Here is a 56,081-nt window from a genome sequence, read left to right as displayed (position 1 = left end):
GAGCCGGCCAGCAGCGCGCCGACCGTGCCGCCCGAGGGCAGCCAGCGGGCGACGACCAGGATCGGGCGCGGATGGCGTTGGAGGCGGCCGTCGAGCCAGGCCAGGCCGGCGGCCATCTTGCGGCGCCGGCTGAGGCGTTCGAGCACGCGCGCGCCGCCGAAGCGGCCCAGCGCGTAGAGGGCCTGGTCGCCCATCAGGCACCCGGCGGTGGCGACGGCGATCACCACGGCCAGCGACGTCCCGCCTTGCGCGGCCGCGATGCCCATGCCGAGGATCGTCACCTCGGTGGGCAGCAGGGGCACCAGCGAGACGACGAACAGCACCACGAGCCCTGCTGTCGTTGCGTCCACACTCCCATTAACCGCCGTGCGCGGGCGGATGAGTCCCGTTCACCGAGTACTCACAGAAAGGCACAGGCGGTACACAGCTTGGGTTAACCATGACAGCGGGTGTCATGGTTGACCGCGAGGGTGGTCCGTATGAACCTTTTGGGAAAGATCGCCCTCGTCGCGGGTGGCACGCGCGGTGCCAGCCGCGCGATCGCCGTGGAGCTGGGGCGGGCGGGGGCCTTCGTTTACGTGACCGGCCGTACTTCGGGCTCTGCGCGGTCCGAAGTGGACCGTCCGGAGACGATCGAGGAGACGGTTTCTCTGATCGAGGAGGCGGGTGGCCGCGGCGAGGCCATCCGGGTCGACCACCTGGTGCCCTCCGAGGTCGCGGCTCTGGCGTCTCGGCTGGACCACCTGGACATCCTCGTCAACGGCCTCTGGGGCGGCGACCGCCACCTGGAATGGGGCAAACCCGTCTGGGAACACTCGCTGGACGCGGGCCTGCGCATGATCCGCCTGGCGATCGACGCGCACCTCATCACCAGCCACTACCTGCTGCCGCTGATGATCGACCGCCCGGGTGGCCTGGTGGTGGAGCTGACGGACGGAACCGCGTCGTACAACGCGCGGTATCGGGCGGGGACCTCGCTGCCGTTCTACCTGGCGAAGTCCTCGGCCCACCCGCTGGCGATCGGCGAGGCGGCCGAGCTGGCGCCGTTCGGCTGCACGGCCGTCGCGTTCACCCCGGGCTACCTGCGTTCCGAGGCCATGCTGGAGATCTACGGCGTCACGGAAGCCACGTGGCGAGACGCTGTGGCGGAGGTGCCGCACTTCGCCATCTCGGAATCCCCGGCCTACGGCGGCCGGGCGATCGTCGCGCTGGCCGCGGACCCGGACCGCGCTCGCTGGTCGGGCCAAACGGTCAGCAGTGGCCAACTCGCCCAGGCCTACTCGATCGACGACGTGGACGGCAGCCGCCCGGACGCGTGGCGCTACCTGGTGGAGGTGGCGGACGCCGGCAAGCCGGCGGACGTGAGCGGCTACCGCTGAGCGTTGGCGGTTGTCCACAGGCGAGTCGAGTTGTGGACAGCTGGGCCTTCAACGGCGCGACCACCAGGTTTTGTCGGGGGTGGCCGATAAAATGGACATGGGCGCGCCCCCTGGGAGGGCGGGGGCCTGTCTCCGGGCCGGTGGGGGGCAAACCGGCCGATAAGGCGGTTATCGCGGAGCGTTGCGGGCGGCGAGTTCGGTGCCGATGTCGGCCAGGGCGGCGCGGAGGTCCGGCGGGTCGAGGACTTCGATGCCGGGGCTGAGGGCCACCAGTTGACCGAGGGCGATCTCGCCGCCCTCAAGCGCGAGTTCCGCCGGCGCCCAGCCGTCGGAGTCTGGTTCGGCCAGGGAGAGGACGGTGTCCGCGAGGTGTTCGCCGCCGAAGACGCGGCGGAGTTCGCGGACGGCGAGGCGGTTCAGGCGGGCTCGCACCCGCACTGGGCGGGAGACTTGCTCGAAGGTCGCGGAAGAAGTGCGCCACCATGTCGAGAGGTCGAAATCGGCGGGGCGGTCGAACTCTTCGGCGAGATCGTCGGCGTCAAGGATCCGGGAGACGCGATACGTGCGGTAGGCGTTCTCGACCCGCGCCACCAGGTACCAGACCCCCGCCTTCAACACGAGCCCCAACGGCTCCAGCACCCGGTAGGCGACTTTGTCCTTGCGCTGATAGGAAATCGCGAGCCGCCGCTGAGTCCAGACCGCGCGCGAAACCGTGCTCAACGCCGACGGCTGGTCAGCGCCACCGAACCACCCCGGCGCATCGAGGTGAAACCGCCCGGCCACCAGCGCCGCGTGCTCTCGCAGCTCGGCCGGCATCCCCGCTGAAACCTTCGCCCGCGCGGCACTCCCGGCGGTGTCCAACCCCAGCCCCGCCAACGCTTCCGGCGCGCCCAACGCGAACAGCGCCACGGCTTCCCGCGCGGTCAGCCCGTCGAGCCCCGCCCGCCAACCGTCGACGAGACGGAAGCCGCCGTGCCGGCCCTGCTCCGTCCACAGTGGAACGCCGGCGTCCCGCAAGGCCGCCAGATCGCGGTGCATCGTGCGTTCCGAAACGCCCAGCTCCGCGGCGAGCTCAGAGGCGGTCGCGCTGCGGCGGCGCTGCAGCGTGAACAGCAGCGCGACCAGCCTCTCCGCTTTCACCGCAACGACATCAGCGGTTCGCGCGGTTGACCGCGCTCACCACCGCGCGCAGCGACGACGTCACGATCGACGGGTCGATGCCCACGCCCCAGAACACGCGGTCGGAGATCGCGCATTCGATGTACGACGCGGCGCGCGAGTCGTCGCCCGGGGTCAGGGTGTGCTCGCTGTAGTCCAGGAGCCGCAGGTCGAAGCCGACAGTCGACAGCGCGTCGAAGAACGCCGCGATGGGACCGTTGCCGCGGCCGGTGATGTCGTGCTCGTCGCCCTCGACGGTCACCGTGGCCTCGATGTCGTACTCGCCGCCGCCGTTGTCGGTCACGCGCTGGCGCACCAGCTCCAGCGGGGTGCGCGACTCCAGGTACTCCTTGGAGAACGCGTTCCACATCGTGGCCGGGTCGACCTCGCCGCCCTCGGTGTCGGTGTAGGCCTGGACCACCTTGGAGAACTCGATCTGCAGGCGCCGCGGCAGGTCGAGCTGGTGCTCGGCCTTCATGATGTAGGCGACGCCGCCCTTGCCCGACTGCGAGTTCACGCGGATCACGGCCTCGTACGTGCGGCCGACGTCCTTCGGGTCGATCGGCAGGTACGGGACCTCCCACGGGTACTCGTCCACGGGTACGCCGGCCTTGTCGGCGGCGTCCTTCATCGCGTCGAGACCCTTGTTGATCGCGTCCTGGTGGCTGCCGGAGAACGCGGTGAACACCAGGTCACCGCCCCACGGCGTGCGCTCGGCCACGGGCAGCTGGTTGCAGTACTCGACGGTGCGCTTGATCTCGTCGATGTCCGAGAAGTCGATCTGCGGGTCGATGCCCTGGCTGAACAGGTTCATGCCCAGCGCGACGAGGTCGACGTTGCCGGTGCGTTCGCCGTTGCCGAACAGGCAGCCCTCGATGCGGTCGGCGCCCGCCTGGTAGCCCAGCTCGGCGGCGGCGATGCCGGTGCCGCGGTCGTTGTGCGGGTGCAGCGACAGGATCACCGAGTCGCGGCGCTCCAGGTTGCGGCTCATCCACTCGATCGAGTCGGCGTAGACGTTCGGCGTCGCCATCTCGACGGTCGCCGGCAGGTTCAGGATCACCGGCTTCTCCGGCGTCGGTTGCCAGATCTCGGTGACGGCGTTGCAGACCTCGAGCGCGTACGACAGCTCCGTGCCGGTGTAGGACTCCGGCGAGTACTGGAAGCGGAAGTCGGTATCCGGCTGCTTCGCGGCCAGCTCGACGACCATCTCCGCGGCCTGCGTCGCGATCTTCTTGATGCCCTCGCGCTCCTCACGGAACACCACGCGGCGCTGCAGGATCGACGTCGAGTTGTAGATGTGCACGATCGCGCGCGGCGCGCCCTCAAGCGACTTGAACGTGCGCTCGATCAGCTCCGGACGGCACTGGGTCAGCACCTGGATGCTCACGTCGTCCGGGATCGCGCCCTCGTCGATGATCTCGCGGACGAAGTCGAAGTCCGTCTGCGACGCGGCGGGGAACCCGACCTCGATCTCCTTGTAACCCATGCGTACGAGCAGGTCGAAGAACTTGCGCTTGCGCGCCGGCGACATCGGGTCGATCAGGGCCTGGTTGCCGTCACGCAGGTCCACCGCGCACCACAGCGGCGCGCGCTCGATGCGCTTCTCGGGCCAGGTGCGGTCGGGCAGCTCGATGTTCTCGATCAGCTCGTACCAGGGCTTGTAGCGGTGGACGGGCATCGACGTGCCGCGTTGCGGGTTCCAGCGGGGCTGGTCCGCGGGCGCCGGGCGCGACGGCGTGCGAACGCGGGAAGTGCTCGTGCGGGGGTCGTTCGTGGCCATGGGTGAAGACGTCTCCTGACGAGGTGGGTGCTTACGACCGGCACCACAAAGCCCCGCGACGAGGAGCCGGTCTGGTCAGGCCCCGTCGCGGCAGCGAAGCAGGAGAGCACGCGCCACGAAGTCACCTTAACCACGGAACGCGGCCGTTGTGAAGTCACCTCCGCGATCGAACTGTTACTTCCGGTGCCCGCCGGGTGTTACCAGCGGGTAGCGGGCGGGGGTGTGACGTGTCAGACTGCCGAGCATGGGCGAGCACGCCGAACAGGCACCCGACACGGAGACCGAGTCGCGGCCGAAGCGCGCCGAGATCGACTGGCGACGCACCCGTGAGCAGGCGTTTTCCTTCCTTGCCACGCTCGTGCGGTGGGTCGGGCTGATCTTCGCCGCGATCCTCGTGCTGCACGTGATCTTCACCGTCGGCGAGGCCAATCCGGGCAACGGAATCGTCTCGTTCGTCCGAAGCTGGGCCGACGGCCTCTCGATCGGCTTCAAGGACCTCTTCACCCCGAGTGATGCGAAACTCAGGGTGCTGGTCAACTACGGCATCGCGGCGATCTTCTGGCTCGTGGTGTCCGGGATCGTCGCGAAGATCCTCCGCCGCATCGGCGGCGGGATCTCTTCCTGACCGCGGTCACGGGCCGTTCCCGCCGTGGCGCGAACGGCCCGTTCGCACGGGTTCAGGACTGCCCGGTTCAGGACTGCCAGGTGATCGGCTTGCTGCCGTAGTCCGTGCCCGGAGCCTGGTCGCTGTAGTCACCCTCGTCGTACGACGCGCCGGTCACCGTCGTGCCGGCCTGCGCCACCGCGAGCACGCAGCTTTCGTACGTGGCGCCCTTCGTGGTGAAGTCCTTGCCCGCGTCGCCGCTGTCGCACTTGTCGAACGTGCCGATCACGGACACGCCCTGCGCTTCGGAACCGTCGGGGAGCAGGGCGTTCATCAGCCCGAGCGAGCTGTAGGAGAAGTCCGTGCCACTCTCGTTCGAGACGGTGACGCGCACGTAGTACGGCGTCATGCCCTTCGCCTTGTCGCCCAGGTCGAGCGGCGCGAGGTCGGCCTCGGTGCCCTTGTCGATCGACTTCACCGTGACACCGATCGAGCCCGTCTTGTCCTCCGACTTGAACGGCACGATCGCCTTGTCGCCCAGCTTCAGCTTGGTGCCCTGCTGGGTGAAACCGCCGGCCGACGACGTGTTCCCCGTGCCGCCCGACGACGCGGAGCTGCTCGTCTCGGGAGCGCTCGCGCTGCTGCTGCTCTGGCTCGGCGCGGGGGCGCCGGACGCGGCCGAAGGCGCGCCGCCCGTCTCACTCGCACAGCCGGCCAGCGTCAGTACCGCCGCGGAGACCCCCAGGACCGCCAGCACACGACTACGCATGTCGTTCTCTCCTCATGTCCACCCAGTGTGTGCGGGCTTCGATGCGGTGCCCCGATCAGCGGTTCCCTGATCGAGCGACATTACTTAGCGGTGCGAAGTGAATGCGATCAGTCGTGCCGCGCGTCAATCACCCAGCGCGGGCGTGCCCCATTCACCACTGAACGCGAACTCACTCAGCGGAATGCGCTGCCGCGGCTTCAGCTCCCGCTCGATGCGCCGCTCGTCCTCCAGCACGGCGGCCTCGGCGGCGTGGCCCACCGCGATGGCCACCCGCGGCACGGCGGCGTCCGGCAACCCGAACGACGAGCGGACCGCGTCGGCGGAGAAGCCCGCCATCTGGTGCGCGATCAGGCCGAGCTCCACGGCCTGCAGCACCAGGTTCTCGCTCGCCAGGCCGAGGCCGTACTCGGCGTAGGGGACCTCGCCCTTCTCATTGGTGGTCACCATCACGCCGACGAGCAGCACACCCGCGCGGAACGCCCACGCCTGGTTGCCGGTGTTCAACGCGGCCAGGATCCGGGCGAACGTGGGGTCGCCGCGCCGGCCAACGAGGTAGCGCGCGGGCTGGGTGTTGCCGAAGGACGGCGCCCAGCGTGCGGCCTCCAGCAAAGTGGTCAGTTCCTGCGGGGGCACCTCGGCGGTCGCGTCGAAGGCGCGGGGGCTCCAGCGCTCGGCGACGGCCTGGCTCACGGGGACGCTCGTCTCGGCGGGTTTGCGCACGTCCCGCACCGTAGTACGGCGGGAGTGCTCTCCATCACTCCGGAGGAAGGGCTTCGAACATTTCGGTGGTGTTAAGGAAGATTTACTTCCGACACACCCTCGATCGGTGTGCGCCGCCACTCGATTGAGTGGCGAGCGCCCTCGGCCCCGGTAGGCTTTCGCCCAAGTGAAGGGACGCGGGGGCTCCTCGGTGCCCACCAGGAGCAGACCCGGCCCGTCAAGGAGGTTCGGGCTGTGGCCCTCGTGGTCCAGAAGTACGGTGGCTCGTCGCTGGAAAGTGCCGACCGGATCAAGCGCGTCGCCGAACGCATCGTCGCCACCAAGAAGGCGGGCAACGACGTCGTGGTGGTGTGCTCGGCGATGGGTGACACCACCGACGAGCTGCTCGACCTGGCGCAGCAGGTGAACCCCGCGCCGCCGGAGCGGGAGATGGACATGCTGCTCACGGCCGGTGAGCGCATTTCGAACGCGCTGGTCGCGATGGCGATTTCCGCGCACGGCGCCGAGGCGTGGTCGTTCACCGGTTCGCAGGCGGGTGTCGTCACGACGTCGGTGCACGGCAACGCGCGCATCATCGACGTGACGCCGAGCCGCGTCACGGAGGCGCTCGAGCAGGGCTACATCGCGCTCGTGGCCGGGTTCCAGGGCGTTTCCCAGGACACCAAGGACATCACGACGCTCGGCCGCGGCGGTTCGGACACGACCGCCGTCGCGCTCGCCGCTGCGCTGGGCGCCGACGTGTGCGAGATCTATTCCGATGTGGACGGTGTGTACTCCGCCGACCCGCGGATCGTGCCGGACGCGCGGAAACTCGACACGATCCCGTACGAGGAGATGCTGGAGCTCGCCGCGAGCGGTTCGAAGATCCTGCACCTGCGTTCGGTCGAGTACGCGCGCCGCTACGGCGTGCCGATCCGAGTCCGCTCTTCCTACAGCGACAAGCCGGGCACCACCGTGACCGGGTCAATCGAGGAGATCCCCGTGGAACAAGCGCTGATCACCGGTGTGGCACACGACCGTTCGGAGGCCAAGATCACGGTCACCGGCGTGCCGGACCACGCCGGGGCGGCCGCCCGGATCTTCCGCGTGATCGCCGACGCGGAGATCGACATCGACATGGTGCTGCAGAACGTGTCCAGCACGATCTCGGGTCGCACCGACATCACGTTCACGCTGTCGAAGGCCAACGGCGCCAAGGCCGTGCAGGAGCTCGAGAAGGTCAAGGGCGAGATCGGCTTCGAGACCGTGCTGTACGACGACCACGTCGGCAAGGTCTCGCTCGTCGGCGCGGGGATGCGCTCGCACCCCGGTGTCACGGCGACGTTCTGCGAGGCGCTCGCGCAGTCGGGCGTCAACATCGAAATCATCAACACCTCGGAGATCCGCATCTCGGTGCTGATCCGCGACGCGCAGCTCGACGACGCCGTGCGCGCGATCCACGAGGCGTTCGAGCTCGGCGGCGACGAAGAAGCCGTCGTGTATGCGGGGAGTGGTCGCTAATGAGCAACGGTCTGCGCGTCGGGGTGGTCGGGGCGACCGGCCAGGTCGGCGGTGTGATGCGGAAGCTGCTGGCGGAGCGCGGTTTCCCGGTGGACGAGATGCGGTACTTCGCGTCGTCCCGGTCAGCGGGAACGAAGCTTCCGTGGCAGGGCGAGGAGATCACGGTCGAGGACACCGCCATCGCGGATCCGTCCGGTTTGGACATCGCATTGTTCTCCGCGGGCGGCTCGACTTCGCGTGAGCAGTCGCCGCGCTTCTCCGCCGCTGGCGTGACGGTGATCGACAACTCGTCGGCCTTCCGCCGCGACCCGGACGTGCCGCTGGTCGTCAGCGAGGTCAACCCGGAAGCCATCAAGGAGGCGCGCAAGGGGATCATCGCGAACCCCAACTGCACCACCATGGCGGCCATGCCGGTGCTCAAGCCGCTGCACGACGAGGCCGGCCTGCTGCGCTTGATCACGAGCACGTACCAGGCCGTGTCCGGCAGCGGCCTCGCCGGCGTCGACGAGCTGGCCGCCCAGGTCAACGCCGTCGCCTCCCGCGCCGCGGCCCTGACCCACGACGGTTCCGCCGTGGACTTCCCGGCCCCGGCCAAGTACGTGGCGCCCATCGCGTTCAACGTCCTGCCGATGGCCGGCTCCGTCGTCGACGACGGCTCGTTCGAGACGGACGAGGAGCAGAAGCTGCGCAACGAAAGCCGTAAGATCCTTGGCCTGCCGGAGCTGCTCGTGTCCGGCACGTGCGTCCGGGTCCCGGTGTTCTCCGGCCACGCGCTGTCGATCAACGTCGAGTTCGCGCAGCCCATCTCGGTGGAGCGGGCCACGGAATTGCTGTCGGTCGCGCCCGGCGTGCAGCTCTCGGACGTCCCCACGCCGCTGCAGGCCGCGGGCAAGGACCCGAGCTTCGTCGGCCGCATCCGCTCCGATCCCGGTGTGCCGGACGGCCGCGGCCTGGCCCTGTTCGTGGCGACGGACAACCTGCGCAAGGGTGCGGCGTTGAACGCGGTGCAGATCGCGGAGCTGGTGGCGAGCAACCGCTGATTTTCTCGAGTGACACAGGGCCGTCTTCCTCCGGGAAGGCGGCCCTGTCTCATCGGGGCGAGCTCAGCTGCCGAACCGGCCGGAAGTCCGGCGACACACCGGAAACCACGAGCAGCATCCGCAGCGGCAACACCTCCGGCGTCAGCGCTGCGGCTTCGTCGAGTGCGGTCGTGATCGCCTCCGCCCCCGGATCGTCCACGACCAGCTCCGGCGGCCAGGGCCACGCCATGCGCCAGCGGACGACTCCGACGTCCGCCAGGGCCGCCGTGACGACGAGGGCCAGGCGGTAGCGGACGGAAGCCACGACGTCCGCGGCGCCGGGCTCGGCGAGGAACGCGAGTTCACCCGCGGCCAGCCGGTCGAGCGCCGCCCCGAGGGTGAGGCCGCCGAGGACCTCCTGGGCCGAGCGCGTGACCTCGTGCCGCTGGGACAGATCGGCGAGCGTGTCCCAGTCCGCGCGCGGCATGGCGCGCTGCTCCTCGGACAGCAGCTTCGCGAAGGCGTGGTCGAGCGTCTCGTCGTCGGCGAGCAGCGCGCTGGCCCGAGCCTCGTCGCCGAGAGGGAGCTCGGCGTCGAGCAGCTGCCGGAAGCCCGCCATCGGCCGCGCCGGCAGGAATCCCGCGCGCAGGCCGAGCGCGGCGTAGCGGACCAGGAACAGCTCCCAGAGCTCTTCGATCACCTCGCGTTCCCACCGCACCTCCGCCGAGTCCGGCGCGGCCAGCGCTTGTTCGGCGACGCGCAGGTAGTACCCGGTGAAGGCCCGCACCGCGGGCCGGGCCGGCGCGTTCCAGCGCGGCGTGTGGGCCAGGCTGTCGCGCGTGCGGGAGAGGAACCGCACTCCCCACGCGATCGCCGGCCGGAAGCGGACGTCCTCGCCGAGCGCGCGACGCACCAACGCGCTCAGCTGCTCCGGGTTCACCGCCGCGAGCAACGGGACTCCGATGACGAGCCGACGGCGCGACGCGAGCCCTACCGCGACGCCGGCATCGAGCTGGACGGACGTCGGAGCCTCGACGCCGACGTCGTCCGCCGCGGAGTGCACCAGCTCCCACAGCCGCGTCGAAGCGGGCGTGAGCCGGATCGTCGGCGTGGGGCCGGCGCGCGAGCACATCGCCGTCACGAGTGTCGCGAGTCCCGGCACCACGACGAGCAAGGCCAGCGACGCGGGGGACATCGCCACGCACAGCACGACCTCCGCCGCGACGAACCCGCCGACGAGGAGGACCACCGCCAGCCAGAACGCGACCAGGAGCCCCACGGCACGCAGCGCCATCCGGACCTCCTCCCCAGCCGAGCTCGGTCCTGTCGGATATCGCTCGTGGCGGGGACAACGTTTCCGTCAGTCCACTGTGGACTTCGCCTTTTCGGCGAGGTGACAGGCCAGGTACCGGATCTTCCGGAACTCCACGATCGGTCCCTTCTTGCCGTACGCCCACATATTGGCGTCCGCGTGCACGCCGAGGTGCCGGAACTGTTCCACGGCCTCTTCGCCACGCCCGAGCTCCACCAGCGCCCGCGCGGCGTACGCCCGGCTCGTCGCCGTGCCCGGCGCGTCGCGGCCCTCGCCTTCGAGCCAGGGCAGCAGCCGGTCGACGGCCGGCGCGACCAGCGGGTGCCGCCACGCGTCCTCGACCCCGCGGTACTCCGCCTCGTGCGCCGCGGCGAGCGGCAGAACCGCCAGCTTCGGGTGCTTCGCCGCGCCTTCCTCGGCGAACGCCCACATCAGCTCGTGCGACCCGAACCACTTCTCGCACCAGTACTGCAGCGCGGAACTGTGCGCGGGCAGGTTCACCGGGTCGCGGGCGACCAGCTGCTCCCACACCTCGCGGAACGCGTCGTTGTCGTACTGCCGGCCGCGAGCGACGGCCAGCATCGTCACCCACGGCGTGGGGTCTTCGGGCGCCAGCACCGCCGCCTCACTCGCCGCGGGCACGGCGGACTCGAGGATGGCGAAGAACTTCTGGAACTGCTCGCGGCTCACGTGCTCGGCCCCCAGCCCGCTGCGGACCTGCCAGGCCAGCTGCACGAGACTCTCGGCGTTGACGGCGGCGGCGTCCGCGTCGCCCGGCCGCTCGCTCTGCCAGTGGTCCAGCCCGATCTCGTCGTTCGCGACGACCTCACCGAGGTGGCGCACGAGAGTGACGCGCCGGTCCCAGTCGGTGCCGATCTCGGAGAGCAGTTGCGCCGCCGGCTGCCAGCCACCGGTCACGAGCGCCTGCCGGGCCTCGTCGATCTCGCGGTCGGGGATGAAGTCGGCCCTCGTGACGTCGGCGTCCGGTGGCAGGCCGAACAGCGTCACGTCGGGCATCTCGACCTTCGGCGCCTTCTTGTCCGGCGCGACGTACCGCGCCAGGTCCTCACGGCTGAGCGAAGCGGTGAACTCGGCCACGCTCATGCCGCGTTCCCGCGCGGCTTTCGCCAGCGCCAGCGCGGTCTTCCGGCGTCTCGGATTGAACAGCAGGCTTACGAGTCCCATGGGTTTCCTCTCAAGAACGAATCGGGTCGGGTTCGGCCGCGGGCAGCAGCGCCCGCAGCCCGGCAGTGTCCCCGGTGACGGCGGCGTCGAGGGCCGGGTCGAGCGTGTCGGCATAGGGCGCGTCGAGTACGAGCTCCGCCGGCCCGGACCACGAGAGCGTCCAGCGTGCGAACCCGGCGGTGGCCAAGGCTGAAACGACCACAGTGGACAGTCGCTCGCGGGCGGACCCGCCGAGCAGCTCCCGACGGGCCCGCGCACCGGCGCCGGCGGGCACCTTCAGGCCGGGGTCAGCCAGCTCTGCGAGCTTTCCGGCGTCGAGTGCGTCGAGCAGGTCCTGAAGCGAGCGCCGGCCCAGGATCTTCGTCGCGTTCTCGCTGAACTGGTGGCGGGTGGCGGCATCGACGAGGGTCGGCCAGTCAGCGGGCTTCTTCCGGCGGGCTTCGGTCGACAGGCCGGTGAGCAGCGCTTCGTCGAGAGTCGCGGAAGCGTTGTGGAGGATCTCGGTTGCCGACCGCTCGCCGCCTTCCGCCACCGGTACGACGGGCGCCGCTTCGAGCACCGCGATGCGCTCGAGCGTGGCGGGGTGGCTGTCGTACCGCGAGACCTCGTGTTGCGGCGGGTTCTGCCGCACCTTGTCGATCTCCACCGCGCGGCTGTCGTCGGCCAGTAGCTGCCGGTAGCCCTCGGCCAGCCGGGCCGGCACGTAGCCGGCTGTCCAGCCCATCGTCGCGTACGTGTTCAGGAAAAACCGCCACAGCAAGGCGAGCGCCTCGATCTCGCGCAACGCGCTGCTCGCCGCGGCAGTGCCCGCGACCCGGGCGGCCGCGGCGTCCGCGGCGAGCTCCTGGTCACGGCTCACCCGCATCGACACGACGAAATAGAGCTTGGCGTAGGCGTGGAACAGCGAGCGCAGCATTCGGCCGAACCAGCTGGTGCCGTTCAGTCCATTCACGACTCGGCCGATCGTCTGCCGGCCGCGGTAGGTCGCGCCGCCGAAGCGGGTGTCGCGGTTGCTGTAATGCGCGAGCTCGTGGCCCAGCACCGCGCGGAACTGGTCGATCCGCAGCCCGGCGAACAGCTGCGCGCCGATGAACAATCGGCGACGCGTGACTCGCAGCCCGAGCCACTGCGTTTGTTCGAGCACGGCCGCGTTGACCTGCGGCACCAGGTAGATCTCGTCCGGCGGCCGGGTGCCGACGGCGTTGGCGAGCTCGCGAACGAGCGCCCACAGCTCGGGCTGCGCTTCGGGCGTCACCGGCAGCCCCGAGCCGCCGTCGTCGTGGGTGCGTTCGATGGTGAAAAGGGCCTGCAGCAGCACGTAGACCGCCGGCACGGCGATGATCGCGAGCCGCAGCCCGATGCTCGGCGAGTCGCGGATCGCCCAAACCTCGACCACGACGATGGCCGCGATGATCACCAGCACCAGGATCGGGAACCCGGCCAGCAGGATGACAGCGAGCAACGCTCGCGAAGAGTTTTTCATGGAAAAGCGGATCCTCCCCAGACGGCGCGTCGAGCGCCGGGCTCGATCATCGTGCCCGATATCGCCGGGAACCTCGATTTCGTTTCGCTCACGAAACAACGTTCTCCGGGTTACTCCGGCAAATCGTGCTATTCGGACGGTTCCCGGTTGATCCATTGTGGAGCGGACGCCGTTCGCCGCGGGAATCAAGCAGACGGAACGCGGCCGGGTTCGCTCACGAGCGCGCGCAGGGCGGCAGTGTCACCGGCCACGGCGGCGTCGATCGCGGGGAAGAGCGTTCCGCTGTACTGCGGGGTCAGCCTGAGCGCGGTCACCTCCGACCACGAGATGGTCCACCGCGCGCCGCCCGCGCCGGCGGCCTGCGACAGGGCCACGAACGACAGCCGGATGCGAGCGGACTCGGTCACGAGCTCCTGGCGAGCCCGCTGGTCCGCGTCGGCCGGAATCGGCAGGTCGGGATCGGCCAGGTCCTCCAACCGCCCGGCATCCAGCGCGTCGAGCACGCCGCTCACCGAACGGCCCCGCAGGACTCGCGCCGCCAGCTCACCGAACTCGTGCCGTGAAGAGACGTCGGCGAGCGTGTCCCAGTCGGTGCGCTGCTTTGTGCGGCCTTCGTCCGACAGTTCGGCGAACCACGCGGTGCCGAGGACCTCTTCGGAGTCGCGGAGGAGCTCGCTCGCCGGCCGGTCCTCAGCCCCGGAGCCCGAGATGACACCGGCCGCTTCGAGCACGCTGATGCGCTCGGCCGTCGGTGGATGGCTGTCGAACGGCGACGGCTTTTCCTCCGGTGGGTCCTGACACAGCCGCGCTGTTTCGTGGGCGCGGGTTTCGTCGGTCAGCAGCAGCCGGTAGCCCTCGGCCGGCTGGGCGCGCAGGTATCCGGCGTCCCAGCCCATCATCAGGTACTTGCGGACGAAGTCCCGCCACGCGACGTTGAGCGCCTCGATCTCGCGCAGGGCGCCGGTCGCCGCGGCTGTGCCCGCGACCCGCGCGGCCGCGACGTCGGCGGCCAGCTCCTGATCGCGGCTCACCCGCGCCGAGACGGCGAAGTACACCCAGCCGTAGACCTGGAACAGCGGCCGCAGCAGCCGGCTGAACCACGACGCCCCGTCGAGTCCACTCAGGACCCGTAGGATCGCCACCCGGCCGCGGTAGGTCGCGCCGGCGAACCGGGTGTCGCGGTTGCTGTAGTGCGCGAACTCGTGGCCGAGCACGGCCCGCAGCTCGGCCACACGCAGGCCCGCGAACAGCGGGGCACCGATGAAGAGCGTGCGCCCCGTGACGCGCAGCCCGAACCAGCGCGTTCGCTCGAACACCGCCGCGTTCGCCCGGTTCATGATCCGGATCTCGTCGGGCGGCGCGGTCCCGACGGCTTCGGCCAGTTCGCGGACCAGGGCCCACAACTCGGGTTGCGCCTCCGCGGTGACCGGAAGACCCGGGGCGTCGCCTGTGCGGTCGAAGGTGAACAGCGCCCGCAACAGCACGTATGTCGCGGGCGCGGCGAAGACGGCGAACTCCAGCCCGTGGGAAAGCCGGTTGCGGAACGCGAACACCTCCACCACGACGATCCCGGCGACGAGCGCGAGCACCAGCACCGGGAACCCGGCCAGCAGGACGACGGCGGCCAGCGCTCGAAAAGAGGTCTTCATGGACGGACGGTTCCTTCCACGGGGCGCTTCGGGCGCCTGGCCGGTCATCGTGCCCGATATCGCCGGGAGCCACGATTTCGTTTCGTCCACGAATCCGCCAGGGCGAAAACCCGTGGCGCCACCTCGTCGTCCCGGGGGATGCTCTTCGAAGAATCCCAGCCAGGAAAGGAAAGTCATGTACACGGCGGTAGACGGTGCTCGCGTCCCGATCCGGATGTGGGCCGACCCCACGTCGGTCGAGGAACAAGCCATGCGCCAGCTGCACAACGTCGCCAATCTGCCTTGGGTGCACGGCGTCGCGGTGATGCCGGACGTCCACTACGGCAAGGGCGCCACCGTGGGCAGCGTGATCGCCATGCGTGACGCGGTGTCGCCGGCGGCGGTGGGCGTCGACATCGGGTGCGGGATGAGTGCGGTGCGCACGTCCCTGACCGCGGCGGACCTGCCCGACGACCTCGGCCGGCTGCGGCGGCGGATCGAGTCGGCCGTGCCGGTGGGGTTCGGGCTGCACAAGACGCCCGTGAACCCCGCGAAGGTCCACGGCGTGGGCGGCTGGGACGCGTTCTGGAAGTCGTTCGGCGACCTCCACGAGGGCGTGCAGGGCCTGCACGACCGCGCGGCGCGCCAGGTCGGAAGCCTCGGCGGTGGGAACCACTTCATCGAGGTCTGCCTCGAACAGGGCGGCGCCGACGAGGGCCGCGTGTGGCTGATGCTGCACTCGGGTTCGCGCAACATCGGCAAGGAGCTCGCGGAGCGGCATATGGCCGTGGCGCGCAAGCTGCCGCACAACGCGGACCTGCCCGACCGCGACCTGGCCGTGTTCGTCGCGGGTACGCCCGAGATGGCGGCCTACCGGCGTGACCTGTTCTGGGCGCAGGACTACGCGGCGCGCAACCGGGCCACGATGGTGGCGCTGGTCAAGCTCGCCGTCGCCGAGGTGATCCCGGGGACCACGTTCGACGACGCGATCAGCTGCCACCACAACTACGTCGCCGAGGAGACCTACGACGGCGTCGACCTGCTCGTGACCCGCAAGGGCGCGATCCGGGCCGGCGCGGGTGACCTCGGGATCATCCCGGGCAGCATGGGCACCGGCTCGTACATCGTGCGCGGGCTCGGGAACACGGCGTCGTTCGAGTCGGCTTCGCACGGCGCGGGGCGGCGGATGTCGCGGACGAAGGCGCGCAAGACCTTCACCGCGGCCGACCTCGCGGCCCAGACCGACGGCGTCGAGTGCCGCAAGGACACCGGCGTGGTCGACGAGATCCCGGCGGCCTACAAGGACATCGACGCGGTGATCGAGGCGCAGACCGATCTCGTGGAGGTCGTGGCGCACCTCAAGCAGGTCGTCTGCGTGAAGGGGTGAAGGTGCTCGCGGGGCCGGTTCTGGCCCCGCGAGCCCGCTACGCTGGATCCATGACGAGGTGGGGAGCGGTGGTCGCGCTGGCGGCCGCCGGAACGTTGCTGGCCGGGTGCGACCAGGTCAACTCGGCGGTGGACACGGCCAACTCGACGGCCGACAAGGTCAGCGCGTGCACGCAGGCGCTGGGGCTGGCGGACCTCAATCCGCTGGTCGACCCCGACAAGCTGAAGGCCCGCGCGCAGGACAAGGAACAACGCCTGCGCGCGCTGGCGGCCGACGTGCAGGAGCAGGACGTGAAGAACGCGCTGCTCGGCATGGCGGACTCCTACGTCGAGGTGCAGAAGGAGCACATCCAGGACGCCGGTGTGGTCGCCGCGTGGGCCAAGCGAAACGTCGCGAAGCTCGACGCACTGCGCAAGGCGTGTAGCTGAGCTCTATCGGCTGGTTCAGCGACGCGCCTGCACGGCCGCGGCCATCGCCGGCGCCGTGGCTGACCGGCGCCGGTGCGTCCACAGCAGGCCCGCCGCGGCCAGGACCAAACCACCGGCACCCGCGGCGACGAAGCCCCACGCCGGGCTCGAGTGGTCGATCGCGAAGCCCACCACTGGGCTGCCCGCAGCCAGCCCGAGCCGCGTCGACGCGTCCTGCAGCCCCATCGCCTCGCCGCGCACGGCGGGGGGCGCGATGGCGCTCACCGTTTCCGTGGTGGCGGCCAGCGTCGGCGCGCAGAGCAGGTTCGTGGGGATCAGCACGAGCATCAGCAGCCACCACGGCTGGTCCGCCAGCCCCACCGGCAGCACCAGTGCCGCGAGCAGCAGCATCAGCACCCCCTGCGGCAACGACTTCTTCACGGCGCCGTGCACGATCCCGCCGAGCATCGACGCCGCGCACATCACCGCGATGACCAGGCCGGTCCAGCCGATGTCACCGTGGGAGCGCAGCGCCGCCAGCGTCGCCACCTCCGTACCGACCAGGCAGAACAGGGCGCCCGCGGCCACCAGCAGCGTCGCGAGCAGGCGGCCGGTGAGCCACGACCGCAGCGGCGGCCGGACGGAGCCGACGGGGGCGAGCTCGTCCTCGTTCCGGATGGGCGGGTTGAGCAGGAAGATGAGCAACGCCGTGCCGCCGAAGAGCACGCCGATGCCGCTGAGCGTGAACGTGGCCGACAGCGACGTGATCGCCGCGATGCCGGCCGCCGGGCCGATCATGAACGACGCCTCGACCAGGATCGTGTCGAGCGAGTAGGCCGCCCGCCGGTGCTCGGCGGGCACGAGCGCCGCAAGGATCTGGCGCGCCAGCGAGCCTGCGGGCACGGACAGGAACCCGGCGGGCAGCGCGCACGCCACCAGCACCGCGTAGGAAAGGTGGGGCGCCGCGACCCAGAAGGCCGTGGACGCGACGCCGCAGACGGCGACCACCGGACGCAGGCCGTAGCGGTCGATCGTGCGCCCGAGCAGTGGCGCGCCCAGCGCCATGCCCAGCGTGGTGGCGGCGCCGACGATGCCGGCCGCGCCGTAGCCGTGGCCCAGGTTGGTGACCACGTACAGGGTGAGCGTGACGCCGGTCATCGTCATGGGCAGGCGCGCGAAGAACATCAGCGCCATCGACGGACGGACTCGGGACAGGGTCAACACCTGGCGGTACGGCTCGAAGGGCACGTACCTCATGAGAGCAAATCCTGGTACGCGCGTGCAACTTGTTTGGGGGCGATCTTCGTGACAGTTGCTGTCAAACGAGAGCGACCGCGACAATCGCCGCATGACCCCGGCTGAACCGACAGGCCTGCGCGAACGCAAGAAGGCCCGCACGCGCGAAGCGATCCAGCGGCACGCGCTGCGGCTGTTCCAGGAGCAGGGCTACGCGACGACCACCGTCGAGCAGATCGCGGCGGCCGCGGACATCTCGCCGAGCACGTTCTTCCGCTACTTCCCGACGAAGGAGGCGACGGTCCTCTACGACCGCATCGACCCGCTGCTCGTCGAGGCCGCCCGCCGGCAGCCCGAGGACCTGACGCTGCTTGGGGTCGTCCGCGCGACGCTGCGCGAGGTGTACGACAGCCTGCCGCCCGAGGTGTGGGCCGAGGAGCGGCGCCGGCAGCTGCTCGTGTTCTCCGTGCCGGAGCTGCGCGCGAAGGTGATGGACAACTACGTCTCGGGCATCACGATGCTCGTCGAGCTGGCGGCCGAACGGACCGGTCGTGCCCGCGGCGACTTCGAGGTGCGCAACTGGGCGGGCGCGGTCGTCGGCGTCATCCTCTCCACGGCGCTGGCGGCCGCGGCGGATCAGAGCGTCGATTTCGTCGCGCTGCTGGAACGCGCGTTCACGCACCTCGAAGAAGGCCTGCCGCTCTGAATCGGCGCAACTCTTGTTCTTGACGCGAAACAATTCGTGAATGTCTTTGCGCATTCATGTGTTGACCTCGGTTCGCGTGGTTCAGTGCGCATTCGTGCGCTGTTTCCGCTGGTCTCCACGCCGGAGATCTGGCCGTGACCCGGCTACTCCACCTGTGGCGGTGCGTGCGTGGGGGAACCCCGACCGGAGCAGTGGAGACACGCGGTCCGACGGAGTGATGAGGGTAAACGATCACGCAATACACCTGTGTGGGTGAGCGGAAGGGCCATTCGTGGCGGACGGCTACTCCGAGTCTGATTCATGATCGGTCATGATGATCTTCAGGGGGATGGGCAAGCCGTCCACGTTAATCAATTGCGGGCATGTTCCCGAAAGACGGATTCGGCACGTAAGGGTTAGAAAACGTCCCTATCCGGTGATCGGCTGGTGCTGGGTCGACACGGCGGGTATCGATTTACCCGTCAGGTCTCCAGAGGCCAGGAGGTAAGGAATGAAAGGCAAGATTGGGCGGATCATCGCCTTGGTAGCCGCCGGCAGTCTGCTGGCCGTCGGCACCTCGGGGATGGCCTCGGCGAGCCCTGCGGGTGGCAAGGGCTCGTCGTCCACCGAAGCGGTCGGCGCGCAGGTGCTCCAGATGCGAGACGACCTGACGAAGGCCGCGTACGCCGGCAACGTCGGTCTGACGCGTGCCGACCTGGACAAGCTCAGCCCTGTCCTCGGCGACCTCGCCGCGGGCAAGCGCTACACGATCCAGTCGGAGACGCAGCAGCTCTCGTCGGCGGCCAAGGGCCGTGCGGACGAGTCCAGCCGCCTGCTGTCCGACCCGTCGGCGTCGCCGCGTCAGCTCCCGCCGCTGCCGCTCCCGCCGATCCCGGACCTGCCAGGTCCGCTGAAGATCGTGAGCGACCTGCTCAAGGCCCTGCTGGGTGCCGTCACCGGCATCCTGGGCGGACTGCTCGGCTCTCTGCCGGTGCCTCCGCTGCCGGTGCCGCCGTTGCCCGTCCCGGGCGCGTAGCAACCACCCCCGGAACACGGGGTTTTCGGAGCCTGGTGCGGTTCGCCGCACCAGGCTCCGGTGGTTTCCGGGGCTATTTCTCCTTCTGCTGCCGCGCCAACCCCAGCCGCAGCGCGCCGGCCAGCTCGGCCGTCGCCTCGCGGAAACGGGAGCCGACGCCGGTGAAGTTCAGGAAGCCGTGGATCAGGTCCGGCTGGCGGCTCACCGCGACCGAGACCCCGGCGTCGCGCAGCTTCTCCGCGTACGCCTCGCCCTCGTCGCGCAGCGGGTCGAAGCCCGCGGTCATGATGAACGCCGGGGGCAGTCCACTGTGGTCGGTCGCGACGAGGGGTGACAGGCGCGGGTCGGCCTTGTCGGTGCCGGCCGGGACGTAGTGGTCCTCGAACCAGGTCATCGACTCGTCGGTGAGGAACAGCTTCTCGCCGAAGATCTCGCGCGAGCGGCGGCGCGTCGTGAAGTCCACCGCGGGGTAGATCAGCAGCTGGAACGCCGGCGCCGGGCCGCCGCGCCGGACCGCCGCCAGAGTCAACGCGGCGGAGAGGTTGCCGCCCGCGCTGTCGCCGCCCACGGCGATGCGGTCGGCGTCCGCGCCGAGCTCGGCCGCGTTGGCGTGGGCGTAGTCGAACGCCGCCAGCGCGTCTTCGAACGGAGTCGGGAACGGGTGTTCCGGCGCCATCCGGTACTCCACCGACAGCACGCGCACGCCGGCGTGCTTCGCGAGGTAGCGCGCGGCGTTGTCGTGCGTGGCGCGCGAGCCGACGACCCAGCCTCCGCCGTGGAAGAACACGAGCAGCCCGGACGGTTCGGGCAGCCCCGCGGGCGTGTAGAGGGTGGCGTCGAGCGACGCGTCGCCGGACGGGATCACCACGTCGCGCACGGCCACGGGCTCGATCGTCTTGCCGCTCACCAGGTGGCGGCCGAGCTCCAGCCCGAGCCGCGAGCCCTCGACCGTCTCGCCGACGAGCGCGGTGCCGGTGAGCTGCTGCAACCGCAGCAGGAGCTGCGCGTCGAGGGCGAGTTCCTGCCCGTCGCGGCGCAGCGGCGGGCCGGCGATGAGCCGCCGGACGGGCCGGGGCAGCCAGAAGACCAGCTGCGCGGCGGCGGCCTGGGTGCGGACCTGGAGCGGGATCGCCATCGTTCCTCCTCGGCTGTGGACCCCGACGTTACTTGTCAGTAGATAGTGGGTCCAGCTGTGATCGAGAACTCCGTCCCAAATCCTGGTCCTCCACTTAAGTCGAGGGGTTAGCCTCGGGGACGTGACTTCAGCCAAAGCGGTCAGGGTGCTCGGGATCGGCGGTTCACTGCGCGACGGCTCGCAGTCCGAGCGCGCCCTGCGGATCGCGCTCGACTCGGCGGCCGAGCTGGGGGTCGACACCGAGCTGATCCCCGGGCCTGAGCTCGTGCTGCCGTTCTACGACACCGCCGCAGGCGAGCGCGACGACCGCGCGAGGCGGCTGATCGAGAGCATCCGCCGCGCCGACGGCCTGATCGTGGTCTCGCCCGGCTACCACGGCGCGCTGTCCGGGCTGGTCAAGAACGCCCTGGACTACGTCGAGGACCTGCGCGAAGACACCCGCCCCTACCTCGAAGGACGCCCGGTCGGCCTCGCCGCCGTCGCCTTCGGGTGGCAGGCCGCCGTCACCACGCTCGACCAGCTGCGCACGATCACGCACGCGCTGCGCGGCTGGCCCACCCCGCTGGGTGGTTCGATCAACTCCGCCGAGACCAAGTTCGACGAGTCCGGCGGCGCGTCCGACGACAAGAGCGTGCGCACGCTGCGCCTGATCGGCCGCCAGGTGGCCGAGTTCACCCTGTCGCGCTGAGGTTTCATCCGCCGGACGCCGGGTATTCCCCGGCGTGATGCCTGCCATGCGGTGGCAAGGTTCCGCTGATGCGGAACGTTGTTATCGATGAGACGCTGAGCGAGGCGTCCCGACGAGGAGGTAGGCGAAAGAATGGCTGACGCGATCTACACCGCGGCCGCGACCGCGCGAGGCGCGGGCCGCAACGGCGAGGTGACCTCGTCCGACGGGGTCATCGACGAGTCGCTGGCAGTGCCGAAGGAAATGGGCGGCCCGGGCGGTGACAAGACCAACCCCGAGCAGCTGTTCGCCGCCGGCTATTCGGCGTGCTTCCACAGCGCGCTGCAGGCCGTGGCGCGCGCGGGGAAGGTGCAGTTGCCGGAGTCGACGGTGACCGCCGAGGTCAGCCTGTACAAGCAGGAAGTGGGCTTCAAGCTGGGCGTCGTGCTGAACGTCGCGCTGCCCGGTATGGACAAGGCCCAGGCCGATGAGCTCGTGGCGCAGGCGCACCAGGTGTGCCCGTACTCGAACGCGACCCGGGGCAACATTGAGGTCGGGCTCACCACCACGGTCTGACGCGTTCGGCGCCTGCTTCCGCCACCACGACACAGGAAGGAAACCCCCGATGGTCAACTCTCCCATCAAGAGCCCGCTCAGTGACGCCGACAAGGAGATCACGGGCAACGCCCTGCAAGCGACGCTCGTCGACCTCGTGGACCTTTCGCTGATCGCGAAGCAGGCCCACTGGAACGTCGTGGGCAAGAACTTCCGCAGCGCCCACCTGCAGCTCGACGAGCTCGTCGCGACTGCTCGCCAGTACACCGACGAGGTCGCCGAGCGTGCCAACGCCATCGGCATCTCGCCCAACGGCAAGGCGAAGACTGTCGTCGAAAGCTCGGGCGCCCCGGACTACCCCGACAACTGGCAGTCGGTGGAAACCGCGGTGGCCGCCATCGTCGACACGCTCGCGACGCTCATCCAGCGCCTCCGCAAGCGCATCGACGAGACCGACAAGAGCGACCTGGTCACGCAGGACCTGCTGATCGAAATCACGCGCGCCTTGGAAGAGGCGCACTGGATGTGGCAGGCGCAGCAGGCCTGACGGATCTTGTTCACGGGCCGCTCACCCTTCGGGGTGGGCGGCCTTTTTTCGTGGAGACGGCGCCCGTTGTGCGCTTCGCGGCGCGCGCATCGCTTCGCGCCGTAAACGCACGGTAGCCGCCATGGCACGACCGGCCCGTTCGTGCCATAACAGCATTTCGCGCCATCTGACACGGGCTTTTCCGCCCGCTTCCGTGTTCACTTGAGGACATGCCCGCTCTCCACCCGCCGCTGGATCGGCAGCAACTCGGTCATCTCAGGCACTTCGACAACCTCTCCCGCCAGTTCCGCAACGACTGGTCCTTCATGCAGGGCAAGGGAACCGGCCAGGACGACTTCGGCGGCTACCGCTTCCAGCTCGCGTACATGGCGTACGCGCTGGCACTAACGCACCGGCACCGGCTGCCCGCCGCGCCGGGGTTGTTCCGGCCGACGCTGCGGCTGCTCGTCGAGAAGATCCTGCTGCCGGAGGTATGGCTGTACTGGCGCGACGTCAGCCGCGGCGGGGCGGTGGTCAACGCGCACCTCGGGGATCTCAAGGAGGAGTGGGATCCCGTGGTGCGCGACAACATCATGTACAGCGCGTACGTGCAGTCGATGGCGCTGCTGCACGACTACCTCTTCGCCGCCGACGAGTTCGCGGCGCCGGGGTCGCTGACGTTCCAGCACTGGTCGTACTTCTGGGGTGGCGAGGAGAAGCGGTTCCCGTACGACCGCGAGTCGCTCAACGACCACATCTACTGGCAGATGGTGGAAAACGGCTACCTGGGCGTGGCGTGCGAGCCCAACTGCGTGTTCCAGATCTGCAACCAGCCCGCCATCCTCGGCTTCCGCCTCCACGACCTGATCACCGGCGGCAATCGCGCCGAAGAGGTCGTGGCCGGCTACGAACGCGCGTGGGCCGACTTCGGCCGGCTCGACGAATCGGGCCACTACAACATGATGATCACCGCCGACTCCAAGCGCGTGCGGCCGAACGAAGCGCCGTCGCCGTGGGTGGACGCGTGGTGCGGCGCGCTGATGAACATGTGGAACCGCGACTTCGTCCACGACGGTTACCCGGAGCAGGTCAAGCGGTTCCTCGTCGACGGGCCGCACGGGACCCTGTCCGTCCGCTCGGCGCCGGCACGGGAAGTGATGGGCCAGCCCGTCATCACGGACACGTGCGACTTCGGCTGGGTGGCGGCGTGGGCGTCGGAGATGGGTGACGGCACCACGCTCGAGAGCCTGCTCGCGCACGCCGACCGCTTCATGAACCCGACCTGGCGCGAAGGCGGTCTGTACTACCCGCGCAACGACACCCCGGCCGACGCCGACGGCAACCGCACCGACATCGAGCCGATGAGCGGCAACGTCCTGCTCGGCTACGCCCGCCTCAACACCCCGGACGGCCTCTGGGGTCTCTACACCAATCCGTGGCCGGCGAGCCATTTCGCGGAACCGGCGCTGACCGTCGTCGATCGCGACGTCGAGGTCAGCCAGGCGGAGGTCGTCGACGGCGTGCTGCTCGCCCGGCTGCGGCGCACGCCGGACGTGCCGGGTGAGGGGACCGTGACGATCGGCCGTATCCCCGGGGCATTCAGGGCCCGCCTCGACGGGGTTGAACTTTCAACGCTGGACCGGACCGAAGCCGGCCTGGTCTTCCGGTGCGGCCCCGAAGCGCAGGTGCTGGAGGTGGAGCCGCTGGGCTGACGGGCCGCCCGGCCGGGTGTCGTGTGCTGTCGCGGGCCGGGGTGCGGCAGTACGGTCGCAAGCATGGTGCTGCACAGCGGGGAACAGAACGGATCGAACCGTCAATCGGGCACGAACCCCATGTACGCAGGGGCGAATCCCGCCCTGGCGGCCGACTTCGTGATGCCGCACAACAAGCTTCGCGACACGTCGCTGCCGCCGGACACCGCGTTGCAGCTCGTGCGCGACGAGCTGATGCTCGACGGCAACGCGCGGCTCAACCTGGCCACGTTCGTCACCACGTGGATGGAGCCACAGGCCCGCGACCTGATGGCCGAGTGCGTCGACAAGAACATGATCGACAAGGACGAGTACCCGCAGACGGCCGAGCTCGAGCGGCGCTGCGTGAACATCCTCGCCGACCTGTGGCACGCACCCGACCCCACGGACATCATGGGCTGCTCGACCACGGGCTCGTCAGAGGCGTGCATGCTCGCCGGGATGGCGCTGAAGCGGCGCTGGACGAAGCTCGGCCGTACCGGGAAGCCCAACCTGGTGATGGGCGTGAATGTGCAGGTGTGCTGGGACAAGTTCTGCGAGTTCTGGGAGGTCGAGCCGCGCCTGGTGCCCATGGACGGCAACCGCCTGCACCTGTCCGCCGAGGAGGCGGTGAAGCGCTGCGACGAGAACACCATCGGCGTCGTCGCGATCCTCGGGTCCACTTTCGACGGCAGCTACGAGCCCGTCGCGGAGATCGCCGCCGCGCTCGACGACCTGCAGGGCCGCACCGGCTGGGACATCCCCGTCCACGTCGACGGCGCGTCGGGCGCGATGATCGCGCCGTTCCTCGACGAGGACCTGGAGTGGGACTTCCGCCTGCCGCGCGTCGCGTCGATCAACACCTCGGGCCACAAGTACGGCCTGGTGTACCCCGGCGTCGGCTGGGTCGTGTGGCGCGACCGCGAGGCGCTGCCGGAGGAGCTGGTCTTCAACGTCAATTACCTCGGCGGCGACATGCCCACGTTCGCGCTGAACTTCTCCCGCCCCGGCGCCGAAGTAGCGGCGCAGTACTACACGTTCGTCCGCCTCGGGCGTGAAGGCTTCCGCGCCGTGCAGCAGGCCTCGCGCGACGTCGCGCTCCACCTGTCCGACGCGATCGCCGACCTGGGCCCGTTCCAGCTGCTGACCCGCGGCGACCAGCTCCCGGTCTTCGCCTTCACGACGAAGCCCGAAGTCACCGGCTACGACGTCTTCGACGTGTCTCGCAGACTCCGCGAACGCGGCTGGCTCGTCCCGGCCTACACCTTCCCGGAGAAGCGAACCGACCTGGCGGTGCTGCGCGTTGTCGTCCGCAACGGCTTCACCCACGACCTGGCCGATCTCCTGCTCGCCGACCTCCGCCGGACCCTGCCCGAGCTGGAACGCCAAACCGAACCCCAGCACGACGCGGCCACCTCGACGGCTTTCCACCACTGACGCCCGCCGGCTGGGCTTCGGAGCCGCTCGAAGCCCAGCCGCACAGCTCCTCGCGGACGCTCAAGCCCACCCTTTCGGGTCGGCGGGCCGGACCACGGTGCGGAAATGGCTCAACGCAGCGAGGTTCCGGCGGTCCGCACTTAACCGCGAGTGCGGCCCGCGTCCGACGATGGATCCCGGGTCGGTCAGACGTTCGCGGGCCGGGTCAGCGGCGCGGCTTCGCCCGCAGGTACTGGTCCGCCCACTTCACCTCGGCGCCCAGCGCGTGCGCCGCGCGGTGCGGCCAGTGCGGATCACGCAGAAGGGCGCGCGCGAGGAACACCGCATCGGCCGAGCCGGTGGCGACGATTTGTTCCGCTTGTTCCGGTTCGGTGATCATGCCGACGGCTCCGGTGGGCACGGCGGTCTCGCGGCGGATGCGTTCGGCGAAGGGCACTTGGTAACCCGGGCCGACGGGGATGCGGGGGTGGGGCACGTTGCCGCCGGAGGAGACGTCGACGAGGTCGGTGCCGCGGTCGGCCAGGAGCTTCACGAGGTGCACCGAGTCGTCGGGGGACCAGCCGCCGTCGGCCCAGTCGCTGGCGGAGATGCGGGCGAACAGGGGGACGTCGGGGCCGATCTCCTCGCGCACGGCCTCGGTGATCTCGAGCGCGAGACGCGTGCGGCCCTCGAAGTCGCCGCCGTAGCGGTCGGTGCGGGAGTTGGACAGCGGCGAGAGGAACTGGTGGCCGAGGTAGCCGTGCGCGAGGTGCAGCTCTAGGACGTCGAAGCCGGCGGTGAGCGCGCGACGGGCGCCGGCGGCGAAGTCGGCCGGGATGCGCGCGACCTCGTCGGTGGTCAGCGGACGGGCGGGGGCGTAGTCGCCGAAGGGCTGGTCGTCGGCGCCGACGCTCTGCCAGCCGCCGTCGGACGCGGGCACGCTGCCGGTGCCTTCCCACGGCCGTCGCGTGGACGCCTTGCGCCCGGCGTGTCCGAGCTGCATGCCGATCGCCGTGCCGCGCGCGTGCACGAAGTCGGTGATCCGGCGCCAGGCGGCGACCTGCTCGTCGTTCCAGATGCCCGTGTCCTGCGGGCTGATCCGGCCTTCCGGGCTGACGGCGCTGGCTTCCGTGAGAATGAGCCCGGCGCCGCCGACGGCGAACTGTCCCAGGTGGACGAGGTGCCAGTCGTCGGGCACACCGTCGGTGGCGGAGTACTGGCACATGGGCGAGACCCACGCGCGGTTCGGCAGCGTCAGGCCTCGCAGGGAGAGGGGTTCGAAGAGTCGGCTCACGATTCGATGAAACACCCAGTGGTGGTCGTCTCGTCCCGGCGCGGGGGTGTACTCGCGAGTAATGTCGAAGGCATGGGTCTTGCCGCAGACGAACGCCAGGCGTTGAGCACGCTCTTCGAAGAGGTCGGCCCCGACGCCCCGACCCTGTGCGAAGGCTGGGCGACGCGCGATCTCGCGGCCCACCTCATCGTGCGCGAACACCGCCTCGACGCGTCGCCGGGCATCATGGTGCCCGCGCTCGCCGGCTACACGAAGCGCGTGCAGGACGGCTACGCGGCCAAGCCGTGGCCCGCCCTCGTCGACCAGGTCCGCCGCGGCCCGGCCTGGTACTGGCCCATGGCCATCGGCCCCCTCAACGAGCTCACCAACGGCGCCGAGTTCCTCGTCCACCACGAAGACGTCCGCCGCGCCCAGCCCGGCTGGGAACCCCGCCCGGCCGATCCGTCCCGCGACGAGGCCGCCTGGCGCCTCGCGCGCCAGTCCGCGAAGCTCAACCTGCGCAAGGCCCCCGTCGGCGTCGTCCTGCGCCACACCGACGGCCGCTCCGCCCAGGTCAAGTCCGGTGACCCCGTCGTGACCGTCACGGGCGACCCCGTGGACCTCTTGCTGTTCGTCTTCGGCCGCGACGCCGTCCACCTCACCTACGACGGTGACCCCGCGGCGGTCGACCGGCTGCAGGCACTCAGCCGCGGCATGTGACCTGGGTGCGGCCGCTCAGACGTCGAGGTGGCGAGTGTCGCCGAGGCTGACGAGCTGGTGGCCGTGGAAGTAGTCGTCTTCGCGCAACGTGGTGATGCTGCCGGAGGACGCCCGGAAGTTCATCTGTCCCACCGATTCGACCGGCATCCCGATCCAATGCGCCCCATGATCCATTTTACCGGGGTGGGACGACAAAACCTGCTGATCAGGCAAGTTGTCCACAGGTCGCCACAGTTGTGGACAACTCGCGCAACCGCGCGTGAGGAGGGCTCGGACCGCACGCGCGTGATACCTCGACACGAGGTCAATCAGTCAGCTCAGCGGAGTTCTCCGGCAGCCGATCACCAAGCCGGACGGCGGAGTTCAAGCACAAATACCTACCCAGCCCGCAGCCGCGAAGGCCACCGAAACTCCAACGGCTCCGCCTGACGACTCCACACCTCAACCAGCTCCGCCAACAACTCCACCGCCCCGCGGATATCGGCATCACCAAAGGGATACGGCTCCGCCCGAATGACACCCCAAGCCTCTCGCGCAGCGGCAAAAGGCGGGCGCCGGCGATGTTCCACCGCGTGATGCAGTACGCCGACCAGGCTCTCGGCCACCGCGATGGATCCCGAAGCCGCCTTCAGTACCCGGCGGCTGCGCTCCCGGGCGTCGTGGCGTGGTTTCCCCTGTAGCACACTCATATTGTCGAACACGCCGCCCGCCGCGATGCAGCCGAAGATGCCGCCGGGCAAACCCAGCGAGCGTTCCACGGCGGCGTGCGCGAGGTCATGCGGGACGCGAAACTTGCGCGAATACGAAGGCAACCCGAGCACAACCCCGTCTTCGCGGGTGATGCGCGTGAAGGTCTCGCCGCGGGGGTCGTGCTCGAACACCAGGTCCACAGGCCGAAGCATCAACCCCGGAAAGCCCGGAACCAAGCGAATTTCCCTGGCCGGAGCCCGCGGAAGGGGCTCCGGCCAGGGGCAAATCACCGCAAAGCGCGCAACGCGAAATCCACTTCGATCGACGTCTGCTTGATCGTCTCGGCGATCACGAGGGAGCCGTGGCCGGCGTCGTAGCGGTAGAACTCGTGGGGCGCGTCGCGGGCGCCCAGGCGGTCGAGGTAGTTCTCGATCTGACGGATGGGGCAGCGCGGGTCGTTGTCGCCCGCGAGGATCAGTACGGGGGCGGCGACGGCGTTCACGTAGGTAATCGGCGAACATTCCTTGTACACCGCGGGCACATCCTCGGGTGCGCCGCCGAACAGAGCGCGATCGAAAGAGCGCAGCTGCTCCATCTCGTCCTCGTACGCGGCGACGTAGTCGGCTACCGGCACGCCCGCGACGCCCGCCGCCCAGCGCGTGGGCTGGGTGCCGAGCGCGAGCAGGGACAGGTAGCCGCCCCAGGAGGCGCCGTTGACGACGCACTTGTCCTTGTCGGACAGTCCACTTTCGACAGCCCAGTCGTGCACCGCCGCGACGTCTTCGAGCTCCGTGAGGCCCGGCCGGCCCTCGATGGCGTCGCGCCACGCGGAGCCGTAGCCGGTGGAGCCGCGGTAGTTGACCTCGACCACGGCGAAGCCGGCGTCGAGCCACGTGGCGCGGTAGGCGGAGAAGCGGTCCTCGTCGGCGGCGTGCGGGCCGCCGTGCAGAGAGAACACCGTGGGCAACGGGCCGTCGGGCGCGCCGGCGGGACGTGACACCAGCGCGTGGATCTGCCCGCCGACGCCCTCTACGAACGCGTCGGTCACCGGCGACGAACCGGGCGCCTGGTCACCCGGCGGCGCCAGCAGCACGGCGTCGGTGCCGTCGGTCGCGCGGCTGCGCACCGCCGTCGGCTCCGCGGCGCTGGACCACGAGTACTCGATGCTGCCGTCGGGCCGCACACCCGCGCCGCCGATCCGGCCGGCCGGGGTGTCCACAGAGGACAGCGAACCGTCGTCGAGGTCGAATCGGTACAGCGAGCTGCGGCCCTGGTGGAAGTGCACCACCAGCAGCGCGCGGGCATCGGGGTACCAGTCGGCCACGACCTCGCCGGGCAGGTCGATCTCGAGCTCCGTCTCGGTGTCCGCGCGGACGTCCCAGATCAGCAGCTCCTCCCGGCCGCGCCGCTCGTGCAGCACGAGCAGCCGCTGGTCGCCGGGCAGCGGCGAGAACTCCAGCGCCGAAAGGCCCTTGCCCTCGCCGTCGTACTTCTCCGCGACGGTCGTGAAGCCGTCGGTGGCCAGCACGCGCAGCGCGGGATGGCGTGAGTCGCCGTGTTCGGAATGTGAGATCGCCACCAAGCTCTCGTCACGAGAGAGCGACGCGATGCCGGCGTCGTCCGGGTGGCTGTAGAAACGCTCGGTCTTGTCGCCGATCTTCGCGAACAGCGCGCTGCCGTCGTCGGTCGAGACGCCGACCGCGATCACGCGCGAGCCGAGCTCGAGGCCGGCGGGGTAGCCGTCGTGGACCTCGGGCAGCGGTTTGGTGGCGGCCGAGCTGTCGCTGTCGAACGGCTGGCTCACCCAGGAGCCGAACTCGTCGCCGTCGGTGTCGTCGAACCACCAGACGGCCGAGCCGTCGGGGGCGGGGGTGGCGTGCAGGGTGCCGTTGGGCCGGTCGGTGACGCGGCGGTGACTGTCGGTGGCGCGATCCCACGCGTAGACCTCCCAGACGCCGCTGGCGTTGGAGACGTACACGTTGGCGTCGGGGGCGGCGCGGGCCCATTCGGGCACAGAGATGCGGGCCGAGTGGAAGCGGGCTCGCCAGCGGGACTCGGCGTCGGCGTCGGCGAACAGGCGGTCGGGGACCACCGCGGGCGGATATTTGTTGCCTGACTGCGTGCTCACCCCTCGATCCTGCCACCCTGGTGGCCGTACTGTGTGCCGGGTGCTGGAGGGATACACGCGGGACGCGGCGTCGAGGAGTGCGGCACGCACGGCGGTGGAGCGGGCGGCGTTCGCGCAGGCGCTCTTCACGCCGGGCATGCGGGTGGTCGACCTGGGCTGCGGGCACGGCACGATCACGCTGGGTTTCGGGAGCGGCCAGTCCACAGTGGACTACGTCGTGACCGACCCGCTCGACCTGCCGTTCCCCACGTCGTCCGCCGACGTCGCCTTCTCCCACGCCCTGCTGGAACGCCTGCCTGACCCGACGGGGGTGCTCGCCGAGCTGCACCGCGTGCTCCGGCCGGGTGGCCGGCTGGCGCTGTCCACTTCGGACTGGGGCCGCGCGCGGCTGCGCCCGAAATCGGCCAACGTCGACGCGGCCCTGCGCGGCTACTACCTGCTGCTGCGGCGTTCCGGCGCCAACCCGTTCGCGGGCCGGACCATTGCCGACCAGGTGTCCGACAGTGGCTTCACCGAGGTCGTCGCGCGGACCCGGCACCGCTCCGACCTGGCGTACCGGGATCTGGCGTCGTTCGTCGAGCAGGCACTGGCCACGGCGCTCGCGGATCTGGACCACCCGGACCGCGACCAGCTCACGTCCGCCGCGCGCTCGGCCTACTCCTGGACGCGCACGGCCGGCCCCGGCGACTTCCTCCAGTGCTGGACGGAACTCACCGCCACCCGGTGATCCCCTGAAACGAAGGAAGGCTCCCGTCGCGAGACGGGAGCCTTCCTTAACGTCGGGGTGGCGGGATTCGAACCCACGACCTCCTCGACCCGAACGAGGCACGCTACCAAGCTGCGCCACACCCCGAGGTACTGCTTAACGGGTCGTGGAGAAGTTTAGCTGACGGTCCGAGCGGGTTTGCGCGGGGTTGCCTTACGGCTTTCGGCGGCCCCGGATCCGCGCGGAACCAGCGTCAACAGGCTCGCTTCCGGCGGGCAGGCGAAGCGCGCCGGCGCGTACGGCGACGTGCCCAAGCCGGCCGAGACGTGCAGCCACATGTGCGCGCCCCAGCGGGAGGCGCCGCGGGCGCGGGTGCGGTCGAGCTCGCAGTTGGTCACGAGGGCGCCGTAGCCGGGCAAGCGCAGCTGGCCGCCGTGAGTGTGGCCGGCGAGGACAAGGTCGTAACCGTCCGTGGCGAACGGGTCGAGCACGCGCGGCTCGGGCGAGTGCGTGACACCGAGGCGGACGACGGCGCCCGCGTCGGCCGGGCCGGCGATCTCGCGGTAACGGTCGCGGTGCAGGTGCGGGTCGTCGAGACCGGCGGCGAACACGGCCTGGCCCGCGACGTCAAGCGTGTGGCGCGAGTGGGTGAGGTCGGTCCAGCCGTGCTCGAGGAACGCCGCGCGCAGGTCGCGCCACGGGAGTTTGGTGCCGTGGATGCGCTTCTTCTTGCCCTTCGGCATGAGGTAGCGGGCGGGGTTCTTCGGCTTGGGCGCGTAGTAGTCGTTGCTGCCGAAGACGAACACGCCGGGCCGGTCGAGCAGCGGGCCGAGCGCGCGCAGCACCGACGGCACGGCCGTGCGGTGCGAGAGGTTGTCGCCGGTGTTCACGACGAGGTCGGGTTCGAGCCGGTCCAGCGCGGCCACCCAGCGTTGTTTCGCGCGGTGTCCGGGGAGCATGTGCAGGTCGGAGACGTGCAGGATCGTGAACGGCTTCGAGCCGGGCGCCAGCACGGGCAGCTCGGCCGTGCGGAGGGTGAACCGCCATCGTTCGACGCCCACGGCGTAACCGAGTGTCGCGGTCCCGAGCGCGAGGGTCCCCACAGCGAGCTTCCTGGCGGTGCTGGTGTTACTGAGCGTGCTCACAAAGCGAGGATACGTGGTCGGCGTGTTCCTGGGCTTGCGGGCAGCGATGATCACCGAGCGTGCTTTTGGTATCCGATCGCGTGCTCAACAGTTGGGTGACACCGGCCGGTTCCTGGGAACGGGCTGGTTAGCATCTGCGTCGGCCCGAGTACGGGTGACAAGCCGGGGGGCTTGGGGAGAACGATGGAACAGTTCGGGCCGTACCGGATCGAGGCGTTGCTGGGCCGCGGCGGGATGGGCGAGGTGCACCGCGCCTACGACACCACGCACGACCGCGTCGTCGCGCTGAAGCGGCTTTCCGACGCGTACGTGGCCGACGAGGCGTTTCGCGCGCGCTTCCGGCGCGAGTCGCAGGTGGTGGCGCGGCTGCGCGAGCCGCACGTCATCCCGATCCACGCGTACGGCGAGATCGACGGCCGGCTCTACCTCGACATGCGCCTGGTCGAGGGCCAGGACCTGAAAGACCTGATCGCGGTGGGACCGTTGACCGCCGTACGCGCGGCCGGCCTGATCACGCAGGTCGCGAGCGCGCTCGACGCCGCCCACGCCGACGGCCTCGTGCACCGCGACGTGAAGACGTCGAACATCCTCGTCACCGACGGTGATTTTGTGTATTTGGTCGACTTCGGCATCGCCCGCTCGATGTCGGGCGCCGTGACGTCGATCACGGGCACGGGCAACGTGATCGGCACCCTGGACTACATGGCGCCGGAGCGATTTGGCGACAAGCCGCTCGACGGGTCCGTCGACGTGTACGCGCTGGCTTGCGTGTTCTACGAGTGCCTGACAGGCCATCGGCCGTTTCCGGTGGACGGCGCCGTGGCACAGATGGGCGCTCACCTGACCGCTCCGCCGCCACTCCTGTCCGCCGCGCGACGGGACCTGCCGCGCGCTCTCGACGACGTGGTGTCACGGGGGATGGCGAAGGAATCCGCCGACCGCTACCCGACAGCGGGCGCCTTCGCGGCGGCGGTGACCGCGGCGCTGGCGGACGCGTCGGGGCCGACGGCGTTGAGTGCGGAGACGAGTGCGCCGGTTTGGCAGCGGGGCGAGCTTGGCGGCGGCTCGCCGGGGCCGGGGTCGGCTGCGGCGGGTTCCGGATCAGCCGGGGCGCCGGGTGCGCCTGGATCGGTTTCCGGCTCGGCCGCCGGGCCGGATTCGGGGTCGGCTGGGTTGGGTGCCGGAGCGCCGAGCACTCCGCCTCCGAGTGCGGTCCTTCCCGACACGCTCGCCGGAGCGCCGAGTACGCCACCGCCCGGGTTTTCGGCTGGGCCGAGCACGTGGGCCGGGCCGCCGTCGGGGGTGTTCACCGGTGGGCACGCCTTCCCGAACGGTCCCGCGACGTCCGCGGGCGTTCCGGCGACATCGTTGAACACGCCGATCCCCTTGGCTTCCGGGGCGCCGTCGTGGCAGGGCGGGCCGCCTCCGCCGACGCGGCCGGCGCCGGTGCCACCGCGGAAGTCGCGCAAGGGGGCAGTGATCACGGCGGTGGTGGCGGTCGTGGTGGTGGTCGCGGTCGTCGCGACGGTGCTGATCATCCGCAGCCAGGGCCAAGCCGAGGCGGGTGGCGGCACGTCGACCCCGCCGTCGACGCCGTCGTCGAGTGCGCCGGGTCCGCCCAGCACGGACAACGAGACCACCACCCCGAGTAGTCCGTCCAGCCCTCCGTCGTCGTCGAGCGGCCCGCCGAAGTCAGCGAACGCGCCCAACGGGAATGTGCCGGTGCCGGCCACCTACCAGGGCGGCGGTTGCACGTCGGCCCAACCGGTGCAGGGCGCGACCGGCGCGGCGTACTGCACGAAGTCGCTCGCCGGCGATTTCCGGTCCGGAAACGTCATGCTCCACCAGCCGACTCAGGCGCACTTCAACCAGTTCCCCGACGAAGCCACGATGGCCGCCTTCTTCGAAGGCATGGTTCAGCTCCGCGACCTCACTCGCGACGACGACCACGGCGGCTGCGACCCCGTGAAACACCCCGGAATCTGGGGCTCCTACAACCGGTCCGGTGCCAACGTTCCCCACGCCGGCGATTTCATCACCTGCTACGACGACACGTTCGTCTACACGGACGCCCGCACCCACACCCTCGGCGTCCTCGTCTTCGACGGCGTGTCGACGCCCCAGGAGCGCGACCGGATGTACCTCTGGTGGAACGAGGTCATCCTGCAAGACCTGCCGAAGTTCTGACGCCGCGCCGGCTCACCCGGTGACCCTCCTTCTGAGTAACCGTGGAGAACAGGGTGGCAGTCAGCCGGTGAGCTTGACGTCCCGATCCACCGGCACGCTGTCACTCGGGTCGGGCAAGCCAGGGGGGCAGGTCAGGTCGGCCATTTCCACTGAGCCGATTCGACCCACCTCGCCGGAGTAGGACACGCAGAGCCGCACCGCGTACTGCACGTACTGTCCGACGAAACCATCACCCACCAACGCGAGAAACGCAAAGCGGGCGGTGAACCGGCCGGTGACCGGGACGTCCTTCTCGAGCAGCACAGTGGCACCACCAGTGTTCCATTTGAGCAGGACATTCGCGACGGCCCGCTCAATCGACTCTGGTGTGCGCGGAGTTGCGCCGCGCAACTCGCCGAGCGCGCCTGAAGCCTTCTCCCGCACGGCGCTCGTGGCAATCGGTTGTAGCTTGTCAGCCGGACTGGCACAGGCGGTACCGCATACCGCCAGCACCATCAGGCCGCACGCGCCGGCCAGCATCCTTCGCAAGCGCATCACTCCGAAATTGTAATGCCACGACGTCTGGTCTGGTGACGATCGCGGAGCTCAAGGGGGCTGACGCACCGCGGGCATTCCTCCGCCGTGGAAGGAGCCGAGGGGCTGTTTCGCAGCCCGGACCACTGCACTCTCGTCGCGACGTCCAAGCCGGAAGGGGCCGCAGTTCGATGCCTGCGGCCCCTCGTGGCCGTGGAGCTTGGTCTCTGGCTGCGGATTACGCAGCCGCGAGCGTCGACGAAGCGACACTCGCGTAGACCTGAGCACCCTGGACCGTCGGATGCAGAGTCTGCTGCGATACAACCCCGATCGTCCCCAACTGGAAGATTGGGCTGTCCCCGCGCGTCAGCGACAACACGATCCGGTGGATGACCTCGGTGCCTTCTGGTGCTCCGGCGGCGTCGTCACCGCACGCACCTCGGCCCTTGAAAGCCGCTCGCGGATCAGCCCAGACCGCGTTTGTCCCGGCTGACTTCGCGCTCGCCACTGCCGAGCCGAGTACGTCGTCGAGACGGTTGTTCATCTCGGTGATCCACGGTGCCTCCTCGGTGCCGATGCCCGGAATGCATTCTCCGGACAGTTCGAACAAGATCGGGTAGCCCATTACCAAGATCCGGGCGTTGGGTGCCTTGAGCTTGACCGCGTCGAGTACGTTTCGCAGCTTTGCGCCGATCCCGTCGATCACCTTCGGTTCGGCCGACGAGAGTGGTTCGCCGTCGTTCTGGAAGACCTCGTCTTGGCACAGCGAAATCGAAGTGATGCACTGCTGGAGCAGCGGCGTGAATCGGGCGTCGTTGCCACCGATGGAGAAGGTCACCAACGACGTGTTCTGGTCGAGGTAACCCTGGTCAAGCTGCCTGCCCTCTTGGTACTGGCCTGAATCACCCGGACCGTGAACCGGCAGGAGCATGTCTGTGGTCGCGCCGGAGCAGGCGGACATGTGGTAATCCAGCGAGACGTCAAACGAGTCCATGCGTGACCCGACTGTGCGGCCAGGGTTGGCAGGAGTCACCATCTGCCGGGCCCACGCGTTTGGCGAGCGGTGGCACGCGTCGCGCAGCTTGGGGTCGTCGCCGTGGCCGTCACGGCCGTCGTGGTCGCTGGAACGGTAGTAGCTCCAGGCGCCGTTCACCGGGTCACCGCTGGCTCCCTCACCCGAGGCGTAGGAATCGCCGAGTGCGACCAGTTGGTCGCCCGGCTTGCCCGGCAGCGGCTGGAAGGCGAGCGCGTCCCAGGGCACGTCCCGGATGTCGTCCTCCCAGGTGTTGTCGACTGGCGAGTGGATGAAGTTGTCCAGCGACACGCTCGGGGTGCCGTGGAAGTTGAACGCGCCGAGAGACTCCCAGTGCCCAGGTGCCGGGTTGCGCTCGTCGTCGAGATAGTTGCCTTCGACAATTGAGCGCGTGGGCGAAGTGGAGTCCGAGCCGTTTACCGTGTAGGACGCCTGCGGCGTGCGGGCTCGGTGATCAGGGATATACACGAGCACACGAGCCCAACCACTGATCTGCCGGTCGAGGGTCCACGTACCAGTGATCCGGTGTATGGCGCTGTTCGGGCTGTCCTCGTTCCACGCATGAGCACTCCACATGTGCCCGCCGAACCCGCCGTCGATCTGATGGAAGTCGATCTTAGACGGGTAATGGCCGGTGTTGTCCGCTGCGAATTTGAAGGTGAGTGAACCGTGATTGGTCCAGTTCTTGGCGCAACCGCGAGCTGTTGTGACATCAGCCGGCACATCGTCGATGATCAGTGCATTGGATGGCAACGTCGAGGCACCGGAGCAGTCCGGCCGATACAGCAACTGTGAGGCCGGGAGAGCCGGTTCGGGTGTACCGGGCGCGTAGTGCACGTTCTCGCCGCCGCATGCGGTCGGGCAGTTTGTCCAGCTCGTGGACGTGTGCCACCAGCAACGCAGGTCATCACGCAGGCAATGGCTGCCAGGGTCGCTGGGGTACTGCGCCGGCTTGTGGATCTGGTTCATGTCGCATTGCACTGAGGCGGTGCAGAACGTGCCCAGCGGCGGTCGCTGGGGCGTGCCGCTGTTCGGCCAGAGCGCAGGCCGATAGGCGGCACCATACGTGCCTGCCTTCCAATCAAGCCGGAGCAGTGGGTGCTTCGCCCAACCGAGTACGCGCTCAGGATACGTCCAGTGGTTGGGGTATTTTGCGTCGTCGTAGCTGGCGTCGAGGAAGCCGTCGCGGTCAGCGGGGTAATCCTCGTTGGCCATGTTGTTGCTCCAGCCGAGGCCGTAGGCGCCGTTTGAGCCTGCTTCACCCGGTGCGTGCCAGCCACTGTTGTAGGCCCAGAGTGCGTACCACCAGTTTTCGATCTTGCTGGGGTCGCCGTCGTTGACGACGATCCCGAGCTGTTTCATCTGATTCCATTTGTCGATGAGGATGTTCAGGCCGGCGGCGATATTGGCCGCGTAGTCGACGGTCAGCGCGACCTGTTCATTCGGCTTATATACGGAAGTTCCTTCGGCTATCGTCATGCCAGTCGTCACTTGGGTCGCGCCGTAGCCACAATCGACATTGCCGAAGTCAACGCGATCGACGCCGACACCTTTGCCGTAGAAGCCACCCTGGTTGAAGTTGCCGCTCTCACCATCAACGGTGTCCATGCCGGACTGCCAGATGTTCGACTCTTGCGCCATGACTCCGAGCAGCACCTGTGCGGGAACCTGTCCGCCGCCGACGAGTTTGTGCATCGCGAACATGCCTTCCGGGCTGTATGCCGGCAACGTCGACCCGTTCCAGCCCGCTGGGCGTTGGATTGTCAACTGTCCCTTCACGGCCAGATCAGCGGCCCACTCGCCCATCTCGGGCGTGGGCTGCAGTGACTGGATCTTGGGGTCGTTGCGGGGAACTGCGCACGCCCGGTCAGGGTCGGTCGTGGTGGTAGATGGATCGACCGCGGCGGATTTCTTTCCCCCTGTCGACGGTGTGCCGATTGCGGGCGAGACAGCTCGCCCAGCCGACGGCATCAGGGCGTTGGGGTGCACCGCGAACTGCGGCCGGGCACCAGTTTTCAGTACCTGGGTGCTGATCGTTACTGGCGTCGGGTCGCCAGGATGGTCCGGCGCGCTCTCGACGTTGGTCGCCGACAGGACCGCGAGTGAGCCTGTCGTCGAAAGATCGGCGTCGATCGGCACGTCGGCGGCCTGCCAGTCGCGCGGCAGCGGCACCCTCAGTCGCGTCGCTGCCGGACCTTGCACGGTCACACGTCCGGCGATCTGGCTCACCCGTACGGAGTCCAGTGGCGCCAGAGCGATCCGGGCGTCGCCGGTTTTGGTGTACCGGTGAATCTCAGTACCGGCCGGCGTTCGGATCTCGTAACCGACCCCGCCGTCCTTGTCCGCACTCAGACGGAAAGGTGTGTCGGTGGTATCCGCGACATGCTTCAGCGTCCCGTCGGCGCTCACGGTGGCGAGGCCATCCGCGGCGGCGGCAAGAACGCCGTCCCCGAAGGGCACTGCGGACGTGACCTGGCCAGTCGCGTCGACCTGTCGGACCGTCTTCGCGGTGGCGGCGTTCACAGTGACGAGCTGCGACTTGTAGGTATCGCCGGCGGTGAAATTTCGGGTGAAGACGACCTCGTCGCCCGCGCCGCAGCCAGGGTTGTAATAGGCGAGGTTTACTGTGAAAGGCAGTTTGTGGACACCGCCGCTGCTCAAGTCGACAATGGCGGTGAGACCTCCGGCCCGAAACAGGTCTTCGTGGTTGACCGCTTCACGCGGTGCGTACACGACTGCAGCGAACCGGCCAGACGCGGTGACGCAATCCTGTCCGATCCATTCGCTGGTCTCGGAACCTGGTTCAGTGAGCGTTGCGGCAGTGCGCCAGGCGTAGCCGTCTTTCGCGTCGGCCACGAGGACATGGAACCCGGAGGTGTCGCCCGCAGTGGTCACCGCGCGGTCGGCTGATTCGGTCCAGCCCGTGCCGAGCACGGCGGACCGGTCGGCCGGAGGTACGGAATCACGAATTTGGGCTGGCGTCGCGGTGGGTTCTGTTCGGGCGGGGGCCGCGGAGGCTTGCGGGCTTGCCAGCCCGCAGACCAAGCCGGCTGCCGCCAAGACGGCCGCCCAACGCGATCTCCGACGAGCACGGTTCATGGGATGCGCCTTCCTTGGTGGGTGTGCGGCGCGGGACGCGTCGCACACCCGATCGGGATTGTGCATCTGAGCCAATCCCGTTCGGGGGTTGCTGGCCCTTGTGCCTCAGGCGCGAAGGTTCGGCTGTGTCCACGACTGCGATTTCACACGTGACGTTTCTTCGCGCGTGGCGGATGCATTCGGCGCGCCAAAGTGCCGGGCCGGACGTCAGTTTGAGAATGCGAGGACTACCCGGCCTCCTCCCTAGACCGGGTGTCATGTGGCTGCTGCGCGAACAGCGAGCTTGTCGAGTAAAGCCGGAGGTCGGGTCTTGATCAAGAGTCCGTTGGAGTGATCAGCGTTGCGACTTTGGTAAGTTTTCGGACATTTTCCGCCACCCGACTGGAGTATTGATCATGGACGTCCTTTATGGGTGAATCAGTTGGCGAAGGACGCTACATTGCTGCGCATTTGGTCTTCGCTCTCTTTGCGTTACGTCTTTTGCAGAATTTCATAATGTTGAAATTGGGAGGGATAAATGTCTTTTGGTGCACGTCTGACGCGAAGACTTTTGACTGCGATGGGAGTCGTTTCACTCGCGGCGGGGCTCTTGACGACTGCTGTTGTCGGTGAAAGCTCGGCTGACACGGCGGTGCCGCAATCTGCTCGATCGGTGAATGCCGCGTACCACACTTGGGCGGCCGATGTGAACGCCCGTGGTGGTGGCGAGTTGCATTGGTCTCAGTGCGCGAACTACCCGTCGACAACCAATTGTGACTGGGTCATCGGTAAGGTCAGCCAGGACTGGGGTCTGGATGTGATCTGCCAGCGCGCAGGTCAGACGATCGGTGGAAATCCTTATTGGGTGTTGGTTGACACGCACGTTCCCGCAGGTGCGTATGCATATCAAGCCTGGATTGCGAGCTACTACATCGACTACCCCAGCAACCAGTTGCCCGTTCGCACCTGTAATGGTGTCGAGGGGATCTGACGTGAGATGAACGACGGCGACGGATCCGGGCCGGAGATGCTCGGATCCGTCGCCGTCAGCGAGGGAGTGATGCGCACTAGCGACCGGTGTACTTCGGATCCTCGGGTGGCAGCTGGGCGATCGGCTGGTCGGCCATGATGTTCTTCATCGCGCCGAACCAGGTTTGGGCCGGGCTGAGGCCACCGAACATGTTGCCCTTGTTGCAAGCAGTGACGTTGCCGACGCCGTTGTAGCAGAGGCCACCGGTGCCGCCTTCGGGGCGGAAGACCATGGCGGCGCCGGCCATCTGGGGCGTGCCGGCGACGAAGGTGGCAGAGCCGTTGTTCTGAGTCGTGCCGGTCTTGCCCAGGATGGGGCGGTTCCAGTCCACTGCGGCTGCGGCCTTGGCTGAAGTGCCGCCGGGCTGGTCGTCCTTGCTCATGCCGACGACCATTGTGTTGGCCAGGCCCTCGGGCACGGCCTGGCTGCATGCCTCTTCCTTGTACGGCACTGCTTTCCCGTTGCGGTCTGCGATCCCTGCCAGCGGCGTGGGCGGGCACCAGACGCCGCCGCTCAGGAGAGTTGCCGCGACGTTCGCCATTTCCAAGCCGCTGGTCGGGCTGAAGCCGAGTGTGAACGCGCCGAAGCCGGGTGTCTTGTCGTCCGGCCCGTATGCCTTGGCCTGGCTCACGCTCTTGGCCGGGTCCTTCGGGTCCACCGGGCCGCCGCCGGTGTTGCTTGCCATCGTGTTGCGCATGCCGAGCCGGACAGCCATGTCGATGCCGGGCGCGGTGCTGCCCAGCCTGTCCTCCAGTGCCACGAAAGCGGTGTTCGGCGAAGTCGCCAATGCGCCCTGAAGCGTGTTCGAGGCGCCGTAGTGTCCGGCGTTGCCCACGCAGTACCAGCGGGAGCGGTACGGCAGGCCGGTGGGCGGGCACTGGTCACCGCCACCGGGGAACACGTGCGACGTATAGCCGTCCCCGACAGGGATGTTGCTGTAGATCCCCGCGATTCCCTTATCCAACACAGCAGCCGTTGTGAAGATCTTGTAGCTCGACCCCGCCCCACCCGTGTTGTACACACCGGACGGCAGTGCAAACGTCGTCTGTCCCTGATCCGCGTCGATCCCGTAATCCCGGTTCGCCGCCAGCGCCACCACTTCATGCCGCGTTTTCCCGGGACGCACCAACGAAAGCGTGTTCGCCACGTTTTTCTGCGTCTTCTTGACCTGTGTCTCCGCCGAGACCTTCGCCTCGTGGTTGGCCTTTTCGTCAAGGGTGGTCTTGATCGTGTACCCACCCGTGTACAGGTCGTCCTTCGAGAAGCCCGCCTTCAGCAGGTAGTCCTCGACGTACTGGCAGAAGAAGCCGTTCTCCGGGCCGGCGCCGGTGCAGTTCGACGCGGGCTTGGCGGGGGCGTCGGGGACCACGCCCAGCGGCAACGCCTTGAAGCGCTCCGCGTCGTCCTTCGCGAGCTTCCTGTTGTCCACCATGCGGTCGAGTACGAGGTTGCGGCGAACGGTGGCCTTGTCCGGGTGCTTCCACGGGTCGTCGTTGATCGGGTTGTTCACGAGGCCCGCGAGCAGCGCCGCCTGGGGCACCGTCAGTTTCTCGGGCGTGGTGTTGAAGTACGCGTGCGCGGCGGCGCCGATGCCGAAGATCTGGCGCGAGAACTCGACGATGTTCAGGTACCCGGCCAGGATCTGCTGCTTCGACAGCTTCGTCTCGAGCTGAATGGCGATCCGCGCTTCCTTGAGCTTGCGCGCGAGCGTCTGCTCCTGTGCCTTCTCCTGGCCGACCTTGTCGCCTCGATAGACCACGTTGATCAAGTAGTTCTTCACGTACTGCTGCGTGAGCGTCGAGGCACCCTGCGTGTCGCCGCCGGTGCTGTTGGACACGGCCGCGCGCAACGTGCCCTGCCAGTCGACGCCGTGGTGCTCGTAGAAGCGCTTGTCCTCCACCGACACCAGGGCCCACTGCATGGCCTCGTTGATCTCGTCGGCCGCCACCGGGATGCGGTACTGGTCGTACAGCGTCGCGATGGGCTTGCCGCCCGAGTCGGTGATCGTCGTCACCAGGGGCGGCGGGATGTCGGCGAGGTCGGACGATGTCTTCTCCACCGTCTCGCTCGCCTGGTTCGACGCCACACCGGCCGCGCCTACCACGGGGAACAGGATTCCGGCGACCAGCACCCCCGCGAGCAGACAGAGGCCGATGAGCTTGAAGAGACCGTCCGTTTTGCGCACGAAGGCCAGGGTACTGAAGGCCGGTTGTGCTCCCGTTACCTCACACCCGCCAGGGGTCGACAGCCGTGACAAAACGGACCCCATGAGGTGACTTCCGGTAACGGAATGCATGCTAGGTCTTGGCGGGGGGAACCGAGGGCCCCTACAGTCCGTCAACGTCTCACGAAAGATTTTTTGCCGACCGACGGCCCAGCGCGAGTGGGAGCTCCTCTGGACCGAACGGCGGCAGCGGCACCGGGGAGGTGCCGTCACCGACGTGAGAGCAGAGGGAGACACGCTCGCGGGGGTGGGAGCGGGAGCTTCACCTTCGCTGGTGTCGAACACCAGGGTAGGGAGCTGGGGGTATGGAGACCAACCAGTCGAGCTGGCGCATGAGCGCGTCGTGCCGGGATGCAGATCCCGACGGGCTCTTCGTGCGCGGCGCCGAGCAGAACCGGGCGAAAGCCGTGTGCATGGGGTGCCCGGTTCGCACGGAATGCCTCGCCGAGGCACTCGACGGCCGGATCAGTTTCGGTGTCTGGGGTGGCATGACCGAACGCGAGCGCCGCGCATTGCTGCGCCGGCGTTCCGACGTCACCAGCTGGGCCGAGCTGCTGGAAGCCGCAAAGCGTGACGCGGTGGAAAGCGCGCAGGTCAGCTGACCGGCTCGTGAGTGGCTGAGCCGAGCTCAGTCACTCACGGGCTCAGTCACTCACGAGCTTGGTCCCGATGTCGCGCAGACCTTCGAGGTCGTGCACGTCACCGGCCAACGCCGGCACTCGCACCAGCGGCACTTCAGGATGTGCTTTCGTGAACCGCGCCAGCAGCCGGTTCTCCCGCTCGGCCAGCGCCACGCGGTCGGCGTGTAGCCGCAGCACGGCCTCGGCCAGCGGCGCGCTCGTGCCGCCCTTCTGCAACGACTCCGCGGCCGCGATCGCCTCCGATGCCGAAAGCGACGCGAGCACCGGGTGTGTCCGGTTCGCGACGAGACCCGCGAGCGGCATCGACTCACCCGCGAGCCGCTCGACGAAGTACGAAGCCTCGCGCAGCGCGTCGGGCTCCGGCGCGGCGATCACGAGGAACGACGTGCCGCTGGAGCGCAGCAGCTCCGCCGTTTTGCGCGCCCGCTCGCGGAACCCGCCGAACATGCTGTCGAAGGCCTGCATGAACGCCGACGCGTCGGCCAGCAGCTGCCCGCCGATGATCGTGGACACGGCCTTCGCGAACATCGAGAACCCCGCGCTGACGACCTTGCGCAGCCCCCAACCGCCCGCCTTCGCGGGGCCGGTCAGCAGCCGGATCATGCGCCCGTCGAGCGCGCTGGACAGGCGCGTCGGCGCGTCCAGGAAGTCGAGCGCCGAGCGGCTCGGCGGCGTGTCGACGATGATCAGGTCCCAGTCGTCGGTGGCGGCGAGCTGGCCCAGCTTCTCCATCGCCATGTACTCCTGCGTGCCGGAGAACGACGTGGAAATGGTCTGGTAGAAGGGATTCTGCAGCAGCTGCTCCGCGCGCTCCGGGCCGGCGTGCACGCGCACCATGTCGTCGAACGTGCGGCGCATGTCGAGCATCATCGCCCACAGCTCGCCCTTGGGCTCGAACCCTTCCACCCGCACCTGACGCGGGTGGTTGCCCAGTTCGCGCAGCCCCAGCGCCTGTGCCAGCCGGCGCGCCGGGTCGATGGTCAGGACCACCGTCTGCCTGCCGCGCTCGGCCGCGCGCAACGCGAGCGCCGCCGCGGTGGTCGTCTTGCCGACGCCACCGGAGCCGCAGCACACGATCACGCGGCTCTCCGGGTCGTCGAGCAGGGCGTCGACGTCGATCAGCGTCATCAGCGCACCCCCTGGTCCAGCAGCGCTTCCGCGAGGTCGTAGAGCGACGCCACGTCCACGCCGTCGGTGACCTCCGGCAGCTCCAGCGTCGGCAGGTCCGCCTCGGCGAGCTGCTCACGCGCCCGCTGCTCGGCGGCCACGCGCACGGCGTGCTCCACGGTCTCCTCCACCAGCGCGTCGAGCGTCTCGTCCGGCAGCTTCAGCCCGGCCGACGCGAGGCCCGAGCGCACGCGGACGGCGTCGACGCGACCGTCGGCGGCCGCCGTGACGGAACGCGCTGGCAGACGCGGCGGGCGCACGCGGTTGACCAGTACCGCGCCGGGGCGCAGGTCGGCGCCGTCGAGCTCCGCCACGGCCTCCACGGTCTCGCGCACCGGCATCTCCTCCAGCAGCGTGGTGAGGTGGATGGCGGTCTCGCCCGAGTGCAGCAGCCGCACGACGCCGTCGGCCTGGCCGCGGATCGGGCCGGTCTTGGCGAGGTCGGTCAGGGCCTTGGTGACGTCGAGGAACTTCACCACGCGGCCGGTGGGCGGCGAGTCGACCACCACGGCGTCGTAGGTGTGGCGGCCGTCGGACTCCGTGCGGCCCACGCACTCCTTGATCTTCCCGGTGAGCAGGACGTCACGAAGACCCGGCGCGAGCGTGGTCGCGAACTCGATCGCGCCCATCCGCCGCAGCGTCCGGCCGGCGAAGCCCAGGTTGTAGAACATCTCGAAGTACTCGAGCAGCGCGGCCTCGACGTCGATGTGCAGCGCGCGCAGCTCGCCCCCGCCGGGGACGGACGCGATGCGCTGCTCCGCGTACGGCAGCGGCTCCGTGTCGAAGAGCTGGGCGATGCCCTGGCGGCCCTCGACCTCGATCAGCAGCACCCGGCGGCCCTCGCGCGCGAGGGCCAGACCCAGCGCCGCGGCGAGGGTGGTCTTGCCGGTGCCGCCCTTGCCGGTGACGAAGTGCAGCCGGGCCCGGGTGAGCTCGTCGGGCCAGCCGGCGGAGGGTGTGGTCACACCGTCAACACTAAACCGGCGCTCAGCTGGCGAGCACCATGACGCCGACCGCAGCCGCGACCACCGCGACGAGGATCCAGGTGAGCGCGCCGGGCAGCACGGTGAGCGTGAGCACGGCCACCACCACCAGCGCCGTGAACGTGATCGCGCCGCCGACCGCGACCCGGGCCGAGCTGTTCACGTGGTCGCGCACCTTGGCCATCACCACGAGCACGAGCGGCAGCCCGGCCGCGGCGAGCAAGGCGGTCGCGACGATCCGCCACGTCTCCACACCCCCACGCTAGCGAGTGCCGCCGGTGTGATGTGGACCACATTCACCGACGGTCGGTGAGTCGTTCACCTGGACGGGTGCACCTGTGTTCCCCTGAGCGGCCCGGCCGTTGGGCGGCGGTGGCCATGACCGCCCTTGCCCGCTTGGCTACGCTCCCCGGTCATGAGCGCCACCAAATGGGAGTACGCGACCGTCCCCCTGCTGATCCACGCGACGAAGCAGATTCTCGACCAGTGGGGCGAGGACGGCTGGGAACTGGTCACCGTGCTGCCGAACCCGAGCGGCGAGCAGCACGTCGCGTACCTCAAGCGCCCGAAGAACTGAGGGGACCCGTCGTGACCTGGACTTCCCGGCTCGCCGAGCTCGGCATCGAACTGCCCGGCGTCGCCGCGCCGCTGGCCGCCTACGTGCCGGCCGTGCAGAGCGGCTCGCACGTCTACACCTCCGGCCAGCTGCCCTTCGTCGACGGCACGCTCGCCGCGACCGGCAAGGTCGGCGCGGAGGTCAGCCCCGAAGAGGCCAAGGGCCACGCCCGCACCTCCGTGCTCAACGCGCTGGCCGCGGTGCACGCACTCGTGGGCATCGACTCGGTGACGCGGATCGTCAAGGTGGTCGGCTTCGTCGCGTCCGCGGAGGGCTTCACCGGCCAGCCCGCGGTGATCAACGGTGCGTCCGAGCTGCTCGGCGAGATCTTCGGCGACGCGGGCAAGCACGCCCGCTCGGCCGTCGGCGTCGCGGAGCTGCCCATCGGGGCGCCGGTGGAGGTCGAATTGATCGTGGAGGTGAAGTGATGGACCCCGACATCGAACAGTCCCTGCACGAGCTGCTGATCCGGCTCGCGGGCCGCACGCCCGACCAGCTCCTGTGGCGGTTCCGCGACTGGCTGGGCGAGGGCGCGATGGGCACCCTCGCGCGCACGCTGCCCAGGTCTTTGCTTAAGCACAGGATCGATCTGGACCAAACCGAGTACCGCCTGCTCGTCGCGGGTCTCATTCCGCACGGCGCCGACTGGCACCAGGTGAGTTCCACCCTGGGGGTAGACGACGTCACCGAGACCAGGTACACATTCACACCGAGTGCGCCCGAATGGGTGAACTCAGTCGACTCTGTGTCCGTCTTGCTCCACGCAACGTTGCGCGGACGCGCGGACGTGGGGGAAGTGCGGCAAAGCTGGCGACACCTCGGTGTGGTCGGTGAGGGTGGGGCCAAGCGAGTCCTGCTGGTGACGGCGACGTCCGGGCTGCCGAGGCTCACCGGCGAACTGCAGCGCGTGCTGCGGGTGCTGGGGGACGAGGAACCGAGCGTCGAGGTCATCCCACCGCGCTTCGACCTTCCCGGGTACCACCGGGCCGCGCTCGCCAATTCCGAGCTGGTCTGCGTCGGCGCCGCGGGTTCCGGTAATCGACTCGTCGCCGCTTAACGCTCGAGCCGCCAGGCGAGCTGGGAGGAGCAGAGCAATGGTGGAGGTTCACGAAGGCCCGCCTATGGACGGGTTCTCGGTGCCCCTGCGCCTGCACAACTTGTTGCTGGCCCTGGCGGGCCGCATCGACGACAGCGCGCTCACCGAGGCGCGCGAGCTGATCGCCCGCGCGCACATCGACGAAGCCGTGGAACTGACGACTGGCACGCTCATCGCGGGCCGCATCTCCGTCAGCTCGGCCGAGCAGCGCGAGCTGGCGCTGGTGCTCGAGATGAGCCGGTCGGACGCGACGCTCGCCAACGACCTGCTGGTCGACGAGGCCGAGCAGGTCCACAGCCACCGCTTCACCGGTGACAACCAGCCGGAGTTCGGGCTGGCCGAGGCGCTCGACCGCACCCTGCAGGTGCTGCCGGACGTCCGCTCGGTGCACGCGGTGTGGCGCAACACCCCGGCGGGTTCCGTGCCGGGTGCGCTACCGCAGCGCGTGGTGCTGGTGGAGCTGGGCCCGGAGGGCAACCCGCCCGCGGTCGCGTTCCGCGTCGACACGGCCCTGCGCCGCGCCGGCATCCGCTCGGTCGTCGAGGTCAGCGGCCCGGGTGTCGCGCGGTCCGCGTACCACCAGTCGGCCGCGTCCGTCGCCACGCCGGTGTGGGTCACCGGCAGCACGCACACGACGACCTCGGACTACCGGCCCGAGCCGGTAGTGACCCCGCCACCGGCTCCGACTCCGGTACCCACCCCGGCGCCGACGCCCGTGGTGGAGCCGGTGGTGATGGAGGCCCCGAGCCGGCACAGCATCCGGCAGACGCCCGAGGCCGTTGCCCCCGTGGTGCCGATCGTGCAGAACGCGCCCACCCCGCAGGTGGACAACTCGCGCAAGTCGCGGTCGGAGACGCGCGCCGAGCGCACCGCCGACCTGACGCCGGCCGAGGTCGCCCAGCTGCGTCAGGCGCTGGCCGAGGACCCTGAGAAGGGCCGCGAGATCGCCGCGGGCAAGCCGAGCATGCACGAGGTCGTGGAGCTGCCGGCGCTGGACCTGGACGACCCGAGCCTGTCGGAGCGCGACCGCGCGCTGCTGCGCGAGCTGCACGAGGAGCTGGCCGAGCGCGAACGCGCCGAGGCGGCCCGGTTGCGGCTCAACGGTGCGTCCCGTTCGGGTGGCGACCGCTGGTCGTCGTCCTGAGGTTCTGACGTTCTTATCGCAGCCCCGGGCCCCGCGTGGGTCCGGGGCTGCGGTGCGTCGGTGACATGTCACAACTTGTGGGCGTGAGGTCACTGGTGCGAGGTATGTTGCCTCGGTGGATCGGCCGCGTGAGTTCCTTTTCGACATCCCCGTAGGGGCCGGAGTCAGCACGAGGGCGAACGCCGACGGCCCACCCGTGAAGCCCAAGGACGCCGCCACGGTGATCCTCACCCGCGACGGCGCGGACGGTCTCGAAGTCTTCCTGCAACACCGCGTGAAGGGCATGCCCTTCGCCGGCGGCATGACCGTGTTCCCCGGCGGCGGGGTGGATCCGCGCGACGCCGACGCGTCCGTCGCGTGGGCCGGACCGCCGCCGAGCTGGTGGGCCGCGCAGTTCACGTGCGACGAGAGCCTCGCCCGCGCGCTCGTGTGCGCGGCCGTGCGCGAGACGTTCGAGGAGTCCGGCGTATTGCTGGCGGGCACGGAAGACGCGGTGGTCGCCGATGTCGCGCCGTACGCCGAAGCCCGGAAAGCCTTGGAGAGCCGGGAAATCTCGCTCGCCGCGTTCCTCGCCGACGCCGGGCTGACGCTGCGAGCGGACCTGCTGCGACCGTTCGCCCACTGGGTCACGCCGCCGCAGGAACCGCGCCGCTACGACACCCGCTTCTTCTCCGCGAAGCTGCCCGAAGGCCAGCGCGCGGACGGCGCGACCTCCGAGGCGCACGCCACGGGCTGGCAGCGCCCGTCGGCCGCGATCGGCGACGCCCGCGAAGGCCGCCGCATGCTGATGCCCCCGACGTGGCTCACGCTCGTCGAGATCGACGAGTTCGCCACGGCCGAAGCCCTGCTGGCGGCTCCGCGCGAGATCGCGCGGACCATGCCGACGCTCATCAAGGAAGGCGACCGCTTCCGCGTCGTCCTCGACCCGACGGAGGTCTGACCGGTGACTGCTCCCGCGTACGGCGTGCTTCGCCGCGTCTCCGAGACCGCGCAGGTGCTGCTGGAGAACAACCCGTCGACGATGACGCTCGAGGGCACGAACAGCTGGTTCCTGCGTGGTCCGGACGCGTCGGCCGGCGTGGTTGTCGACCCCGGGTACCACGACCTGGAGCACCTGGAGAAGCTCGCGGCCATCGGCGCCGTCGAGCTCGTGGTGCTGACCCACCACCACGCCGACCACGCCGAGGGCGCGCCGTGGTTCGCCGAGCGCGTGGGCGCTCCGATTCGGGCGTTCGACGCTTCGCTGTGCGTCGGCGCTTCGGCCTTGGCCGATGGTGAGGTGTTCACCGCGGGCGGGCTCGAGTTCCGCGTGCTGCACACGCCCGGGCACACCGACGACTCCGTCTCCCTGCACGTCGCCGGCCAGATCCTGACCGGCGACACGATCCTCGGGCGCGGCACGACCGTGCTCAAGGACCTCGGCGACTACCTGCGCTCGTTGAGCAAGCTCATCGAGCTGCCCGACGGCACGCCCGGCCTGCCCGGCCACGGCCCGGAGCTGGCGGATCTGCCCGCGACCGCGCGCGAATACCTGGCCCACCGGGAACAGCGGCTGGACCAGGTGCGTTCCGCCTTGAAGGTGCTCGGGGCCGACGCTTCGCCACGACAGGTGGTCGAGGTGGTCTATGCGGACGTCGACCGGGCGCTGTGGGCGCCTGCCGAAATGAGCGTGCGGGCGCAGCTGGACTACCTACGTGCTTCGGAGGACGGGCGATGAGTGACGTCGAGGTCGAGTTCTACTGGCGGCCGGGCTGCGGCTTCTGCGCGGCGCTGCGGCGGCCGCTGATGGCGAGCGGCCTGAACGTCAAGGAGATCAACATCTGGGAGGAGCCGGGTGCGGCCGAGCGCGTGCGCGAGGTGGCGAACGGCAACGAGACCGTGCCGACGGTGATCGTCGGGTCGACCGCGATGGTGAACCCGTCGTTCGCCGAGGTCGAGGCGGCGGTGAAGGCTGCTTCGGCGGCCTGACGGCTTGGGGAAGGGCCGCTCACCGGGCTGGTGAGCGGCCCTTGTCGCACTCGGAACTGATCAGAACGCGGTGAGCAGCGGGGTGTCGACGACCGGGCGTTCGCCGTGGAGGAACTGGGCCCACACTCGGCGGAGGTCGTTGATCTCGGGCAGGCCTTCCGGGGCACCCGCGAGGCAGGCGGCTTCCGGCGCGGCGTCGTGCGTGCCGAAGAGGAACGGGACGTCGAGGCAGTGGCAGGCGCCGTACGGGTTGCCGGGGGCGGACCAGTCGAAGCGCATGAGGGTCGCGTCTTCGCCGAGTTGCTTGGTCAGCCGTGGGAGATCGCCGCTGAAGAGGGCGGCCGTCTGCTGGTCGACTTGTGCTTGGGGCGCCGCGGGATCGTAGGCGCGGACTTCGTCGCGGGTCCAGCTGACGAGAGCGCGGCCGGGTTTCGCCGCGGCGATCAGGTCTTCGGCCACGAGGTCGTGGTCGGCGACGAGCTGGAACGGCGGCGCGATCCCGGTCTTGACCTGGGCCGCGAGTGTCCTGAGGCCGTCGAGCAGCTGGGTGGTGGGCATCTTGATGAGCTCCTCCGCGGTGCTCGCGCCGAGGGCGTGGAGGTATTTCTCCGCCCAGCCCGCGGCTTCGTCCGGGGTCTGCGGCGGCAGTCCGACCGGCGCGCTCTGCAGCCCGATCTGGTGCACCAGGCCCTGCGCGCGAGCCGCGGACCAGAGGGTGAGCGTCGACTGCGCGCCCGCCGACTGGCCGGCGAGCGTGACGCGTGACGGGTCGCCGCCGAAGGCCGCCGCGTTGTCGCGCACCCACTCCAGCGCGGCGAGCTGGTCGGCGATGCCGAGGTTGGGCGGCGCGACGCCGTCGAGCGGCAGGAAGCCGAACACGCCGAGGCGGTAGTTGAGGGAGACCACGACGACGTCGGCCTCGTTCGCGAGGCGCGTGCCGTCGTACCAGCCCTGGCCGCCTGAGCCGGTGAGGAACGCGCCGCCGTGGATCCACACCAGGACCGGGCGCGAGCCGGTGGTCGAGGGCGTGAAGACGTTGAGCGACAGGCAATCCTCCGACTGCGCCAGCGTCATCGGCCCGACGACGGGTTCGAGCCGCGACGGCAGCTGGATCGCCGCCGGGCCGGGTTCCAGCGCGTCGCGCACGCCTGTCCACGCGGGGGCTTCGGCCGGCAGCTGGAAGCGTTCCTGACGGGCGTAGGGGATGCCGCGGAACGCGCCGCCGGCGCCGCGAACCAAGCCGGCGGTCGTCTCGATGATCATCACGTTCACCTTTCCACGAAACCGAGGGCCGCACCGCCCGCGTGGGCGGCGGGGACGAAGAAGCCGCCGTCGCGAAGATCGACAGTGGGGAGGCCGGCGTCGGCGGCAAGTTTCCTTGCGGGAGTGAGGGTTTCGACGGCGACGGTCTGCGCCGCGAAGTACGGCAGGCGGGGCGCCTGCTCGCCCGGGAGGACGTCGTCGAGCCGGGTCGCGGGGACGAGGTCGAGCCGTCCTGTGCTCAGGGCGAAGGAGTTGTTGGTGGGCTTCTGGTCGAGGATTTGTTCGTAGCGTCGGGTGTAGGCGGGCAGGTCGGCGTCGGCGACGACGAGCTGGACGCTGTCGAGGCCTTTCGCCGTGTTGGCATGGCTGAGGAACTGCGGCTGGAACACGTACTCCGGCGTGAGGTGCTCGGCCGTGTGCAGGATGCCTTCCGGCGTGCGGTCGCGGAGCAGGTGGACGCTGCGGAACCGCGCGGTGCGGGGTCCTTCGGGGGTGTCGACGTCTCGTTGCAGGGAAAGCACGCCGGACTTCGACAGGCCGGCTTCGCGCAGCCGGCGCTCGGCGGCCTCGGTGTCGGGGACGCCGAAGGACACGCCGTGCAGGCCGTCGCCGCGCGCGACGATCGGCAGCACGTGCCACGGGTCGCCCGCCTTCGCTTCGACGATGCCGATCAGCTCGACGAACGAGTCGCCGAAGTAGGCGCAGCGGTTCGCCGTGCAGCTGAGCGTCGGCTCGCGGCCGCTGGTGCCCGCGGCGAAGTGGCGCGACGGCGGGCTGAGGGTGAAGCCGAGCTGCTCGTAGATCTGCCAGACGCGCTCGTAGCGCTGGGCCAGGAAGACGGTGTGGTCGAGGTTCATTCGCGGCTCCTTCCGGTGACCCCGACTCTCGTCCGTGCTGGTGGTTCAGGCTGCTCATTCGCTCCTGATGCTTGAAATCCGACAGGGAATAGGCTGATCCGGTGGATTCACCTCAGCTCGACGACCTCGACCGCCGGCTGACGCACGCGTTCCAGCTCGACGGGCGGGTGCCGTTCAGCCGCCTGGCCGAGGTGCTGGGCGTGTCGGACCAGACCGTGGCGCGCCGCTACCACCGGCTGCGCTCGACGGGGGTGGTGCGGGTCGTGGGTGTGCCGGAGGTGACGAAGCTCGGGCGCGTGCAGTGGCTGCTTCGCGTGCGCTGCATGCCCGACGCGGCCGGCGTGATCGCCACGGCGCTGGCGCGGCGCGACGACACGTCGTGGGTCAGCCTGACGTCCGGCGGTACGGAGATCGCCTGCTACACCTCGGCGCCCCGGCAGGAGGCCGACGAGGGCCTGTTGCTCGGGCAGTTGCCGCGCACGCCGCGCGTGGTGTCCGTGACGGCGCATCGATTGCTGCGTCGCTTCGCCGGTGGTCCGGCGGGCTGGCCGGGCCGGGCGAGTGCGTTGGACGCCGCTCAGGTCGCCGCCCTGACCCCCGTCTGGGACGGCCGCACCAGTGGAAGCACCGTTTCGCCGCGCCTGGAACCCGGTGACGACGCCCTCTTCGCCGCCCTGGCCCACGACGGCCGCGCTTCGCTGGCCACCCTCGCCGCCGCGTCGGGACGCTCCGAAACGACCGTCCGCCGCCGCCTCGAGCACCTGCGCGCCACGGGCGCCCTCTACTTCGACGTCGAGGTCGACGCCGCCCTGCTCGGCGCATCCCTGTCGGCCCTGCTGTGGCTTGGCGTCACCCCGTCCCGCCTCGACGCCGTCGCCCGCGAGGTGGCGACCTACCCGGAAGTCGCGCTCGTCGCCGCCACCACCGGTCCGACCAACCTGACCCTCAGCATCGGCTGCCGCGACGACGACGCCCTCTACGACTTCCTCGCCACGCGCCTCGGCGCCCTCCCCGGCGTCCACCAGGTCGAGACGGCGCCGATGATCCGGACGATCAAACGCTCCGGCAGCTGGGTCGCGCCCTGATTCGGCGGTCGACGACCTGCTGGGCGGTGACCTCGTACGTGCAGCGAGCAGTCGATGAGGTCGCGGAAAGCCCGCGGGGGGTGCGCCCCGACTGCCTCAGCGGGGCAGCATCGGCATGAGGTAGTACGTGAGGCTCACCTCCTGCGCCTCCGCCGCCGTCAAGACGCACGCGCGCAGCCCCGGCTGGATCGACAGCCGCACGGTGGAGTCCGCGAACGGCGCGAGGGCGTCCAGTAGGTAACGCGCCTGGAACGACGGCGAGGTGCGGCCGCCGCAAACGTTTGCCTTCAGGGTTTCCTCGGCTTCGCCTGTGTCGGCGCGGGTGCTGGCGAGGCGGACGTGTGCGTCGCCCACCCCGAGGGTCAGGACGCGGCGGTCTTCGGCGTAGACGCCGACGCGGCGGATGGCCGCGGCGAGGGCGTCGGCGGGCAGCTCGACCTCCGTGTCGACGTCGCCGGACGGGATGGCGTCGGCCGACAGGAACCCCGCGTCGAGGACTGCGGTGGTGACAGTGCCGCCGGCCCAGGACAGGCCGAAGTGGCCGCTGTCGGCTTGGAGGGTGAGGGTGCCGGTGGCGTGGCGCGTGGCCTCGGTCAGCAGGCGCGCGGGCACGAGCACGTCGAGCGGCCCCCACGCCGCTCGCAACGGCACACGCGCCACGGCCATCCGGTAGCGGTCCGAGGCGGTGAGCACGAGCGTGTCACCGGAGCTCTGCACGCGCACGCCCGTGAAGACCGGCAGTGGATCGTCCTTCGCGGCCGTGCCCGCGACCGTGCGGACCGCGGCCGCCAGGAGCTCCCCGTCCACTTCGGACAACCGAGGTGGCTGCGCGGGCTCCACGCGCGCACCCCGGTCCAGCAGCGGCAAGGCGAAGCGCGCCCCTTCCACGCGCACCGCCAGCCGGCTGCCTTCGACGACCAGGCGCACCTGGTCGACGTCCAGCATCTTCAGCGTCTCGGCCAGCGGCGCCGCCGGCACGAGCACCTCCCCATCGGTGTGGGATGTCGCCGGGCATGCCAAGCGCACGGACAGGTCGCGGTCGCTGCCGGCGACCTCGAGCCCGTCCGCGTCAGTGCACAGCCGCAATGCGGCCTGCCTCGGGAGCAGGCGCGCGGCGGCGTTCACGGCCGTGGACAGCGGCCGCGCCGGTGACGTCAGATCCATGTCCGCGAAGCTAGCGCGGGCCACCGACAAAAACCGGCTACGATGCCGCTGAACTGCTGAAACGTCAGTGGCGGGCGCCCACGAGCTCACCCGAGTCGGTCGGCTCCGCGGCCGGCGCGCGCACCGTGCCGCGCATCAGCCACACCACGATCGCCAGCGCCACCCCGGCCACGCCGGCGGCCAGGAACGACGCGCTCGGACCTGAGTGCTCGACCAGGTAACCGCTCACCGACTGGCCCGCGGCCAGCCCCAGCGTCACCGCCGTGAGGACCCAGCCGAAGGCCTCCGCGGCCGTACCGCGCGGCGCGACGGTCTCGATCGCCGTCGAGTGCGTGGTCGACTGCGGCGTGATCATCGCGCCCGCCAGCAGCATCAGCAGCGCCAGCGCCCACAGCGACGACGGCAGCGCCAGCAGTGCCACCAGCGCGCCGAACCCGCCCAGCAACGCGGGCAGGCGCAGGCCCAGCCGGCGCGGCCACGGATGCAGGCTGTACGCCACGCCGAACGCCACCGACGTCAGCGACCACGCCGAAAGCAGCAGCCCGCTCAACGCCGCGTGGCCGGACTCCGTCGCGGCGGCCGGCACGGCCACCTCGACGAACCCGATCACCACACCGAAGCCCAGCGCGGCCACGGCGAGCGTCCGCATGCCGGGGCTCGCCAGCGCACCCAACAGCCGCGTCTTCGCGCGCGGAGCAGGACCCCAAGCGCGCACGGCGGGGCTCAGTGCGAACACCGTCGCGCCGGTGACCATCGCCGCGGCACCCACGACCATGCCCGTGCCGGCCCACGGCGCCGTGATCAGCAGACCCGCGATGCCCGGGCCGAGAATGAAGAAAACCTCCATGCTGATCGCTTCGTACGAGAAGGCCGCGTTGCGCGCGGGGCCTTCCGGAAGCAGCTTCGTCCACAACGCACGCGAGGCCGATCCGATCATCGGCTCCGACAGACCCGTGGCGGCGGCCAGCGCGACCAGCAGAAACGTCGGCGCGTGGGCCTCGATCGCCAGGGCCAGCGCGACCATCGACAGCGCGAACAGTCCCACCGTGACCAGCAGCGGACGCGTCGGCCCGTAGCGGTCGATGAGGCGCCCCTGCACCACCGCGCCCACGGACACGCCGGCGAGCGAGCTGGCGGAAACCAGCCCGGCGGCGGCGAACGAGCCGGTCTCGCGCTGCACGTAGAGCAGCGCCGAGATGCCGATCATCGCGATCGGCAAGCGGGCGAGCACCGACGCGACGACCGGGCGGCGAGAGCCGGGGGCCCTCAGCGCGGCACGGTAGTCGGCGAGTGTGGTGCGACCTTCGGAGGGAGCAGAGTGGGACACGCGTACCAGTATGCCTGCGAGTGGTACGGAAGTACCAGTTGTTTTGCGGTCAGGTGCGTCACCTCCATCGAACGGCTTCGGTTACGCCGCAGAGGTCTCGATCCTGTAACGCTCTATGGATTCTCAGTGAACTCGTGCAACGAAACGGCCGAAGCGGCGTCCTTGAGAGTGAATGGCCTTGAATTCGTGGGTAGTGGCCATGATGGTTGAGAAACAGCACATCCCAGCTCCCTCCGGCATACGGGTCGGGGCCTGAACCGGAGGGCGGGGAGCGCGGGTCGTCGGGGGATGGTCCGCGCGAGGCAAGGAGCCGGTGCGCCACGTCGGGGGTGGCGCCCGGCTCCCTGTCGTTTGCCCTGGCTCCGCCAGGGCGTGCGGGATCGCCTCAAGCCGGTGTCTTCGCTTCTGCTTTCGCCGGCTGGGGCCGTCAAAAGCAGAAGCGAAAACACCGGCGCGATGCCGCCGGGTGGTCCACTCAGTTTCCCTGTTGTGGAAGAAAAACGCGCCGCGACACGGCCAGGTCGGCCGGATGCCGCTCGTGTGGGGGACGCCCATAAAGTCTGGAGCCCAGCTGTAGCCCCAAAAGCCTCAGAAGCGACGAAAGCCACCCGGCGCCGGTAGGGGCGAGGGTGGCCTTCGTTCAACGAAGAGTGGGGGCGTGGTGACCACAGCCGCGCGCACCCCCCGGCAGCTGGGGGGGGCGGGGTTTGGCGGGGCGCCGCGGCG

Annotated in this window: 52 protein-coding genes and 1 tRNA gene (1 of these 53 running past the window's edge); 26 read left to right on the top strand and 27 right to left on the bottom strand. The window is 69.6% G+C overall.

Annotated features, from left to right (window positions below):
• Window positions 1-350: the 5' portion of a DedA family protein gene (locus tag AB0H62_RS10445; RefSeq protein ID WP_360585478.1), read on the bottom strand. The gene continues 199 nt to the left of window position 1, outside the view; the window shows 350 of its 549 coding nt (coding positions 1-350); it begins with the start codon at window positions 348-350; its stop codon lies off the left edge, out of view.
• Between the two features lie 129 nt (window positions 351-479).
• Between AB0H62_RS10445 and AB0H62_RS10440 the strand changes: the two genes are divergently transcribed.
• A complete protein-coding gene (locus AB0H62_RS10440) occupies window positions 480-1,379 on the top strand; it encodes an SDR family oxidoreductase (RefSeq protein ID WP_220244914.1) in 900 nt (299 codons plus the stop codon).
• Window positions 1,380-1,547: 168 nt separating this feature from the next.
• On the opposite strand, the gene AB0H62_RS10435 is transcribed toward AB0H62_RS10440, so the two are convergent.
• Window positions 1,548-2,519 (bottom strand): YafY family protein, encoded by a 972-nt coding sequence (locus AB0H62_RS10435; RefSeq protein WP_360585476.1) that lies wholly within the window; start codon window positions 2,517-2,519, stop codon window positions 1,548-1,550.
• A 10-nt stretch (window positions 2,520-2,529) separates the two neighbouring features.
• The gene (leuA, locus tag AB0H62_RS10430) at window positions 2,530-4,317 is read right to left on the bottom strand and encodes a 2-isopropylmalate synthase (protein ID WP_220244912.1); all 1,788 of its coding nucleotides are present in this window, start codon (window positions 4,315-4,317) and stop codon (window positions 2,530-2,532) included.
• 244 nt (window positions 4,318-4,561) lie between these two features.
• On the opposite strand from leuA, the gene AB0H62_RS10425 reads away from it, so the two are divergent.
• The gene (locus tag AB0H62_RS10425; protein ID WP_220244911.1) at window positions 4,562-4,942 is read left to right on the top strand and encodes a hypothetical protein; all 381 of its coding nucleotides are present in this window, start codon (window positions 4,562-4,564) and stop codon (window positions 4,940-4,942) included.
• Between the two features lie 67 nt (window positions 4,943-5,009).
• Here AB0H62_RS10425 and AB0H62_RS10420 read toward each other — a convergent pair whose 3' ends face one another.
• Both AB0H62_RS10420 and AB0H62_RS10415 read right to left on the bottom strand, forming a co-directional pair.
• Window positions 5,010-5,690 carry a hypothetical protein gene (locus tag AB0H62_RS10420; RefSeq protein WP_360585474.1) on the bottom strand — a complete coding sequence of 227 codons (681 nt, stop codon included), beginning with the start codon at window positions 5,688-5,690 and terminating at the stop codon, window positions 5,010-5,012.
• A 123-nt stretch (window positions 5,691-5,813) separates the two neighbouring features.
• Entirely contained in the window at window positions 5,814-6,410 is a 597-nt protein-coding gene (locus AB0H62_RS10415) for a nitroreductase family protein (protein WP_360585472.1), read from the bottom strand.
• Window positions 6,411-6,644: 234 nt separating this feature from the next.
• On the opposite strand from AB0H62_RS10415, the gene AB0H62_RS10410 reads away from it, so the two are divergent.
• Both AB0H62_RS10410 and AB0H62_RS10405 read left to right on the top strand, forming a co-directional pair.
• The gene (locus AB0H62_RS10410) at window positions 6,645-7,910 is read left to right on the top strand and encodes an aspartate kinase (protein ID WP_220244908.1); all 1,266 of its coding nucleotides are present in this window, start codon (window positions 6,645-6,647) and stop codon (window positions 7,908-7,910) included.
• On the top strand, window positions 7,910-8,950 hold the full coding sequence (locus AB0H62_RS10405) for an aspartate-semialdehyde dehydrogenase (protein WP_220244907.1): 1,041 nt from the start codon (window positions 7,910-7,912) through the stop codon (window positions 8,948-8,950). Before AB0H62_RS10410 ends, AB0H62_RS10405 begins: the two co-directional genes overlap by 1 nt.
• Before the next feature lie 49 nt (window positions 8,951-8,999).
• Here the strand turns inward: AB0H62_RS10405 and AB0H62_RS10400 are convergent, their stop codons facing one another.
• The 4 genes from AB0H62_RS10400 to AB0H62_RS10385 all read right to left on the bottom strand — a co-directional run bounded on the left by AB0H62_RS10400 (window position 9,000) and on the right by AB0H62_RS10385 (window position 14,558).
• The gene (locus AB0H62_RS10400) at window positions 9,000-10,223 is read right to left on the bottom strand and encodes a hypothetical protein (RefSeq protein WP_220244906.1); all 1,224 of its coding nucleotides are present in this window, start codon (window positions 10,221-10,223) and stop codon (window positions 9,000-9,002) included.
• Between the two features lie 66 nt (window positions 10,224-10,289).
• The gene (locus AB0H62_RS10395) at window positions 10,290-11,426 is read right to left on the bottom strand and encodes a DUF4034 domain-containing protein (protein WP_360585469.1); all 1,137 of its coding nucleotides are present in this window, start codon (window positions 11,424-11,426) and stop codon (window positions 10,290-10,292) included.
• Window positions 11,427-11,436: 10 nt separating this feature from the next.
• Window positions 11,437-12,909, bottom strand: a complete 1,473-nt coding sequence (locus AB0H62_RS10390) for a M48 family metalloprotease (protein ID WP_360585467.1) — start codon at window positions 12,907-12,909, stop codon at window positions 11,437-11,439.
• 185 nt (window positions 12,910-13,094) lie between these two features.
• Window positions 13,095-14,558, bottom strand: a complete 1,464-nt coding sequence (locus AB0H62_RS10385) for a M48 family metalloprotease (protein WP_360585465.1) — start codon at window positions 14,556-14,558, stop codon at window positions 13,095-13,097.
• Window positions 14,559-14,733: 175 nt separating this feature from the next.
• Here AB0H62_RS10385 and AB0H62_RS10380 point away from each other — a divergent pair, with 175 nt between their 5' ends.
• Entirely contained in the window at window positions 14,734-15,924 is a 1,191-nt protein-coding gene (locus AB0H62_RS10380) for an RtcB family protein (protein ID WP_360585463.1), read from the top strand.
• A 50-nt stretch (window positions 15,925-15,974) separates the two neighbouring features.
• A complete protein-coding gene (locus tag AB0H62_RS10375) occupies window positions 15,975-16,352 on the top strand; it encodes a hypothetical protein (protein WP_220244904.1) in 378 nt (125 codons plus the stop codon).
• 15 nt (window positions 16,353-16,367) lie between these two features.
• Here the strand turns inward: AB0H62_RS10375 and AB0H62_RS10370 are convergent, their stop codons facing one another.
• Window positions 16,368-17,525 (bottom strand): MFS transporter, encoded by a 1,158-nt coding sequence (locus AB0H62_RS10370; protein ID WP_360585988.1) that lies wholly within the window; start codon window positions 17,523-17,525, stop codon window positions 16,368-16,370.
• Between the two features lie 154 nt (window positions 17,526-17,679).
• Between AB0H62_RS10370 and AB0H62_RS10365 the strand changes: the two genes are divergently transcribed.
• Together AB0H62_RS10365 and AB0H62_RS10360 are read left to right on the top strand one after the other, a co-directional pair.
• Window positions 17,680-18,273: a TetR family transcriptional regulator gene (locus tag AB0H62_RS10365; protein ID WP_220244903.1), complete on the top strand. Its 594-nt coding sequence runs from the start codon at window positions 17,680-17,682 to the stop codon at window positions 18,271-18,273.
• A gap of 490 nt (window positions 18,274-18,763) precedes the next feature.
• Window positions 18,764-19,288, top strand: a complete 525-nt coding sequence (locus AB0H62_RS10360; RefSeq protein ID WP_220244902.1) for a hypothetical protein — start codon at window positions 18,764-18,766, stop codon at window positions 19,286-19,288.
• Between the two features lie 73 nt (window positions 19,289-19,361).
• Here AB0H62_RS10360 and AB0H62_RS10355 read toward each other — a convergent pair whose 3' ends face one another.
• Window positions 19,362-20,423 (bottom strand): alpha/beta hydrolase, encoded by a 1,062-nt coding sequence (locus AB0H62_RS10355; protein ID WP_220244901.1) that lies wholly within the window; start codon window positions 20,421-20,423, stop codon window positions 19,362-19,364.
• 121 nt (window positions 20,424-20,544) lie between these two features.
• On the opposite strand from AB0H62_RS10355, the gene AB0H62_RS10350 reads away from it, so the two are divergent.
• The 5 genes from AB0H62_RS10350 (at window position 20,545) to AB0H62_RS10330 (ending at window position 25,338) form a co-directional block, all read left to right on the top strand.
• Entirely contained in the window at window positions 20,545-21,111 is a 567-nt protein-coding gene (locus AB0H62_RS10350; protein WP_220244900.1) for an NAD(P)H-dependent oxidoreductase, read from the top strand.
• 132 nt (window positions 21,112-21,243) lie between these two features.
• Entirely contained in the window at window positions 21,244-21,666 is a 423-nt protein-coding gene (locus AB0H62_RS10345) for an organic hydroperoxide resistance protein (protein ID WP_220244899.1), read from the top strand.
• Window positions 21,667-21,715: 49 nt separating this feature from the next.
• Window positions 21,716-22,192 (top strand): DNA starvation/stationary phase protection protein, encoded by a 477-nt coding sequence (locus AB0H62_RS10340; RefSeq protein ID WP_360585459.1) that lies wholly within the window; start codon window positions 21,716-21,718, stop codon window positions 22,190-22,192.
• A gap of 209 nt (window positions 22,193-22,401) precedes the next feature.
• On the top strand, window positions 22,402-23,883 hold the full coding sequence (locus AB0H62_RS10335; RefSeq protein WP_360585457.1) for a hypothetical protein: 1,482 nt from the start codon (window positions 22,402-22,404) through the stop codon (window positions 23,881-23,883).
• A gap of 63 nt (window positions 23,884-23,946) precedes the next feature.
• Window positions 23,947-25,338 (top strand): glutamate decarboxylase, encoded by a 1,392-nt coding sequence (locus tag AB0H62_RS10330; protein ID WP_360585455.1) that lies wholly within the window; start codon window positions 23,947-23,949, stop codon window positions 25,336-25,338.
• Window positions 25,339-25,543: 205 nt separating this feature from the next.
• Here AB0H62_RS10330 and AB0H62_RS10325 read toward each other — a convergent pair whose 3' ends face one another.
• On the bottom strand, window positions 25,544-26,611 hold the full coding sequence (locus tag AB0H62_RS10325) for an NADH:flavin oxidoreductase/NADH oxidase (RefSeq protein ID WP_360585453.1): 1,068 nt from the start codon (window positions 26,609-26,611) through the stop codon (window positions 25,544-25,546).
• A gap of 72 nt (window positions 26,612-26,683) precedes the next feature.
• Here AB0H62_RS10325 and AB0H62_RS10320 point away from each other — a divergent pair, with 72 nt between their 5' ends.
• Window positions 26,684-27,310 (top strand): TIGR03085 family metal-binding protein, encoded by a 627-nt coding sequence (locus AB0H62_RS10320; RefSeq protein ID WP_360585451.1) that lies wholly within the window; start codon window positions 26,684-26,686, stop codon window positions 27,308-27,310.
• A gap of 15 nt (window positions 27,311-27,325) precedes the next feature.
• Here the strand turns inward: AB0H62_RS10320 and AB0H62_RS10315 are convergent, their stop codons facing one another.
• The 3 genes from AB0H62_RS10315 to AB0H62_RS10305 form a co-directional block, all read right to left on the bottom strand.
• Window positions 27,326-27,457 (bottom strand): hypothetical protein, encoded by a 132-nt coding sequence (locus tag AB0H62_RS10315; RefSeq protein WP_255638522.1) that lies wholly within the window; start codon window positions 27,455-27,457, stop codon window positions 27,326-27,328.
• A 230-nt stretch (window positions 27,458-27,687) separates the two neighbouring features.
• Window positions 27,688-28,200: a hypothetical protein gene (locus tag AB0H62_RS10310; protein ID WP_360585449.1), complete on the bottom strand. Its 513-nt coding sequence runs from the start codon at window positions 28,198-28,200 to the stop codon at window positions 27,688-27,690.
• Between the two features lie 86 nt (window positions 28,201-28,286).
• Window positions 28,287-30,128, bottom strand: a complete 1,842-nt coding sequence (locus tag AB0H62_RS10305) for a prolyl oligopeptidase family serine peptidase (RefSeq protein ID WP_360585447.1) — start codon at window positions 30,126-30,128, stop codon at window positions 28,287-28,289.
• Window positions 30,129-30,168: 40 nt separating this feature from the next.
• Between AB0H62_RS10305 and AB0H62_RS10300 the strand changes: the two genes are divergently transcribed.
• Complete coding sequence (locus AB0H62_RS10300) at window positions 30,169-30,855, top strand: methyltransferase domain-containing protein (RefSeq protein WP_360585445.1); 687 nt, start codon at window positions 30,169-30,171, stop codon at window positions 30,853-30,855.
• 52 nt (window positions 30,856-30,907) lie between these two features.
• Here the strand turns inward: AB0H62_RS10300 and AB0H62_RS10295 are convergent.
• Both AB0H62_RS10295 and AB0H62_RS10290 read right to left on the bottom strand, forming a co-directional pair.
• Window positions 30,908-30,981 (bottom strand) — tRNA-Pro (locus AB0H62_RS10295).
• 29 nt (window positions 30,982-31,010) lie between these two features.
• Window positions 31,011-31,979, bottom strand: a complete 969-nt coding sequence (locus AB0H62_RS10290; protein WP_360585443.1) for a metallophosphoesterase — start codon at window positions 31,977-31,979, stop codon at window positions 31,011-31,013.
• 183 nt (window positions 31,980-32,162) lie between these two features.
• Here AB0H62_RS10290 and AB0H62_RS10285 point away from each other — a divergent pair, with 183 nt between their 5' ends.
• Window positions 32,163-34,166 (top strand): serine/threonine-protein kinase, encoded by a 2,004-nt coding sequence (locus tag AB0H62_RS10285; RefSeq protein WP_360585441.1) that lies wholly within the window; start codon window positions 32,163-32,165, stop codon window positions 34,164-34,166.
• 60 nt (window positions 34,167-34,226) lie between these two features.
• Here the strand turns inward: AB0H62_RS10285 and AB0H62_RS10280 are convergent, their stop codons facing one another.
• Together AB0H62_RS10280 and AB0H62_RS10275 are read right to left on the bottom strand one after the other, a co-directional pair.
• Window positions 34,227-34,703 carry a hypothetical protein gene (locus tag AB0H62_RS10280; RefSeq protein WP_220244888.1) on the bottom strand — a complete coding sequence of 159 codons (477 nt, stop codon included), beginning with the start codon at window positions 34,701-34,703 and terminating at the stop codon, window positions 34,227-34,229.
• Window positions 34,704-34,917: 214 nt separating this feature from the next.
• The gene (locus AB0H62_RS10275) at window positions 34,918-38,646 is read right to left on the bottom strand and encodes an SGNH/GDSL hydrolase family protein (RefSeq protein ID WP_360585439.1); all 3,729 of its coding nucleotides are present in this window, start codon (window positions 38,644-38,646) and stop codon (window positions 34,918-34,920) included.
• A 682-nt stretch (window positions 38,647-39,328) separates the two neighbouring features.
• On the opposite strand from AB0H62_RS10275, the gene AB0H62_RS10270 reads away from it, so the two are divergent.
• On the top strand, window positions 39,329-39,781 hold the full coding sequence (locus tag AB0H62_RS10270) for a hypothetical protein (protein WP_360585437.1): 453 nt from the start codon (window positions 39,329-39,331) through the stop codon (window positions 39,779-39,781).
• A 76-nt stretch (window positions 39,782-39,857) separates the two neighbouring features.
• Here the strand turns inward: AB0H62_RS10270 and AB0H62_RS10265 are convergent, their stop codons facing one another.
• On the bottom strand, window positions 39,858-42,005 hold the full coding sequence (locus tag AB0H62_RS10265; RefSeq protein WP_360585435.1) for a transglycosylase domain-containing protein: 2,148 nt from the start codon (window positions 42,003-42,005) through the stop codon (window positions 39,858-39,860).
• 344 nt (window positions 42,006-42,349) lie between these two features.
• On the opposite strand from AB0H62_RS10265, the gene AB0H62_RS10260 reads away from it, so the two are divergent.
• Entirely contained in the window at window positions 42,350-42,646 is a 297-nt protein-coding gene (locus AB0H62_RS10260) for a WhiB family transcriptional regulator (protein WP_220244885.1), read from the top strand.
• Window positions 42,647-42,688: 42 nt separating this feature from the next.
• On the opposite strand, the gene AB0H62_RS10255 is transcribed toward AB0H62_RS10260, so the two are convergent.
• The 3 genes from AB0H62_RS10255 to AB0H62_RS10245 are packed head-to-tail and all read right to left on the bottom strand — an operon-like array spanning window position 42,689 to window position 45,088.
• Window positions 42,689-43,813, bottom strand: a complete 1,125-nt coding sequence (locus AB0H62_RS10255) for an ArsA family ATPase (RefSeq protein ID WP_360585432.1) — start codon at window positions 43,811-43,813, stop codon at window positions 42,689-42,691.
• Complete coding sequence (locus tag AB0H62_RS10250; protein ID WP_220244883.1) at window positions 43,813-44,817, bottom strand: ArsA-related P-loop ATPase; 1,005 nt, start codon at window positions 44,815-44,817, stop codon at window positions 43,813-43,815. Before AB0H62_RS10250 ends, AB0H62_RS10255 begins: the two co-directional genes overlap by 1 nt.
• Window positions 44,818-44,839: 22 nt before the next feature.
• Entirely contained in the window at window positions 44,840-45,088 is a 249-nt protein-coding gene (locus AB0H62_RS10245) for a hypothetical protein (protein WP_360585430.1), read from the bottom strand.
• Window positions 45,089-45,250: 162 nt separating this feature from the next.
• Here AB0H62_RS10245 and AB0H62_RS10240 point away from each other — a divergent pair, with 162 nt between their 5' ends.
• From AB0H62_RS10240 to AB0H62_RS10210, 7 genes are all read left to right on the top strand, one after another.
• Window positions 45,251-45,412, top strand: coding sequence for a DUF4177 domain-containing protein (locus AB0H62_RS10240; RefSeq protein WP_006238837.1), 162 nt, complete (start codon window positions 45,251-45,253; stop codon window positions 45,410-45,412).
• A gap of 11 nt (window positions 45,413-45,423) precedes the next feature.
• A complete protein-coding gene (locus AB0H62_RS10235; protein WP_220244881.1) occupies window positions 45,424-45,879 on the top strand; it encodes a RidA family protein in 456 nt (151 codons plus the stop codon).
• Window positions 45,879-46,508: a hypothetical protein gene (locus AB0H62_RS10230; RefSeq protein ID WP_220244880.1), complete on the top strand. Its 630-nt coding sequence runs from the start codon at window positions 45,879-45,881 to the stop codon at window positions 46,506-46,508. The genes AB0H62_RS10235 and AB0H62_RS10230 overlap by 1 nt, the downstream gene beginning before the upstream one ends.
• A gap of 37 nt (window positions 46,509-46,545) precedes the next feature.
• Window positions 46,546-47,691 carry a hypothetical protein gene (locus AB0H62_RS10225; RefSeq protein WP_360585427.1) on the top strand — a complete coding sequence of 382 codons (1,146 nt, stop codon included), beginning with the start codon at window positions 46,546-46,548 and terminating at the stop codon, window positions 47,689-47,691.
• A gap of 115 nt (window positions 47,692-47,806) precedes the next feature.
• On the top strand, window positions 47,807-48,631 hold the full coding sequence (locus tag AB0H62_RS10220; RefSeq protein WP_360585425.1) for an NUDIX hydrolase: 825 nt from the start codon (window positions 47,807-47,809) through the stop codon (window positions 48,629-48,631).
• Between the two features lie 3 nt (window positions 48,632-48,634).
• Window positions 48,635-49,408 (top strand): MBL fold metallo-hydrolase, encoded by a 774-nt coding sequence (locus AB0H62_RS10215; RefSeq protein ID WP_220244877.1) that lies wholly within the window; start codon window positions 48,635-48,637, stop codon window positions 49,406-49,408.
• Complete coding sequence (locus AB0H62_RS10210) at window positions 49,405-49,659, top strand: glutaredoxin domain-containing protein (protein ID WP_220244876.1); 255 nt, start codon at window positions 49,405-49,407, stop codon at window positions 49,657-49,659. The genes AB0H62_RS10215 and AB0H62_RS10210 overlap by 4 nt, the downstream gene beginning before the upstream one ends.
• Window positions 49,660-49,719: 60 nt before the next feature.
• On the opposite strand, the gene AB0H62_RS10205 is transcribed toward AB0H62_RS10210, so the two are convergent.
• Both AB0H62_RS10205 and AB0H62_RS10200 read right to left on the bottom strand, forming a co-directional pair.
• The gene (locus AB0H62_RS10205) at window positions 49,720-50,922 is read right to left on the bottom strand and encodes a carboxylesterase family protein (protein ID WP_360585422.1); all 1,203 of its coding nucleotides are present in this window, start codon (window positions 50,920-50,922) and stop codon (window positions 49,720-49,722) included.
• Between the two features lie 5 nt (window positions 50,923-50,927).
• Entirely contained in the window at window positions 50,928-51,779 is an 852-nt protein-coding gene (locus AB0H62_RS10200; protein ID WP_360585420.1) for a VOC family protein, read from the bottom strand.
• A gap of 101 nt (window positions 51,780-51,880) precedes the next feature.
• Between AB0H62_RS10200 and AB0H62_RS10195 the strand changes: the two genes are divergently transcribed.
• Window positions 51,881-52,864 (top strand): AsnC family transcriptional regulator, encoded by a 984-nt coding sequence (locus tag AB0H62_RS10195; RefSeq protein WP_220244873.1) that lies wholly within the window; start codon window positions 51,881-51,883, stop codon window positions 52,862-52,864.
• Window positions 52,865-52,960: 96 nt separating this feature from the next.
• Here the strand turns inward: AB0H62_RS10195 and AB0H62_RS10190 are convergent, their stop codons facing one another.
• A complete protein-coding gene (locus AB0H62_RS10190) occupies window positions 52,961-54,028 on the bottom strand; it encodes a DNA polymerase III subunit beta (RefSeq protein WP_360585418.1) in 1,068 nt (355 codons plus the stop codon).
• A gap of 64 nt (window positions 54,029-54,092) precedes the next feature.
• A complete protein-coding gene (locus tag AB0H62_RS10185; RefSeq protein WP_220244871.1) occupies window positions 54,093-55,355 on the bottom strand; it encodes an MFS transporter in 1,263 nt (420 codons plus the stop codon).
• Window positions 55,356-56,081: the final 726 nt, after the last annotated feature.

The organism is Amycolatopsis sp. NPDC050768 (assembly GCF_040654155.1).
Taxonomy (GTDB): Bacteria; Actinomycetota; Actinomycetes; order Mycobacteriales; family Pseudonocardiaceae; genus Amycolatopsis.
The sequence above is the reverse complement of the archived record's forward strand: the minus strand, read 5'-3'. Positions and strand labels throughout refer to the sequence as shown.

Bases quoted from the DNA above. Each gene is read 5' to 3' on its own strand.
- AB0H62_RS10440 (WP_220244914.1), top strand. From the start codon at position 480: ATGAACCTTTTGGGAAAGATCGCCCTCGTCGCGGGTGGCACGCGCGGT.
- leuA (WP_220244912.1), bottom strand. From the start codon at position 4,317: ATGGCCACGAACGACCCCCGCACGAGCACTTCCCGCGTTCGCACGCCG.
- AB0H62_RS10425 (WP_220244911.1), top strand. From the start codon at position 4,562: ATGGGCGAGCACGCCGAACAGGCACCCGACACGGAGACCGAGTCGCGG.
- AB0H62_RS10420 (WP_360585474.1), bottom strand. From the start codon at position 5,690: ATGCGTAGTCGTGTGCTGGCGGTCCTGGGGGTCTCCGCGGCGGTACTG.
- AB0H62_RS10405 (WP_220244907.1), top strand. From the start codon at position 7,910: ATGAGCAACGGTCTGCGCGTCGGGGTGGTCGGGGCGACCGGCCAGGTC.
- AB0H62_RS10400 (WP_220244906.1), bottom strand. From the start codon at position 10,223: ATGGCGCTGCGTGCCGTGGGGCTCCTGGTCGCGTTCTGGCTGGCGGTG.
- AB0H62_RS10395 (WP_360585469.1), bottom strand. From the start codon at position 11,426: ATGGGACTCGTAAGCCTGCTGTTCAATCCGAGACGCCGGAAGACCGCG.
- AB0H62_RS10390 (WP_360585467.1), bottom strand. From the start codon at position 12,909: ATGAAAAACTCTTCGCGAGCGTTGCTCGCTGTCATCCTGCTGGCCGGG.
- AB0H62_RS10385 (WP_360585465.1), bottom strand. From the start codon at position 14,558: ATGAAGACCTCTTTTCGAGCGCTGGCCGCCGTCGTCCTGCTGGCCGGG.
- AB0H62_RS10380 (WP_360585463.1), top strand. From the start codon at position 14,734: ATGTACACGGCGGTAGACGGTGCTCGCGTCCCGATCCGGATGTGGGCC.
- AB0H62_RS10375 (WP_220244904.1), top strand. From the start codon at position 15,975: ATGACGAGGTGGGGAGCGGTGGTCGCGCTGGCGGCCGCCGGAACGTTG.
- AB0H62_RS10370 (WP_360585988.1), bottom strand. From the start codon at position 17,525: ATGGCGCTGATGTTCTTCGCGCGCCTGCCCATGACGATGACCGGCGTC.
- AB0H62_RS10365 (WP_220244903.1), top strand. From the start codon at position 17,680: ATGACCCCGGCTGAACCGACAGGCCTGCGCGAACGCAAGAAGGCCCGC.
- AB0H62_RS10360 (WP_220244902.1), top strand. From the start codon at position 18,764: ATGAAAGGCAAGATTGGGCGGATCATCGCCTTGGTAGCCGCCGGCAGT.
- AB0H62_RS10355 (WP_220244901.1), bottom strand. From the start codon at position 20,423: ATGGCGATCCCGCTCCAGGTCCGCACCCAGGCCGCCGCCGCGCAGCTG.
- AB0H62_RS10345 (WP_220244899.1), top strand. From the start codon at position 21,244: ATGGCTGACGCGATCTACACCGCGGCCGCGACCGCGCGAGGCGCGGGC.
- AB0H62_RS10340 (WP_360585459.1), top strand. From the start codon at position 21,716: ATGGTCAACTCTCCCATCAAGAGCCCGCTCAGTGACGCCGACAAGGAG.
- AB0H62_RS10335 (WP_360585457.1), top strand. From the start codon at position 22,402: ATGCCCGCTCTCCACCCGCCGCTGGATCGGCAGCAACTCGGTCATCTC.
- AB0H62_RS10330 (WP_360585455.1), top strand. From the start codon at position 23,947: ATGGTGCTGCACAGCGGGGAACAGAACGGATCGAACCGTCAATCGGGC.
- AB0H62_RS10320 (WP_360585451.1), top strand. From the start codon at position 26,684: ATGGGTCTTGCCGCAGACGAACGCCAGGCGTTGAGCACGCTCTTCGAA.
- AB0H62_RS10315 (WP_255638522.1), bottom strand. From the start codon at position 27,457: ATGCCGGTCGAATCGGTGGGACAGATGAACTTCCGGGCGTCCTCCGGC.
- AB0H62_RS10285 (WP_360585441.1), top strand. From the start codon at position 32,163: ATGGAACAGTTCGGGCCGTACCGGATCGAGGCGTTGCTGGGCCGCGGC.
- AB0H62_RS10270 (WP_360585437.1), top strand. From the start codon at position 39,329: ATGTCTTTTGGTGCACGTCTGACGCGAAGACTTTTGACTGCGATGGGA.
- AB0H62_RS10260 (WP_220244885.1), top strand. From the start codon at position 42,350: ATGGAGACCAACCAGTCGAGCTGGCGCATGAGCGCGTCGTGCCGGGAT.
- AB0H62_RS10255 (WP_360585432.1), bottom strand. From the start codon at position 43,813: ATGACGCTGATCGACGTCGACGCCCTGCTCGACGACCCGGAGAGCCGC.
- AB0H62_RS10240 (WP_006238837.1), top strand. From the start codon at position 45,251: ATGAGCGCCACCAAATGGGAGTACGCGACCGTCCCCCTGCTGATCCAC.
- AB0H62_RS10230 (WP_220244880.1), top strand. From the start codon at position 45,879: ATGGACCCCGACATCGAACAGTCCCTGCACGAGCTGCTGATCCGGCTC.
- AB0H62_RS10225 (WP_360585427.1), top strand. From the start codon at position 46,546: ATGGTGGAGGTTCACGAAGGCCCGCCTATGGACGGGTTCTCGGTGCCC.
- AB0H62_RS10210 (WP_220244876.1), top strand. From the start codon at position 49,405: ATGAGTGACGTCGAGGTCGAGTTCTACTGGCGGCCGGGCTGCGGCTTC.
- AB0H62_RS10205 (WP_360585422.1), bottom strand. From the start codon at position 50,922: ATGATCATCGAGACGACCGCCGGCTTGGTTCGCGGCGCCGGCGGCGCG.
- AB0H62_RS10200 (WP_360585420.1), bottom strand. From the start codon at position 51,779: ATGAACCTCGACCACACCGTCTTCCTGGCCCAGCGCTACGAGCGCGTC.
- AB0H62_RS10190 (WP_360585418.1), bottom strand. From the start codon at position 54,028: ATGGATCTGACGTCACCGGCGCGGCCGCTGTCCACGGCCGTGAACGCC.